Origin of the sequence: Herbidospora yilanensis (assembly GCF_001570565.1) — a bacterium.
Taxonomy (GTDB): domain Bacteria; phylum Actinomycetota; class Actinomycetes; order Streptosporangiales; family Streptosporangiaceae; genus Herbidospora; species Herbidospora yilanensis.
Window position 1 is genome coordinate 111,716 of sequence record NZ_BBXE01000028.1, and the last position, 56,357, is coordinate 168,072.

General features: G+C 71.7%; 54 protein-coding genes and 1 riboswitch (2 of these 55 running past the window's edge). Of the genes, 26 read left to right on the forward strand and 28 right to left on the reverse strand.

From position 1 onward, the window contains the following. The 5 genes in view from AW273_RS22670 to AW273_RS22690 are tightly spaced (at most 17 nt apart) and all read left to right on the forward strand, a layout consistent with a single transcriptional unit that may run on beyond the window. On the forward strand, positions 1 to 22 hold the end of the coding sequence (locus AW273_RS22670; protein ID WP_062351427.1) for a bifunctional helix-turn-helix transcriptional regulator/GNAT family N-acetyltransferase. It extends 890 nt beyond the left edge of the window; the window shows 22 of its 912 coding nt (coding positions 891-912); its start codon lies off the left edge, out of view; the stop codon is at positions 20 to 22. A gap of 17 nt (positions 23 to 39) precedes the next feature. Next, positions 40 to 1,104 (forward strand): LLM class flavin-dependent oxidoreductase, encoded by a 1,065-nt coding sequence (locus AW273_RS22675; RefSeq protein ID WP_062351430.1) that lies wholly within the window; start codon positions 40 to 42, stop codon positions 1,102 to 1,104. Continuing rightward, positions 1,101 to 1,862 (forward strand): ABC transporter permease, encoded by a 762-nt coding sequence (locus AW273_RS22680; RefSeq protein WP_062351433.1) that lies wholly within the window; start codon positions 1,101 to 1,103, stop codon positions 1,860 to 1,862. Before AW273_RS22675 ends, AW273_RS22680 begins: the two co-directional genes overlap by 4 nt. Positions 1,863 to 1,873: 11 nt before the next feature. Beyond that, the gene (locus tag AW273_RS22685; protein WP_157556045.1) at positions 1,874 to 2,854 is read left to right on the forward strand and encodes a taurine ABC transporter substrate-binding protein; all 981 of its coding nucleotides are present in this window, start codon (positions 1,874 to 1,876) and stop codon (positions 2,852 to 2,854) included. After that, on the forward strand, positions 2,841 to 3,593 hold the full coding sequence (locus tag AW273_RS22690; protein WP_062351435.1) for an ABC transporter ATP-binding protein: 753 nt from the start codon (positions 2,841 to 2,843) through the stop codon (positions 3,591 to 3,593). The genes AW273_RS22685 and AW273_RS22690 overlap by 14 nt, the downstream gene beginning before the upstream one ends. A 12-nt stretch (positions 3,594 to 3,605) precedes the next feature. Here the strand turns inward: AW273_RS22690 and AW273_RS22695 are convergent, their stop codons facing one another. Further along, positions 3,606 to 4,586 (reverse strand): alkaline phosphatase PhoX, encoded by a 981-nt coding sequence (locus AW273_RS22695; RefSeq protein WP_232327549.1) that lies wholly within the window; start codon positions 4,584 to 4,586, stop codon positions 3,606 to 3,608. A 185-nt stretch (positions 4,587 to 4,771) separates the two neighbouring features. On the opposite strand from AW273_RS22695, the gene AW273_RS22700 reads away from it, so the two are divergent. Continuing rightward, positions 4,772 to 7,597, forward strand: a complete 2,826-nt coding sequence (locus tag AW273_RS22700) for a KAP family P-loop NTPase fold protein (RefSeq protein WP_062351441.1) — start codon at positions 4,772 to 4,774, stop codon at positions 7,595 to 7,597. A 122-nt stretch (positions 7,598 to 7,719) separates the two neighbouring features. Here the strand turns inward: AW273_RS22700 and AW273_RS22705 are convergent, their stop codons facing one another. After that, the gene (locus tag AW273_RS22705) at positions 7,720 to 8,187 is read right to left on the reverse strand and encodes a Dps family protein (RefSeq protein ID WP_062351444.1); all 468 of its coding nucleotides are present in this window, start codon (positions 8,185 to 8,187) and stop codon (positions 7,720 to 7,722) included. A 108-nt stretch (positions 8,188 to 8,295) separates the two neighbouring features. On the opposite strand from AW273_RS22705, the gene AW273_RS36485 reads away from it, so the two are divergent. Then, the gene (locus AW273_RS36485; protein WP_083949956.1) at positions 8,296 to 9,084 is read left to right on the forward strand and encodes a MerR family transcriptional regulator; all 789 of its coding nucleotides are present in this window, start codon (positions 8,296 to 8,298) and stop codon (positions 9,082 to 9,084) included. Continuing rightward, a complete protein-coding gene (locus AW273_RS22715) occupies positions 9,081 to 11,483 on the forward strand; it encodes a VIT domain-containing protein (RefSeq protein ID WP_062351447.1) in 2,403 nt (800 codons plus the stop codon). Before AW273_RS36485 ends, AW273_RS22715 begins: the two co-directional genes overlap by 4 nt. A 50-nt stretch (positions 11,484 to 11,533) precedes the next feature. Here AW273_RS22715 and AW273_RS22720 read toward each other — a convergent pair whose 3' ends face one another. Continuing rightward, positions 11,534 to 12,241: a lysophospholipid acyltransferase family protein gene (locus AW273_RS22720; protein ID WP_062351449.1), complete on the reverse strand. Its 708-nt coding sequence runs from the start codon at positions 12,239 to 12,241 to the stop codon at positions 11,534 to 11,536. Between the two features lie 123 nt (positions 12,242 to 12,364). On the opposite strand from AW273_RS22720, the gene AW273_RS22725 reads away from it, so the two are divergent. Continuing rightward, positions 12,365 to 13,129, forward strand: coding sequence for an alpha/beta hydrolase (locus AW273_RS22725; RefSeq protein WP_062351452.1), 765 nt, complete (start codon positions 12,365 to 12,367; stop codon positions 13,127 to 13,129). Between the two features lie 12 nt (positions 13,130 to 13,141). Further along, a complete protein-coding gene (locus tag AW273_RS22730) occupies positions 13,142 to 13,609 on the forward strand; it encodes a hypothetical protein (protein ID WP_062351455.1) in 468 nt (155 codons plus the stop codon). Positions 13,610 to 13,620: 11 nt separating this feature from the next. Here the strand turns inward: AW273_RS22730 and AW273_RS22735 are convergent, their stop codons facing one another. Then, positions 13,621 to 14,757: a hypothetical protein gene (locus AW273_RS22735; protein ID WP_062351458.1), complete on the reverse strand. Its 1,137-nt coding sequence runs from the start codon at positions 14,755 to 14,757 to the stop codon at positions 13,621 to 13,623. Positions 14,758 to 15,291: 534 nt separating this feature from the next. Here AW273_RS22735 and AW273_RS22740 point away from each other — a divergent pair. Both AW273_RS22740 and AW273_RS22745 read left to right on the forward strand, forming a co-directional pair. Continuing rightward, the gene (locus tag AW273_RS22740) at positions 15,292 to 15,981 is read left to right on the forward strand and encodes a hypothetical protein (protein ID WP_157556047.1); all 690 of its coding nucleotides are present in this window, start codon (positions 15,292 to 15,294) and stop codon (positions 15,979 to 15,981) included. Positions 15,982 to 16,228: 247 nt separating this feature from the next. Next, positions 16,229 to 18,355, forward strand: coding sequence for a bifunctional polysaccharide deacetylase/glycosyltransferase family 2 protein (locus AW273_RS22745; protein WP_062351464.1), 2,127 nt, complete (start codon positions 16,229 to 16,231; stop codon positions 18,353 to 18,355). Here the strand turns inward: AW273_RS22745 and AW273_RS22750 are convergent. The 6 genes from AW273_RS22750 to AW273_RS22775 are packed head-to-tail and all read right to left on the reverse strand — an operon-like array spanning position 18,333 to position 22,716. Then, positions 18,333 to 18,908, reverse strand: coding sequence for an endonuclease/exonuclease/phosphatase family protein (locus AW273_RS22750; protein ID WP_062351467.1), 576 nt, complete (start codon positions 18,906 to 18,908; stop codon positions 18,333 to 18,335). The genes AW273_RS22745 and AW273_RS22750 overlap by 23 nt on opposite strands. A 59-nt stretch (positions 18,909 to 18,967) precedes the next feature. Further along, positions 18,968 to 19,912, reverse strand: coding sequence for an ROK family glucokinase (locus tag AW273_RS22755; protein ID WP_062351470.1), 945 nt, complete (start codon positions 19,910 to 19,912; stop codon positions 18,968 to 18,970). 19 nt (positions 19,913 to 19,931) lie between these two features. Continuing rightward, complete coding sequence (locus AW273_RS22760; RefSeq protein WP_062351472.1) at positions 19,932 to 20,357, reverse strand: DUF5304 family protein; 426 nt, start codon at positions 20,355 to 20,357, stop codon at positions 19,932 to 19,934. After that, positions 20,354 to 21,502, reverse strand: a complete 1,149-nt coding sequence (locus AW273_RS22765; protein ID WP_062351475.1) for an ArsA family ATPase — start codon at positions 21,500 to 21,502, stop codon at positions 20,354 to 20,356. Before AW273_RS22765 ends, AW273_RS22760 begins: the two co-directional genes overlap by 4 nt. Then, entirely contained in the window at positions 21,499 to 21,933 is a 435-nt protein-coding gene (locus AW273_RS22770) for an SRPBCC family protein (RefSeq protein ID WP_062351478.1), read from the reverse strand. Before AW273_RS22770 ends, AW273_RS22765 begins: the two co-directional genes overlap by 4 nt. A 15-nt stretch (positions 21,934 to 21,948) precedes the next feature. Beyond that, on the reverse strand, positions 21,949 to 22,716 hold the full coding sequence (locus tag AW273_RS22775) for a metallophosphoesterase family protein (protein ID WP_157556051.1): 768 nt from the start codon (positions 22,714 to 22,716) through the stop codon (positions 21,949 to 21,951). Between the two features lie 184 nt (positions 22,717 to 22,900). Here AW273_RS22775 and AW273_RS22780 point away from each other — a divergent pair, with 184 nt between their 5' ends. Next, positions 22,901 to 24,646 carry an AMP-dependent synthetase/ligase gene (locus AW273_RS22780; RefSeq protein WP_062351599.1) on the forward strand — a complete coding sequence of 582 codons (1,746 nt, stop codon included), beginning with the start codon at positions 22,901 to 22,903 and terminating at the stop codon, positions 24,644 to 24,646. Here the strand turns inward: AW273_RS22780 and AW273_RS22785 are convergent. The 6 genes from AW273_RS22785 to AW273_RS22810 form a co-directional block, all read right to left on the reverse strand. After that, positions 24,637 to 25,755 carry a glycosyltransferase family 4 protein gene (locus tag AW273_RS22785; protein WP_062351482.1) on the reverse strand — a complete coding sequence of 373 codons (1,119 nt, stop codon included), beginning with the start codon at positions 25,753 to 25,755 and terminating at the stop codon, positions 24,637 to 24,639. The genes AW273_RS22780 and AW273_RS22785 overlap by 10 nt on opposite strands. Continuing rightward, on the reverse strand, positions 25,752 to 26,993 hold the full coding sequence (locus AW273_RS22790; RefSeq protein ID WP_062351484.1) for a M48 family metallopeptidase: 1,242 nt from the start codon (positions 26,991 to 26,993) through the stop codon (positions 25,752 to 25,754). Before AW273_RS22790 ends, AW273_RS22785 begins: the two co-directional genes overlap by 4 nt. After that, positions 26,990 to 27,769: a gluzincin family metallopeptidase gene (locus AW273_RS22795; RefSeq protein WP_062351487.1), complete on the reverse strand. Its 780-nt coding sequence runs from the start codon at positions 27,767 to 27,769 to the stop codon at positions 26,990 to 26,992. The genes AW273_RS22790 and AW273_RS22795 overlap by 4 nt, the downstream gene beginning before the upstream one ends. Before the next feature lie 83 nt (positions 27,770 to 27,852). Then, entirely contained in the window at positions 27,853 to 28,356 is a 504-nt protein-coding gene (locus tag AW273_RS22800) for a C40 family peptidase (protein ID WP_062351490.1), read from the reverse strand. 121 nt (positions 28,357 to 28,477) lie between these two features. Next, a riboswitch (cyclic di-AMP (ydaO/yuaA leader) is annotated at positions 28,478 to 28,637 on the reverse strand. Positions 28,638 to 28,890: 253 nt separating this feature from the next. After that, positions 28,891 to 29,832, reverse strand: coding sequence for a C40 family peptidase (locus AW273_RS22805; RefSeq protein WP_232327550.1), 942 nt, complete (start codon positions 29,830 to 29,832; stop codon positions 28,891 to 28,893). Between the two features lie 137 nt (positions 29,833 to 29,969). Continuing rightward, positions 29,970 to 31,286: an NYN domain-containing protein gene (locus AW273_RS22810; RefSeq protein WP_083949959.1), complete on the reverse strand. Its 1,317-nt coding sequence runs from the start codon at positions 31,284 to 31,286 to the stop codon at positions 29,970 to 29,972. Between the two features lie 169 nt (positions 31,287 to 31,455). On the opposite strand from AW273_RS22810, the gene AW273_RS22815 reads away from it, so the two are divergent. From AW273_RS22815 to AW273_RS22835, 5 genes are read left to right on the forward strand one after another with little or no spacing between them, the layout of a single operon-like run. Next, complete coding sequence (locus tag AW273_RS22815) at positions 31,456 to 31,665, forward strand: hypothetical protein (RefSeq protein ID WP_157556055.1); 210 nt, start codon at positions 31,456 to 31,458, stop codon at positions 31,663 to 31,665. A gap of 28 nt (positions 31,666 to 31,693) precedes the next feature. Then, complete coding sequence (locus tag AW273_RS22820) at positions 31,694 to 32,245, forward strand: GNAT family N-acetyltransferase (RefSeq protein ID WP_062351499.1); 552 nt, start codon at positions 31,694 to 31,696, stop codon at positions 32,243 to 32,245. Positions 32,246 to 32,272: 27 nt separating this feature from the next. Then, entirely contained in the window at positions 32,273 to 34,003 is a 1,731-nt protein-coding gene (locus tag AW273_RS22825) for a DEDD exonuclease domain-containing protein (RefSeq protein WP_062351503.1), read from the forward strand. Positions 34,004 to 34,030: 27 nt separating this feature from the next. Beyond that, entirely contained in the window at positions 34,031 to 34,318 is a 288-nt protein-coding gene (locus AW273_RS22830; protein ID WP_062351507.1) for an Lrp/AsnC family transcriptional regulator, read from the forward strand. A gap of 18 nt (positions 34,319 to 34,336) precedes the next feature. Then, positions 34,337 to 35,104, forward strand: a complete 768-nt coding sequence (locus AW273_RS22835; protein ID WP_232327551.1) for an SDR family NAD(P)-dependent oxidoreductase — start codon at positions 34,337 to 34,339, stop codon at positions 35,102 to 35,104. A gap of 104 nt (positions 35,105 to 35,208) precedes the next feature. Here the strand turns inward: AW273_RS22835 and AW273_RS22840 are convergent, their stop codons facing one another. The 3 genes from AW273_RS22840 to AW273_RS22850 form a co-directional block, all read right to left on the reverse strand. Then, on the reverse strand, positions 35,209 to 35,901 hold the full coding sequence (locus AW273_RS22840) for a sensor histidine kinase (RefSeq protein WP_062351513.1): 693 nt from the start codon (positions 35,899 to 35,901) through the stop codon (positions 35,209 to 35,211). A 71-nt stretch (positions 35,902 to 35,972) separates the two neighbouring features. Then, positions 35,973 to 37,019: an anthranilate phosphoribosyltransferase gene (trpD, locus tag AW273_RS22845; RefSeq protein WP_083949960.1), complete on the reverse strand. Its 1,047-nt coding sequence runs from the start codon at positions 37,017 to 37,019 to the stop codon at positions 35,973 to 35,975. A 23-nt stretch (positions 37,020 to 37,042) separates the two neighbouring features. After that, positions 37,043 to 37,432 carry a response regulator transcription factor gene (locus AW273_RS22850; RefSeq protein WP_030450462.1) on the reverse strand — a complete coding sequence of 130 codons (390 nt, stop codon included), beginning with the start codon at positions 37,430 to 37,432 and terminating at the stop codon, positions 37,043 to 37,045. A gap of 126 nt (positions 37,433 to 37,558) precedes the next feature. Here AW273_RS22850 and ctaE point away from each other — a divergent pair, with 126 nt between their 5' ends. From ctaE to qcrB, 4 genes are read left to right on the forward strand one after another with little or no spacing between them, the layout of a single operon-like run. Next, positions 37,559 to 38,179, forward strand: a complete 621-nt coding sequence (gene ctaE / locus AW273_RS22855) for an aa3-type cytochrome oxidase subunit III (RefSeq protein ID WP_062351518.1) — start codon at positions 37,559 to 37,561, stop codon at positions 38,177 to 38,179. Between the two features lie 17 nt (positions 38,180 to 38,196). After that, a complete protein-coding gene (gene qcrC, locus AW273_RS22860) occupies positions 38,197 to 39,015 on the forward strand; it encodes a cytochrome bc1 complex diheme cytochrome c subunit (RefSeq protein ID WP_062351605.1) in 819 nt (272 codons plus the stop codon). Next, positions 39,012 to 40,088, forward strand: a complete 1,077-nt coding sequence (gene qcrA, locus AW273_RS22865) for a cytochrome bc1 complex Rieske iron-sulfur subunit (RefSeq protein WP_062351519.1) — start codon at positions 39,012 to 39,014, stop codon at positions 40,086 to 40,088. The genes qcrC and qcrA overlap by 4 nt, the downstream gene beginning before the upstream one ends. Beyond that, positions 40,085 to 41,719 carry a cytochrome bc1 complex cytochrome b subunit gene (gene qcrB / locus AW273_RS22870; protein ID WP_062351521.1) on the forward strand — a complete coding sequence of 545 codons (1,635 nt, stop codon included), beginning with the start codon at positions 40,085 to 40,087 and terminating at the stop codon, positions 41,717 to 41,719. Before qcrA ends, qcrB begins: the two co-directional genes overlap by 4 nt. A 61-nt stretch (positions 41,720 to 41,780) precedes the next feature. On the opposite strand, the gene AW273_RS22875 is transcribed toward qcrB, so the two are convergent. Further along, the gene (locus tag AW273_RS22875; RefSeq protein ID WP_083949961.1) at positions 41,781 to 42,686 is read right to left on the reverse strand and encodes a phospholipase A2; all 906 of its coding nucleotides are present in this window, start codon (positions 42,684 to 42,686) and stop codon (positions 41,781 to 41,783) included. Between the two features lie 392 nt (positions 42,687 to 43,078). Continuing rightward, complete coding sequence (locus AW273_RS22880) at positions 43,079 to 44,332, reverse strand: FAD-binding oxidoreductase (protein WP_062351525.1); 1,254 nt, start codon at positions 44,330 to 44,332, stop codon at positions 43,079 to 43,081. 81 nt (positions 44,333 to 44,413) lie between these two features. Here AW273_RS22880 and AW273_RS22885 point away from each other — a divergent pair, with 81 nt between their 5' ends. After that, positions 44,414 to 47,665, forward strand: coding sequence for an ATP-binding protein (locus AW273_RS22885; protein WP_062351527.1), 3,252 nt, complete (start codon positions 44,414 to 44,416; stop codon positions 47,663 to 47,665). Here AW273_RS22885 and AW273_RS22890 read toward each other — a convergent pair. The 4 genes from AW273_RS22890 to ctaC all read right to left on the reverse strand — a co-directional run bounded on the left by AW273_RS22890 (position 47,662) and on the right by ctaC (position 51,805). Continuing rightward, entirely contained in the window at positions 47,662 to 48,810 is a 1,149-nt protein-coding gene (locus AW273_RS22890) for a L,D-transpeptidase (protein WP_232327552.1), read from the reverse strand. The genes AW273_RS22885 and AW273_RS22890 overlap by 4 nt on opposite strands. A 165-nt stretch (positions 48,811 to 48,975) precedes the next feature. Continuing rightward, positions 48,976 to 49,371, reverse strand: coding sequence for a cytochrome c oxidase subunit 4 (locus AW273_RS22895; protein WP_062351531.1), 396 nt, complete (start codon positions 49,369 to 49,371; stop codon positions 48,976 to 48,978). Then, positions 49,368 to 51,041: an aa3-type cytochrome oxidase subunit I gene (ctaD, locus tag AW273_RS22900; RefSeq protein ID WP_062351534.1), complete on the reverse strand. Its 1,674-nt coding sequence runs from the start codon at positions 51,039 to 51,041 to the stop codon at positions 49,368 to 49,370. Before ctaD ends, AW273_RS22895 begins: the two co-directional genes overlap by 4 nt. Next, the gene (gene ctaC / locus AW273_RS22905) at positions 51,038 to 51,805 is read right to left on the reverse strand and encodes an aa3-type cytochrome oxidase subunit II (protein ID WP_231515278.1); all 768 of its coding nucleotides are present in this window, start codon (positions 51,803 to 51,805) and stop codon (positions 51,038 to 51,040) included. The genes ctaD and ctaC overlap by 4 nt, the downstream gene beginning before the upstream one ends. 239 nt (positions 51,806 to 52,044) lie before the next feature. Here ctaC and AW273_RS22910 point away from each other — a divergent pair, with 239 nt between their 5' ends. Beyond that, positions 52,045 to 53,178 (forward strand): cysteine desulfurase family protein, encoded by a 1,134-nt coding sequence (locus AW273_RS22910; protein ID WP_062351537.1) that lies wholly within the window; start codon positions 52,045 to 52,047, stop codon positions 53,176 to 53,178. Further along, positions 53,175 to 53,465 (forward strand): sulfurtransferase TusA family protein, encoded by a 291-nt coding sequence (locus AW273_RS22915; RefSeq protein ID WP_231515279.1) that lies wholly within the window; start codon positions 53,175 to 53,177, stop codon positions 53,463 to 53,465. Before AW273_RS22910 ends, AW273_RS22915 begins: the two co-directional genes overlap by 4 nt. 36 nt (positions 53,466 to 53,501) lie before the next feature. Here AW273_RS22915 and AW273_RS22920 read toward each other — a convergent pair whose 3' ends face one another. Together AW273_RS22920 and AW273_RS22925 are read right to left on the reverse strand one after the other, a co-directional pair. After that, positions 53,502 to 54,488, reverse strand: coding sequence for a carbohydrate kinase family protein (locus AW273_RS22920; RefSeq protein WP_062351540.1), 987 nt, complete (start codon positions 54,486 to 54,488; stop codon positions 53,502 to 53,504). A gap of 145 nt (positions 54,489 to 54,633) precedes the next feature. After that, positions 54,634 to 54,987 (reverse strand): HesB/IscA family protein, encoded by a 354-nt coding sequence (locus AW273_RS22925; RefSeq protein ID WP_030450477.1) that lies wholly within the window; start codon positions 54,985 to 54,987, stop codon positions 54,634 to 54,636. Between the two features lie 160 nt (positions 54,988 to 55,147). Here AW273_RS22925 and nadA point away from each other — a divergent pair, with 160 nt between their 5' ends. Next, positions 55,148 to 56,302 carry a quinolinate synthase NadA gene (nadA, locus tag AW273_RS22930; protein WP_157556057.1) on the forward strand — a complete coding sequence of 385 codons (1,155 nt, stop codon included), beginning with the start codon at positions 55,148 to 55,150 and terminating at the stop codon, positions 56,300 to 56,302. Between the two features lie 4 nt (positions 56,303 to 56,306). On the opposite strand, the gene AW273_RS22935 is transcribed toward nadA, so the two are convergent. After that, positions 56,307 to 56,357, reverse strand: the final stretch of a protein-coding gene (locus tag AW273_RS22935) for an SIMPL domain-containing protein (protein WP_062351619.1). Its footprint extends 663 nt past the window's final position; 51 of the gene's 714 nt are visible here — the last part of the coding sequence; the start codon falls outside the window, past its right edge; it ends in the stop codon at positions 56,307 to 56,309.

Here is a 56,357-nt window from a genome sequence, read left to right on the forward strand (position 1 = left end):
CCGCTTTACTGATGGGAATTAGCGGAATATGCTCCCGGCATGCGGTTCCACTGGTTCCTCCCGACCTCGGGCGACGGCCACCACGTCCGCCCGGCGACCACCACGGTGGCGGCCGGCGCGGCGCCGGTCCGGCACCCCACGCTGCGATATCTCACCCAGGTCGCCCAGGCGTCCGAGTCGGCCGGCTTCGAGGCCGTGCTCACCCCCGTCGGCCTGGGTTGCCCCGACCCGCTCGTCACCTGCGCGGCCGTGGCGGCCCGCACCGACCGGCTCGGCCTGCTGGTCGCCTTCCGGCCCGGCTTCACCCTGCCGACCCTGCTCGCCCAGCAGGCCGAGGCGTTCCAGGAGATCAGCGGCGGGCGGCTGCGCCTCAACGTCGTCACCGGCGGCGACCCGGCCGAGCAGCGCGCCTACGGCGACTTCCTGAACCACGACGAGCGCTACGCCCGCACCGCCGAATACCTCCACGTGCTGCGCCGCACCTGGGAGGGCGAACCCTTCTCCTTCACCGGTGACCACTACCGGGTCGAGAACGCGGGCCTGGCCACGCCGCTGGCGAACCCGCCGGAGATCTACTTCGGCGGCGCCTCCCCGGCGGCCGAACGGGTCGCGGCCGGGCACGCCGACGTCTACCTGATGTGGGGCGAGCCGCCGGCGATGATCGCCGAGCGCCTGGAGCGCATGCGCAAGCTCACCGCCGAGACCGGCCGCACTCTGCGCTACGGCATCCGCCTCCACGTCATCGCCCGCGACACCTCCGAGGAGGCCTGGGCGTACGCCCGGCGCCTGCTGTCGGGCATGGACCCCGACCGGATCGCCGCCGCGCAGGCCCGATTCGCCCGCATGGACTCCGTCGGCCAGTCCCGCATGGCCGGCCTGCACGGCGGCAGCGCCGACGACCTGGAGATCTCCCCCGGCCTGTGGGCGGGCGTCGGGCTGGTCCGCGAGGGCGCCGGAACCGCGCTCGTGGGGTCCTACGCCGAGGTGGCGAGGCTGATCCGCGAGTACGCCGCCCTCGGCCTCGACGAGTTCATCCTGTCGGGCTGGCCGCACCTGGAGGAGTCGATCCGGGCCGGCGAGTTCCTGCTGCCGCTGCTCGGATGAACCTCGCCCTGCGCCTCGGGGCCGTCCTCTTCCTGCTCGCGGTCTGGCAGGTGGTGGCCTGGCTGAAGATCTGGCCGCCGGTGTTCGTGCCCGAACCGGTCGCGGTCTGGGACCAGTTGCTGCGCACCTCCACCGAGGGCTACAGCGGTTACACCCTGGCCGGTCACCTGCTGGCCAGCCTGCGCCGGATCGTCCTCGGCTGCCTCTACGGCATCGGCGGCGGCATCGTGCTCGGGCTGCTCATCGGGGTCGTCCCGGTGTTGCGCACGCTGCTCAACCCGCTGGTCACCTTCGTGCGCACGCTGCCGCCGCTGGCCTACCTGAGCCTGCTCGTCATCTGGTTCGGCATCGGCGAGGAGCCCAAGGTGTGGCTGCTGCTGCTCGCGGCGCTGCCGCCCGTGGCCGTCGCCACCGCCGACGCCGTCAGGGGCGTGCACGACGACTACCTGAACGCCGCCCGCTCGCTGGGCGCCCGCCCGTGGGAGATCCCCTACCGGGTGGTGCTGCCCAGCGCCCTGCCCGAGATCGTGACCGGGGTGCGGGTGGCGGTCGGGGTGGCGTACACGACCGTCGTGGCCGCCGAGACCGTCAACGGCGTGCCCGGCATCGGCGGGATGGTCCGCGACGCCCAGCGCTACAACCAGACCGACGTCGTCGTGCTGGGGATCATCGTCATCGGCCTGTCCGGCCTGCTCATCGACTACCTGCTGCAAACGCTCGACCGGCGGCTCGTGCCCTGGCGCGGCCGTCACATCTGAAGGAGCCCCCCTTGAAACGCGTCATAGCGGCGCTGCTTTTGCTGGCCACGGCCTGCTCCGCCCCCGCCGACGAACCGGCCGGGACCGCGCTGCGGATCGGCTACCAGCTCATCCCCAACGGCGACCTCATCGTGAAAGACCAGAAGTGGCTGGAGCAGGCGCTTCCGGACACCGAGATCACCTGGAGCAAGTTCGACTCCGGCGGCGACGTCAACACGGCCATGATCGCGGGGGCGATCGACATCGGCCTGGCCGGCAGCTCGCCGGTGACCCGCGGCCTCTCGGCGCCGCTCAGCATCCCCTACCGGGTGCCGTGGATCTTCGACGTGATCGGCGACAACGAGGCCCTGGTCGCCAAGAAGGAGATCACCTCGGTCGCCGGCCTGGCCGGGAAGACGATCGCGACCCCGTTCGCGTCGACCGCCCACTACAGCCTCCTCGCGATCCTGGCGGAGGCCGGCGTGACCGACGCCAAGGTCATCGACCTCCAGCCGCCGGACATCCAGGCCGCGTGGGTGCGCGGCGACATCGACGCCGCCTACGTCTGGACGCCGGTCCTGGCCGAACTGGAGAAGGACGGCGCCGTCCTGGCCACCAGCCGCGAACTGGCCGGGAAGGGCAAGCTCACCGCCGACCTGGCGGTGGTCCGCGACGAATTCGCCGACAAGCATCCCGAGATCCTCCAGGAGTGGCTCAGGCAGCAGGACCGGGCGGTCAAGCTGACCCGCACCGACCCGGCGGCAGCGGCGGCGGCCATCGGCCGCCAGCTCAACCTCGACCCCGCCGAGGCCGGCCGCCAGCTCGGCCAGCTCGTCCTCCTCGACGCCGCCGAGCAGCGCTCCCCCGACTACCTGGGCACCGCGGAGGCGCCCGGCAAGCTGGCGGAGAACCTGCGCAGCGCGGCGGAGTTCCTGGTGGGCCAGAAGCAGCTCGACGCGGTCCCGGAACTGACGGTCTTCCAGAAGGGCCTGCTGCCCAATGCCCTCCCCTGACCGCAGGGCCGACGAGACCCCGGCGGCGATCGAGCTCCGGGCGGTGACGCGGGTCTACCGCGACCGCCCGGCGCTCGGGCCGGTCGACCTGGCCATCCCCGCCGGGGAGTTCCTGACCGTGGTCGGCCCGTCCGGCTGCGGCAAGAGCACGCTGTTGAGCCTGGTGGCGGGGTTCGCGCCGCCGACGGCCGGGACCGTGCTGGCCGACGGGGCGCCGGTGACCGGGCCGGGGCCCTCGCGGGGCGTGGTGTTCCAGCAGCCCCGGTTGTTCCCGTGGTTGTCCGTGTCGGGGAACATCGGTTTCGGGCTGCGGCGGCTGCCCAAGGCCATCCGGAAGGAGCGCGTCGCCGAACTGCTGGCCATGACCGGGCTCGAGAACGCGGCCCGGCTGAAGCCCTACGAGTTGTCCGGCGGGATGCGGCAGCGGGCCGCCATCGCGCGGGCGCTCGCGCCCCGGCCGAAGGTCCTGCTGATGGACGAGCCCTTCGGCGCCCTCGACGCCTTCACCCGCGAACGCATGCAGGGAGAGATCCGGGACCTGTGGCGGAGCACCGGGGTGACGGTCCTGTTCATCACCCACGACGTCACCGAGGCGACCACTCTGGGCACCCGGGTCATCGCCCTGGCGGGGCCGCCCGGCCGCATCACCCTCGACGCCCCCGTGAGCGAGGACCTGCGCGAGAAGGTGGAGGCCGCGATCAGGGACGCGGCCTCGGCCCGCGCCGGGGCGGCCTCCTGAAGAGAACCCGGGTCAGCGACCGCGGAGGGCCGCCTCGGCCCCCTCGGAGCCTTTGAAAGGACCGGTCACCTCGTAGGTGACCCCGCCCGCCCGGGAGGAGAAGTAGAGGCGCTCCCCGTCCGGGGAGAACGCCAGGCCGGTGATCGTCTTCTCCGGCCCGCCGACGCGCAGCAGCGGGGTCACCGCGCCGTCGTCGCCGATGATGTTGATCCCGCCGTCACGCGTGACGAACAGGTCGCCCGCGCCGGCCAGCAGCCTCGGGTCGGCCCCGTAGAGGACCGAGAGCTCGCCCGCCGCCGGGTCGTACGACCACACCCGGTCGTCGTCGGTCGAGAAGTAGCAGAAGCCGCCCGACGTCGAGCAGCGCCCGGCCCGCTCGAAGCGCACCGCGCCCTCGACCTGGTCGCGGGTGGGCGCGTCGGTGGCGGCCGGGTTGGGCACCCGCGTCCAGGTCACCTTCCCGGCGCCCGAGCCGACCATGACCTCCAGGACCCCGGTCGTGAGGTCGCCCCAGTCGTCGGGGCGGAACCGGTAGAAACACCCCTCGGGGTGGTCTTCGGTCAGGTAGACCACCTGGCCGGCCTCGTCGCAGACGGCGCTCTCGTGCCGGAACAGGCCCATGGCCAGGCGCGGCATGGCGGCGAAGTGGCCGTAGGGGTCGCACTCGAAGACCCGGCCGCGGCCGGTGTCCTCACACGACAACCACGTGTTCCACGACGTCGCTCCCCCGGCCCGGTTGCTGTCGGTGCCCGACAGGATGCGGTAGCCGCTGCGGATCGACCCGTCGGGGCCGAACCTCAGCGCCGACACCCCGCCGAGGAGCGGGATCTCGGAGTTGGAGACGTAGATCCAGCCGTCGCCGTCGGCGAAGCACGCGCCGTCGTCGGGCGCCTGGTGCCAGGTGAGCCCGCCGACCCGTTCGCCCGTGCGGCCGACCACGCGGCTGGTGAAACCCTCGGCCAGCTCGATGGCGGGATCTCCAGGTGTTCTCATCAGGGCCGCGAACCTCCCCGAACCGGCAACCATGTGACCTCCCTCGCAAATCACGCTACGCGCGGCAGGCGGGGCCAGTCGAACCGAGCGACGTGAACTTACGGGGAATCGGCGCGGGTCCCCGGCTAAAACTTTGCCCAAACCACGGGCGGCGGAGACCTGGACCATTTCTAAAGTGATCGGCCATGCCCCTTCCTCCCGGCGACGTGCTCGCGCCCGCGGTCACCTCGCGCCGCGCCCTCGTCTTCCTCGACCAGGATCCACCGGGCCGCCGGCTCGCGAGTGCCCTCAGGTCGTCCGGCTACGCCGTCGAGACCTGCCCGTCGGGCCGGCGCGACCACGAGCGGCTGGCCTCCTTCCTCGCCTCCGGCCGGCCGGGTGACCTGCTGCTAGTGCGCTGGCCGTCGACCGCGACCTGGTCGGGGGCCGACTTCGCGACGCTGGTGAAGCGGTTCGGGGCCTCCGTCGGCGAGACCACCGCCTCGGCCGTGCTGATGATCGTCGACTTCGGGTGGATCGGCAGCGCCTCACCCGACGAGCAGACCGTCAGCGCCCTGCTGACCCCGCCGGGCATCGCCGCCGCGGCGCTGACCACGGGCCTGGCCCTCGGCGCGGAGGTGCGGCCGGGGGCGCCCTCCCTGACCGAGGTGGTCGCCGACGGGCTGCTGACCTTCGACGCCGACCTCGGCGGCGACGGCGTGGTCTCGGTCGCCGACCTGCTGGCCCACGCCCTGGCGGCCTTCGGCGAGCACGCCGAGTTCCTGCCCCATCTGCTGACCTCGCCGGAGGCGCTCGACGTGGCGGTGGCGGTGCGTGGCACCGTGTCCGGCACGCTGCCCACGGTGTTCGAGCGGGCCGCCGCGACGCTGGGCGGCCCCCGGCCGAAGTCGGCCGAGCAGGCGGTCGCCCGGATCTACGACGAGCACCTGTCGGCGGAGGCCCAACTGCTGCTGCGGCGCGGCAGCCTGCTGGCCGAGGGAGAGCGGCTGACCGGCGAGGTGGCCGAGGTGCTCGGCGGCACCAGGAAGGGCCGCACCGAGCTCGCCGAGTGGGGCCTGCTGGGTGAACCGTTCAGCCACCCGGCGGTGGCCGCCTTCGGCCGGGCCCGGCTCGACGGCGACGAGCGGGCCACCCTGCCGGGCGCGCTGCGGCGCTGGCGGGCCCGCCGCCGGGCCACCCGCCCCCGCGCGCGGCTGACCCCCGACCGGTGGACCGTCGACGACCATCTCGGCCACCGCGTCTACGCCGAGGCCATCGCCGCGTTCATCCGGCACGCCGAGACCCGGCCGCCGCTGACGATCGGGGTCAAGGGCCCGTGGGGCACCGGCAAGACCTCGCTGATGCGGATGATCCAGGAGGAACTCGACCCCGGCGCCCCGGCGGGCAAGGCCCGCGAGTTGCGGCTGCCCCGCAGCCTCCCGGCGCGCCCGCCGGCCCGGCTGATCCGGCTGCTGGCCCGGTTGTGGCCGGGCAGCCGGGCCGCCGAGGGCGTCACCAACGCCGAGGTCCGCGCCGCCGCCAAGGAGTCCGACGGGGAGCCCGCGCCGGTCGAGGCGGCCTCGGGGAGCTGGCGTCCGACGGTCTGGTTCAACCCGTGGATGTACCAGAACGACGAGCAGGTCTGGGCCGGGCTGGCCCACGAGATCATCACCCAGATCACCGACCGGCTGCCCCGCACCGAGCGGGAGCGCTTCTGGTTGCGGCTGAACCTGGCCCGCGTCGACCGCGAGGCGGTCCGCCGCCGCGCCTACCACCTGGCGCTCATGCGGCTCGGCCCGGCGCTGCTGGGGCTGGTGTTGACGCTGCTGCTGTCGGGCGCGTCCCTGCTGGCCGCCCCCTTGCTCCCGGTCCTGCACGGCGCGGCCGGCGCGCTCGCCTCGGGTGGCGCGGTGGCCGCGGTCTTCGCGGCCTCTGTACGTCTTGCGCGCTTCCTCACCGAATCGGCTGAGTCGGCCTTCGCGTCCCTGGTCCGGGCTCCCGACCCGCTGAGCGGAGACGGGCCGGGCTACGGGGCGCGCACGGGCTTCCTGCATCTCGTCCAGACCGACATGGGCCACGTGCTCGACCTGGTCGCCACCTCCGAGCGCCCCCTGGTGGTCTTCGTGGACGACCTCGACCGGTGCTCGTCGGGCGCGGTCGCCCAGGTGATCGAGGCGATCAACCTGTTCCTGGCCGGGGAGTTCCCCAACTGCGTGTTCGTGCTGGCCATGGAGCCGGAGGTGGTGGCCGCGCACGTCGAGGTGGCCTACCGCGACCTGGCCGAGAGCATGCCCGCCCACCTGCGCGAGGACCTCGGCTGGCGGTTCCTGGAGAAGATCGTGCAGCTCCCGCTGCGGGTGCCGCTGCTCGACGAGGACGCCCGCCTGCCCGAATACGTGCGCGCCCTGATGGACATCCCGGCCCAGCGCCGGGCGCCGGTCGCCGCGCCGGTCCGCCCGTCGGTCGACCTGGCGATGGTGGCCCGCATCGAGCGGCAGATCCGGGGCTCCGGCGCGCGGGTCGACACCCTCGACGAGGCGGCCCGCGCCGCCCAGGACACGGTGGCCGTGGCGGAGGGCGAGACCTCGGCGCTCGGCGGCCTGTGGGCGGAGACCCGCCTGGCCGCCGACCGGGTGTTCGACGACCTCTACAGCGACGAGAACGCCTACCGGGCGATCCGGGGGGCGCTGCCGGTGCTGACGGCGTCGAACCCGCGCGAGCTCAAGCGTTATGTGAACGTCTTCCGGTTCTACTCGTTCGTCACCTACCGCCAGCGGCTGGCCGGGGAACGCGCCGCCTCCGACGCCGAGGTGGCGAAGCTGGCGGCCCTCACGGTCCGCTGGCCGCACCTGCTGTCGCGTCTGTCGGGCGGCACCGTGCTGGGGAGACTGGAGGAGGCCGCCCGAGACGGCGGCCGGTGGGAGCAGGCCCTGACCGACGCGGGCCTGGAACCGGGCCCGCGATGGGAGCCACTGAAGGTGCTGCTGGCCGCCCCGCCGTCGGTGACCGACCTGGCCAGACGCCTGCTGTGAACACACCGATGCCGCGGCCTCGAAAGACCGCGGCATCGGTTCCCGGTGACCCAGGTTGGCGCCGCCGCTCCTGAAAGGATCCAGCCAATCACGTCAGGCGCGGCGGCCGTCTCAGTCGGGGGTCAGCGCTGGGCCTGGATCATCCAGTGCTGCTTCTCCAGCTCGCGGGTGATCCCGATCAGGAGGTCCTGGCTCGGCAGGTCGCTCTTCTCCGTCGCCTCGATGCGCTCGCGCATGCGGCGCACGATCGACTCCAGGATGTCGGTCATCGCGGCGATGACCTTGCCGTCCTCGATGTATCCGGGGTCGAGCTGGTGCAGGTGCGTGTGCTCGGCCAGCGTGCGCGCCCGGCCGTCGGGGTTGACGCCGACGGCGATGGCCCGCTCGGCCACGCTGTCGGCGCTGTCGCGCGCCAGGCTGACGATCTCGTCGAGTTGCAGGTGCAGCGAACGGAACGACCGTCCGATGATGTTCCAGTGGGCCTGCTTGCCGAGCAACGACAGGTCCAGCAGATCGACGAGGGCCCCCTGAAGCGCCTCAGCTGTGACCTTCTTGTCCTCCGCGCTCAGAAGGCTGGTGATCGAAGCCATGAAAGCGGATCTCCCTCCTACATAAGTCGGTCTATTCCGCACAACAGAGGACGAATCAGTCATATTCCCTAGTTGACAGTGTCATCGTGACAGTGTCACTGTGGAGGCATGGACGAGACCTGGACCATCGCCGAACTGGCCGAGCGCGCGACCGCCGCGCTCGCCGGGCTGGCGCCCGCCAACGGCCGGGTCAGCGACGTGCCGAACGAACGCCTGATCCGCTATTACACGACGATCGGCCTGCTCGACCCGCCTCTCGCCCGCCGCGGCCGGATCGCCCTCTACGGCAGGCGGCACCTGCTGCAACTGGTGGCGGTCAAGCGCCGCCAGGCCGAGGGGGCGTCCAACGCGGCCATCCAGACCGAACTCCTCGGCGCGACCGACGACCGCCTCGCCGAACTGGCGGGCGGGCGCGCGGCCTCCCTGAGCGCACAGGACCTGAGCGCGCAGGACGCCGGACTCGCCACGGGCGCGGCCGGCACGGCCAGGCTCCCGGGTGACGCCGGCAACGGTTCCACCCCCGGTGCCAGAGACTCCGGACGAGCCGGGGGCGGCGATCCCGCCTCCGGCGCCGCGAACTCCGGGAACCCCGCGCGCAACGCTCCCGCCCCCGGTTCCGGCGAGTCCAGTCGTCCGGCGGGCCGGCAGGCCACCGGCACCGACACGAAGGCGGCGCTCGCGGAATCCCGGCCCCGGTTCTGGGCCACCCCGCCCCTCCCGTCGCCGCCCCGCCCGATCTTCCCGTCCGCTTTCCACGGCATCAGCCTGACCCCGGAGGCGGCGCTGCTGCTCCCCCGTCCGCTCACCGACGACGAACACGCGGCCGTCACGCTGGCCGCCCAGCCGTTGATCGACCTCCTGACCGAGCTCGGTCTCACCGAAGGGATCCCGTCATGACCGTTCCCATCACGCCGATCAGGCCCGATGAGGTGCTGCCGGTTCCCGACGCGGGGTTCGGCGCCCTGGAGACCGAGAAGGGCAACCTGCCCCTGGAGTCGGTCGACGTCCGGGCTTCGATCTCGGCCCTCACCGCCGGGGTCGAGGTCGTGCAGGGGTTCCGCAACCCGCACGACGTGCCCCTCGAAGCCACCTACGTCTTCCCGCTGCCGCCGCGTGCGGCCGTCACCGCGTTCCGCATGGAGGCCGACGGCCACGTGGTCGAGGGTGTGCTCAAGGAGCGCGGCCAGGCCAGGGCCGACTACACGCGGGCCCTCCAGGAGGGCAGGCGGGCCGCCATCGCCGAGGAGGACCGGCCCGACGTCTTCGCCATCAGGGTCGGCAACATCGTGCCGGGCGAGCGGGTGACCGTCCACCTCGACCTGAGCCAGCCGCTCCCCTACGAGGACGGCGCGGCCGAGTTCCGCTTCCCGCTGGTCGTGGCCCCGCGCTACATCCCGGGCGCGCCCCTCGACGGCGAGCCCGCCGGGCCCGGCGTCGAACCCGACACCGACGCGGTCCCCGACGCCTCCCGGATCACGCCGCCGGTGCTGCTGCCCGGCTTCCCCAGCCCGGTCCGCCTCGGCCTGAGCGCGACCGTCGACCCGGCCGGTCTGGACATCACCGAGATCCAGAGCAGCCTGCACGACGTCGACCGCGAGGGCGACACCCTCACGGTCCGGCCGGGCGAGCGGCTCGACCGCGACTTCATCCTCCGGCTCCGCTACGCCGCCTCGACCTCCCTCACGCTCACCCCCGACGCCGAGGGCGAGGAGGGCACGTTCGCGCTGACCGTCCTGCCGCCCGAGGTGGAGCGGCGGCGCACCCCGCGTGACGTGGTGCTGCTGCTCGACCGGTCGGGCAGCATGTCGGGCTGGAAGATGGTGGCCGCCCGCCGGGCCGCCGCCCGGATCGTCGACACCCTCACCGCCGACGACCGCTTCGCGGTGATCTCGTTCGACCACGTCGTCGAGCAGCCGTTCCCCGGCCTGGCCGAGGCGACCGATCGCACCCGCTACCGTGCGGTCGAACACCTGGCCCGCCTGGAGGCCCGGGGCGGCACCGAGATGCTCCAGCCGCTGGAGACCGCGCTGACCCTGCTGGCCGACCCCGGCCGCGACCGGGTGCTGGTCATGGTCACCGACGGCCAGGTCGGCAACGAAGACCAGATCATCGAACGCGTCGGCGCCCGCCTCACCGGCGACGTCCGTGTCCACACGGTCGGCATCGACCAGGCGGTCAACGCCGGTTTCCTCGGCCGCCTGGCGCTGCTCGGCGGCGGCCGCTGCGAGCTCGTCGAGTCCGAAGACCGTCTCGACGCCGCGATGGAGCACATCCACCGCCGCATCGGCGCCCCCCTCGTCACCGACGTGACCCTCCACCCCGAGGGCCTGACCGTCTCCGGCGTCACCCACGTCGGCTCGCTGTTCCCGGGTGTCCCGCTCACCGCCTGGGGCCGCTACCGGGCGGCGTCCGGAAAGGCCTCGATCTCGGTACGCGGCCAGGCGGCCACCCCTTGGTCGCAGACCGTGACCGCGCGGGAGACGGCCAACCCGGCCGTCCGGGCGATCTGGGCGCGCGCCGAGCTGCGGCGGCTGGAAGACCGGTACACGATCGGCGAGCACACCCTGGAGCAGCGCATCGTCGAGACGTCGCTGGCGTTCGGGGTGCTCTGCCGGTTCACCGCGTTCGTGGCGGTCGACGCGCGGGTGGTCGGCGACGGCCCGCCCGTGCACCAGGTGATCCAGCCGGTGGAGACCCCGTCGGGCTGGGAGACGGCCTCGCCCGTGCACCTGACCGCCGCCGGCGGCGCGATGCCCATGATGGCCCAGGCCAGCCTCGGGTTCAGCGCCCCGCCTCCGCCGCCCGCCGCACCCGGCGCGCCGATGCCGGCGCCGATGTCCCCGCCCATGCCCCCGCCCATGCCCCCGCCCATGTCCCCGCCGATGCCGGCGCCGCGCTCGGCCCCGGCGCCCAAGGCCGCGGGCAGGCTGCGCCGGGCGTTCGGCGGCGGTGGCGGAGGGGCCGACCGCATGATGCCGCACCCGGGCCGGGAGCAGGCGCCGCAGACCGACCTGAGCGGGATCGTGCCGCTGCTGAAGGGTGAGCTGACCCGGCTCGCCCAGGCGAAGGGACGGCCCGACGACGAGCGCCGCCGCTACCTGGCCGACCTGGCGAGCCGGTTGCGGGTGGCCGCCCAGATGGTCGGCGGGCACCACGAGCTGACCGCGCTGGCCAGCGAGCTCGAATGGGCCGAGCGCCCCGAGTTCGACCTCGCGCGCGGGTGGGCCAAGACCGAGGAGGTGCTGACCCGGCTGGCGGGCGGCGGCCCGGAGCCGAAGCCCTTCTGGAAGCGCTGAACACGATAAAGGGCCCGGACTTCGAGAAGCCGGGCCCTTTACGAAGTAGATTACTGGCCTTCTCTGGCCGCCTTCGCGGCGCGGACCATCTCGACCTTCGCGCTGGCCGCGTACTTGTCGACGTATTCCTGACCGGAGAGTTCCATGAGGGCGTACATGATCTCGTCGGTGACCGCCCGCAGCACGTGGAAGTCGTTCTCCATCCCGTAGTAACGCGAGAAGTCGAGCGGCTTGCCGTAGCGGACGCCGGGACGGATGCCGAGCTTGGGGATCAGCCGGCCGGGGGGCATCATCTCGAACGTGTTGACCATCGCCCACGGGATGACCGGCGCCCGCGACTCCAGAGCGAGCCGGGCCACCCCGGTCTTGCCCTTGTAGAGGCGGCCGTCGGGCGAGCGGGTGCCCTCGGGGTAGATGCCCAGGACGTTGTCCTCGCCCAGCACCCGCAGGCCGGTGTTGAGCGCGGCCTCACTGGCCTTGCCGCCCGACCGGTCGATCGGGACGGTGCCGACCCCGGAGAAGAACGCCCGGCTGACCAGGCCCTTCAGGCCGGAACCGGTGAAGTAGTCGGACTTGCCGAGGGAGATGACCTTACGGGGCAGGAACAACGCCCCGAAGAAGTGGTCGGCGAACGACAGGTGATTTCCGGCCAGGATGACCGGCCCCTCTTTGGGCACGTTGTCCACCCCTTCCGCCCACGGGCGGAAGACGAAGTGGAGGAAGGGCCAGAGGATGGCCTTGACCACCCAGTAGAACACTCAGGGCTCCTTCTCTCGGCATTGCCTGTGCCATCTGTTCGTGTCATCTTGCCACGCCGACTCCCCTCGCACGACTACGGCTTAACGTGCGACTATCGGGCATATTTCCCATCGGGAGGTGCCATGCCGTTGTTGCCGGGGGCGGAGCCCTACCATCACGAGGGCGGACCCGTCGGGGTGCTGCTCTGCCATGGCTTCACGGGGACGCCGCAGTCGCTGCGCCCGTGGGGTGAACACCTCGCGGATGCCGGGCTGACGGTCTCACTGCCCCGATTGCCGGGGCATGGAACCACCTGGCAGGAAATGAACCGCACCCGCTGGGAAGACTGGTACGCCGAAATAGACCGGGCCTTCACGGTGCTGAAGTCGAAGTGCGCGGACGTTTTCGTGATGGGCCTGTCGATGGGCGGCTGCATGGGCCTGCGGCTGGCCGAGGTCCACGGCCCCGCCGTGCGGGGGCTGGTGCTGGTCAACCCGTCGGTCGTGAACGACAACCCGGCGCTGAACTTCGCGCCCGTCCTCAAGTGGGTGCTGCCCTCGGTGGCGGGGGTGGCCAACGACATCAAGAAGGCGGGGGCGACCGAGCTGGCGTACACGCGCACGCCGGTGCGGGCGGCGGCCACGCTGCCGAAGCTCTGGCGGCTCACCCAGTCGCAACTGTCGAAGATCACCCAGCCGGTGCTCGTCTACCGGTCCCCGGAAGATCATGTGGTCAAAGAGGCCAGCGTGGCGTTCCTGCGCGACAGAATGGGAGAGAACCTGGAAATCCGGGAGTGCGTGAACAGCTATCACGTGGCGACGCTCGACAACGACGCCCCGCTCATCTTCTCGGGGAGCCTCGACTTCGTCCGCGCGCACGCCTCGGTACCCTTGACCAAAGACATGTGACCTGGGATCGATGTGACGCCGCAGAGTGACGAGGACGAGGTCTGGCGTCAAATCGTCGCCTCATTCAACGAGAGCGCCGGAGACGATCCGGCCGACCGGCCATGGCCCGACCGGGAGAACGTCCCGGAGGGCGAGGAGCCTGCGCCCAAGCCCGCGGAGCTCGACGAGCTCGATGAGCTCGACGACGAGGCCCGCGAGGAGCCGCGCGAGGAACCGTCCGAGGCCGACGACCACGACCACTACATCCCGCCGCCTCCGCCGCCCCTGCCGAAGGCCGACCTGGTGACCCGGGTGGCCTGGACGGCCCTGTTCGGCGGGCCCGCCTACCTGCTGCTGGCCGCGATGCTGAAGCTCCCGATGGATCCGTGGATCGTGTTCGCGGCGGTGGCCTCGTTCATCGGCGGCTTCGTGGCCCTGGTCGTCCGCATGGGCGACGGCCCCCCGAACGACTCGGGCTGGGACGACGGGGCCGTGATCTGAGCTCGGGCGTCCTAACGGACGGGTGAGCCGGGCACCGGGCCGAAGGTCTCGACCAGGTCGCTGTAATGGTCGTCGGCGAGCACGTGGCCGACGGCCATCGTCACGTCGTCGGCCCGCACGACCGCCTGGAGCCGCACCGACCGGTCGCCGGTGCCGGCCTCGCCGCGCAGCGGCTTCCACTTCTTGTCGGTGTAGCGGAGCAGGAAGGCCTCGCCGGGGCGTTCGGCGTCGTAGCCCGACGCCCAGTAACCGCCCTTGCCGTCGCCGGTCACGCCGTAGAGTTCGGCGTCGCCGTCGGGCAGGGTCTCGCGGTGCCACTTCCGGCCGTCCCAGCGCAGGATCAGCGGGAGGGTGGTGCCGTCTTCGGTGAACACGCCGCCGACCGCGACGGCGCGCCTGGCGCTGGTGATATAGACGTCGCGCAGGTAGCCGCCCTCGATGCCGGGCAGGCTCACCGGCTTCCAGGACCCGCCCGACAGCCGCATGATCAGCGGCTCGTCGCCATTGTTGCCGACGGCCCAGCCGTCCTTGCCGCGCAGCGCGACGCCGTGGAGGACCCCGTCGGGGCCTTCGTGCACCTTCCACGCGGGCCCGCTCGTCACCACGAGCACCCGCCCGCCGCGGCTGCCGACGATCACCGCCCGGCCGGGTTCCGCCGCCACCGCACGCAGCCAGTCGCCCGCCCTGACCTGCGGAACCACGACGCGGTCGATGCCGCTGCCGCCGCCCCGCCCGACATAGGGCACCCCGTCGTGGCCGTCGCCGACCACCCACACCTCGTTGTCGGAGGCCGCGCTGACCGAGCGCAGCGGCCCGGCCCCGGTGGCGTCGCCCCGCGTGGGCACCTCGGTCCAGGAGGCGCCGTTCCAGCGGGTGACGATGCCGCGGTTGCGCCAGACGTCCCACAACCCGGTCTGCCCGACGGCCCAGACGGCCGTGCCGGACACCCCGCTGACGTCGGCGAGCGCGGCGTCCCGGCCGAGGCGCGCCGACGACGCCTGCCGCACGACCTCTTCGGGAACGGTCGCGGACCAGGCGGAGGCGGTGGACACGTGCGCGAGCGATGGTGCGAGCGGGAGCTGGCCGGCCAGCAGACCGGCGAGGAACACACACAACGGCACCGCACACCGCATCAAGCGGCGGGGCATGAACAAATCGTACGGGGACGCACGGCCCCCGCGGGCGATAGGACGGAATTCCCCCAGTCAAGACCACCCCCGAGGGCCCCCATCCACCCCTAGATCGCCAACCCCAAACCCCAGAACAACCCAGGTCAGGGGAAGGACTCAGGCAATCGCGAGACAGCGGGGGCACGGAGGTCCCGTCGGCCGGCGCTCAGCGGGCGGGGAAACCCGGCGGGCTCCCGCTTCGCATCGCCCGACGCGACGGCGGATGGATTCGCCATTCCGTCCGATGACTCCGGCGAACACGGGCCGGGACGGAGAATACGGCCCGAACGAGCGGCGAACCCCGGTGGCCTTGATGACATTCTTCTCTGTCGCATAAACGACAAAGTCCGACATTAGAGGACCACCCGGTCCGGCATTCGGGGCTTATCCGACTCCACCCAGCTCACAGCCCGTTGCCCGGAATTAGCGAAATTCTCACAGAATCCGAATCGCAAACCCGCAGTCGAATGGGATCGGTCATCCCCGCCTTATTCGTGTCACTACCATTTACTCGTGCTCCCTGCGAAATATCCGACAAAAGCCGTCTTTGTTGACCAGAGCGGCCGCCGCCGCCGGTTGATGACGATGGTGTCGATCGGATCGGGCGTCCCGCTCGTGGCGCTGCTCGCGATCGTGATCGGCGGCCTGTTCTCCGACACGACGCTCTCGGTGCACGGCTGGCCGGGTGACCGGCGGGGCGGGCCGGCCGACATGACCACCCCCGGTCCGACCCGGGAGGCCCGGCCGAAGCAGCCGGCGCCCTCGACGACCCGCCCGGCGAACCGCCCCGCGTTCAGCACCGTTCGCCCGGTCTCGCCGTCGGCGAGCCCGGGGCCCTCGATCCGCCCCCGGGCCTCACGCGGCCCGGTCCCGCGCCGCCGGCCGGAGCCGGCTCCCGGCTCCCCCAGCGGTCCGGCGCCCGACCTCACCACCGCCCCCACCGCAGTCCCCTCGGGCAGCCCGCCGAACGCCTCCCCCAGCGACCCGACCACCGGCCCGACCGCACAGCCCACGAACGACGTGACGAGCCGACCCACCAGCGGCTCCACCGCCGGTGGCGCCGCACAGCTCACGACCGGGGGCGAGCCGCTCGGCCGGGACGCGAGGGCGGCGGGACACGGCCGCGACCACATGACGACCCCGGACCATGACCAGCCATCGACCTGGACACGAGGGCGGCCCGACACGGCCGCGACCACATGACGACCCCGGACCATGACCAGCCATCGACCTGGATACCACGGCATGCCCGACACCGCCGCCACTACATGACGACCCCCGACCGTGATCGGCCGGTCGGATGACCTCGACCGGCTCCGGCCGCCCGCGCCCCTCCCGCCCCGGTCGAACCGCCGTCTCGTCCCCCGGCGGGATGAGACCGCCGCCCCGGGGCCGCTCGCCGCGCCGGCGACGCCCGCCGGCGACGGCGAGGAGCACGACGGCCGCCGGCGTGCCCTCCGGGCCCCGGGGGCACTGGTTCCTGTTCGCCGTCGGCCTGTTGCTGGTCGCCGCCGCGCTGACGCTCGACGGGTACGCCGCCAACGTCGTCGGTGAGACGCGGCCGGGCCCGCCCGGTGCCGGGCCGTCCTCCCCGGAGTCGGCCGAGGTGCGGCGCGGTGGTCCCGTCGTCAACGTCAGGGGTGGCCGGCCCGCCAGCGTGCGCCTGCCGGGCCGGACCGTCGCGCTGACGTTCAACGACGGCCCCGACCCCGTCTGGACCCCGCGGGTGCTCGACGTGCTCGCGAGACACGGCGCCAAGGCCACGTTCTTCGTGGTCGGCGCGAAGGTGGCGAAACACCCCGAGCTGACGCGGCGCATCGTCGCCGAAGGCCACGAACTGGGCAACCACACCTATACGCACGCCGACCTGACGGCCGTGCCCGGTTGGCGGCTCCGGCTGGAGTCGTCGCTCACGCAGCGGGCCCTGGCGGGGGCGACCGGGCTGCACACGACGCTGACCCGCCCGCCCCACTCCCCGCCGACCTGGGGGATCACGGCTCTCCAATGGGCGAGCATGAAGGAGCTGGCGGCCGAGGGCCATCTCATCGTCCTGACGGACCTCGACGCGAAGGACTGGAGTCTCCCGGGCACGGCCGAGATCGTGGTGTCGTCGCTGCCCGCGAAGGGCGAGGGCGCCGTCGTCACGATGCGCGACTCCGGCGGCGACCGGCGGCAGACCGTCGAGGCCCTCGATCTCGTCCTGGAGAGGCTGACGGGCGAGGGCTACCGGGCCGTCACGGTGACCGGGGCGATCGGCATGCCGTCGGCGCACCGGCGGGCCGGTGGGGTCGACCGGTTCTTCGGCGCCGCGCTGAATCTGGCCCAGCGCGCCTCGGAGACCTTCACCGACGTGCTGCGATGGGCGCTGTTCACCGCCGGTGTGCTCACTCTGGGGCGGTTCGGCTTCTTCATCGTGCTCGCGGGGGTGCACGCGCACCGTACGCGAGGGGGAACCAGGCGCGGGTGGTCCGGCCCGCCGCCGGTGACCGTGATCGTGCCCGCCTACAACGAGGCGGCGGGGATCCGGGCGACGGTCCGCTCACTGGTCGAGACCGGCTACCCGGGCGAGGTCGAGATCCTCGTCGTCGACGACGGTTCGACCGACGGCACCGCCGACCTGGCGGCGTCACTGGGCCTCCCCGGCGTACGGGTGATCCGCCGGCCCAACGGCGGCAAGCCGGCCGCGCTCAACACCGGCATCGCGCAGGCCTCGCACGAGCTGCTCGTCATGGTGGACGCCGACACCGTCTTCGAACGCGCCACGATCGGCCGCCTCGTCCGCCGGTTCGCCGACCCGGCGATCGGCGCGGTGAGCGGCAACACCAAGGTCGGCAACCGGCGTGGCGCGATCGGCCGCTGGCAGCACATCGAATACGTCATCGGCTTCAACCTCGACCGCCGCGCCTTCGAACTGCTCGGCTGCATGGCGACCGTGCCCGGCGCCATCGGGGCGTTCCGGCGTTCGGCGCTGGTGGCGCTGGGCGGGGTCAGCTCCGACACCCTGGCCGAGGACACCGACCTGACCATGGCGTTGTGCCGGGCCGGATGGCGCGTGGTCTACGAGGAGAACGCGGTCGCCTGGACCGAGGCGCCGGCCTCGCTCGGCGGGTTGTGGCAGCAGCGTTACCGCTGGTGCTACGGCACTCTGCAGGCGATGTGGAAACACCGGCGCGCCGTCTTCGAGCGCGACCCGTTCGGCCGCCGCTGCCTCGGCTACCTGACCCTGTTCCACGTGCTGCTGCCGCTGCTGGCGCCGGTCGTCGACGTGATGGCGGTCTACGGCCTCGCCGTGGACGACCCCCTGCCGGTCGTGACGGCGTGGGCCGGCTTCGTCGTGGTGCAGGTGGCGATCGGCTGGTACGCCCTGCTCCTGGACGGCGAACGCGCCTCCGCGTTGTGGATCCTGCCGCTCCAGCAGTTCGTCTACCGCCAGCTCATGTGTCTGGTGGTCATCCAGTCGCTGGTGACGGCGCTGCTGGGCGTGCGGTTGCGCTGGCACGGCATCCGCCGGGAAGGCACCTTCACCGGCGACACCGGCGACACCGCCACCCGGTTCACGGAAGCCGCAGGTCGGTGACGACCGGCCGGTGGTCCGAGGCCACCGTGAGATCGGCCTCGTCCGCGCCCGCGACCCCCCGCGCCAGCGCCGCCACGCCACGCCCGGTGAAGATCGCGTCGATGCGCTTGCCCGCGAAGGTCGCCCCGTCGCCGCCCTCGTCGTACCGCGCGGCCAGATGTTTCCACGCCGCCGCCCCCGGCAGCTCGTTCAGGTCGCCGGCCAGGACCGGCACCGCGTCGAAGCGGGCCGCCACCGACTCGGCGCGGCGCACGATCTCCACGGCGTGCGCCAGCCGGGCGCCCGCGTGGAGGTCGAGGTGGAACGACACGGCGGCCAGCCGCAGGCCCTCCGCCTCGACCACGGCGACCGCGATCGACCGGCGTTCGAGGCCCGGGAACCAGCGCAGCCGGTGGTGCTCGGCGTGCACGAGCCGTACCCCCGGCCTGACCAGCACCGCCACCCCCGAGAAGCGGGAGTGGCAGGCCGTTTCCAGGCCGGTCAGCCGGGCGAAGGCGAACCCGAGGCCGCGTTCCTGCACGCACAACACGTCGGCGGCCAGCGCGCGCACCACCCGTGCCAGGGCGGTGCGGGAGTCGCGGAGGCCGTGGAGGTTGTAGGTGGCGACCCGGATCAGGGCAGCCGGGCCAGGTCGGCCGCGCCGACCACGCCGGCGGAGGCGCCGAGTTCGGCCAGCCGCACCTCGGCGACGGGGCGGTGGCCCCGGCCGGTCAGGCGCTCGGCGAAGGACTCGCGGGCCTGGTCGAGCCATAGGTCGGCGGCGTTGGAGACGCCGCCGCCGAGGATGAAGCAGCCGGGGTCGAGGATGGACGCCAGGTCGGCCAGGCCCTGGCCGATCCAGCGGGCCATGTTGGCGAACGCGTCGAGGGCGACCGGGTCGCCGGCCCGGCCGGCGTCGGTGATCTCGCGGCCCTCGATGCTCTCGGGGGTGCCCCCGGCCAGCTTGAGCATCACCGCGGCCCGGTCGGGGTCGTCGGCGGCCATCCGCCGGGCGTCGCGGACCAGCGCGTTGCCGCTGGCGTACTGCTCCCAGCAGCCGAGGTTGCCGCAGCCGCACCGCACGCCGTCGGGCACCGTCTGCATGTGGCCGAGCTCGCCGCCCATCCCCCAGCGGCCCCGGTAGACGGAGCCGCCGAGGATGAGGCCGCCGCCGATGCCGGTGCCGACCGTGACGGCGATCAGGTGGCTCTCGCCCCGGCCGGCGCCGAAGCGGAACTCGCCCCACGCCATCGCGTTGGCGTCGTTCTCGACCACGATGGGCAGGCCGGTCATCTCGGTGAGCTTGCGCTGGAGGGGCTCCTCGCGCCAGGCGAGGTTGGGGGCGAACCGGACGACGCTGCGGGTCTCGTCGATGAAGCCGGCGGCGCCGACGCCGACGGCCTCGACCTCGTACGAGTCGGCCAGCTCCTTGATCGCCTCGGCCACGGTCTCGGCGACCTTGGCGGGGTTGTCGGCCGGAGTCGGTTTCAGGAGACTTTCGACGATCAGGCCGTGGGCGTCGACCACGCCCGCGGCGACCTTGGTGCCGCCGATGTCGATGCCGATGGTCAGCGCCATGTCGTCTCTCCCGTCAGGCTCAGCCCAGATCGATGTGCTCTACCTTCGAGTCACCCGCCGGGTCGGCCGGCCCGCGTGGAGACGCCGGGCGCTGCAGGGAGTCGACCGCCTGCCGGAAGGCCGCGAGCAACTCGCTTCCCGCCGCCATCAGATGGTCGCTCACGTCGCCGCCGGCGTCCCGGCGGGCCGCGATCACCCGGCAAACCGGGCAAGCCCGGCAGATGTACTCCTCGTGATCATGCCCTGAAACCGCCTCGCTCCACACATCCTGAGGGGCGGAAGTCGTGCGGGGGCGCTGGGTGGTGCCGGTCACCCCGGAGAAGGCGCCCTTCACGAAGCCCTTGCCGAGCTCCCGGCCGACCCGCTGCTGCAACGCGTCGAGCAGCTTCAACGCCTCGTCGGCGGCCGAGCCGAAGGGGTCGGGACGTTCGTTGCTTTCCGTCATATCTCGAACCGTACCCGGAGTCGGCCATCGCGGAGCGCCGCCTGGGCGACCTCTCGCCGGGCCAGTGCGGCCGGCAGCGCGATGACCCGGCGGTAGGGCCCGGCGGTGATGATCAGTTCGTCGGCCTTGCGGGCCAGGTCGATGTCGTTCTTGCCCGCCAGGGGCAGCGAGAGCACCACCTCGTCGGCGGTGAAGCGCAGCGGCGGCTCGCCCGTGACCGGGCCGAACGCGTCGGCCGTGCCGTAGAGCTCCTCGGCGACGGCGGCCAGCGCCTCGACGCCGACCGGTTCCTCGGGGAGGTAGGGCACCCGCAGGATGGGCAGCGGCTCGAACGACGCGCGCACCGTCTCCATCTGGCGGGCCTGCGCCTCGACCCATCGGGCCCGCCACGGGTCGGCTCCCCCTTCGGGGAAGACCCGGTTGGCGACGACGGCGTCGACGCGATATCCGTACAGGGAAAGGGAGGTGAGGGTGCGCCGGGCCTCGGCGACCACCACCGCCTCGGGCGTGAGCACCAGCCGCACCGACGCGTCGTCGCCGGTCAGCAGGGCGCGCACCTCCATCAGGCCCTTGTGGAGCCGCTCCCCGGCATTGATCACACCCTCTCCGGGGGCGCTGATCTTGGCGACGGCGCGGATCACGGGGGCCGCGGCGCGCATCACCCGGCGGCCGATCGGCAGCAGCCGGGTCACGTGCCAGTCGAGCGCCTCGGGCAGCGCCAGCAGGCGCAGGGTCTCGGCGGTGGGCGCGCAGTCGACCACGACGACGTCCCAGCGGCCGGTGCGGGCCTGCTCACGCAGCTCCAGCAGCGCGATGATCTCTTCCGCGCCGGGCAGCACGGTCACCTCTTCGGAGGTGATGGCGTCGAGGCCGAGCTCGCTGAACAGGCCGCGTGCGTATTCCTGCAGGTCGCCCCAGTGGCGTTCCATCGCCTTCTGGGTGTCGACCTGCTGCAGGTAGAGACCGCGGGTCACCTCGGCGGGCTCGCCCGACGGGTCGGCCGCGAGCGCGTCGGCCAGCGAGTGGGCGGTGTCGGTCGAGACGACGAGGGTCTTGAGCCCGCGCCGGGCGGCCAGCGTCGCGGTGGCCGCGGCCGCCGTCGTCTTGCCGACGCCGCCCTTCCCCGTGAAGAGGAGCGTTCTCATGCCTTCTCGACGCGTTTCTTCAGCCCTTTCAGGGCCGTGTCGATGATGACCTTCTCGGCCTTGCGCTTGATCATGCCGATCATCGGGACCTTCAGGTCGACCGCCAGTTCGTAGGTGACCTCGGTCGAGGCGCCCTTTTCGGCGAGGCGGTAGCTGCCGGTCAGGCCGGACACCATCTTCCCGGCCTCGGCGATCTGCCAGCTCACGAGGTCGTCGGACCAGGAGTAGGCGAGCACGTAGTCGTCGCTGATCACGCCCGCGTCGAGGACGAACCGGACGGTCGCCGGCCGCCCGTCGCCGCCGGTCGAGAGGACCTGCGCCGACTTCACCTGCCCGGCCCACTCCGGGTAGGAGGGGAAGTCGGCGATGACGGCCAGGATTGTCGAACGGCTCGCGCCGATCACGATGCTCGACGTGGTGCGATCAGCCATGCAGCCGACCTTAGCTCACAGGTCCAGGGTGAACGGTGTCCCGCGTCCCCGGAAATGCCCGACATTGAGGCATTCGGTACGCCCTATTCGTGTCCTCGGCACCAGAGGTTGGTGGACGTGCCCGAAGAGTGCGTAGCGGGGCTGATGGGTCCGGATGTAGTCGAGAGTGGCCTCGCTGCCCCGCTCGAACCGTTTGGCCACCACGTCGTAGAGCAGGTCGGGGATCGCGGGCGGGATGTGCGTGCACAACACGTCGACCGGGCCGAGGGCGGCGACCTTGGCGGCGTAGACCTCGTCGGGCACCTCGTAGGAGGTGCGGTAGCGCGTCCGCAGCCCGCCGCCGACGAAGCCGAAGGTCAGGCCGCCGATCTCGGCCGTCTGGCCGTCGAGCACGGTCTGCCCGGGACGCACGTAGTCGGCCCAGAGGGAGGGCACGTCGACGTTGCCGTACGTCAGGTAGGAGGGCACCGGCATGGCGGCGAACAGGTCGGCGTACTGGGCCCTGACGGCCTTCTCGATGTGCTCGCGGGGGTCGCCCCCGAGTTCCGCCCACAATTCCGCCGACAGGGCCCTGGCCTCGTCGAACCGCTTCTCGGTGCGCAGCCGGATGTATTCGGTGGCCCGCTCGTGGCCGAACAGGTCGGGGAAGATGCCCTGGGAGGTGTCGGCGTAGTCGATGAACAGCACCAGGTCCCCGAGGCAGATCAGGGCGTCGGCCCCGACTCCCGCCTTGGCGAGGGCGTCGGCACGGCCGTGGACGTCGCTCACGACGTTGATGCGCATGGCCGACATGATATTCCCGAACTAGCGCTTGGTTACGATCTGGTGCCGGTGGGCATTCGGGCGGTCACGGGCTGATACCTTGCGATTGACCGGATAACGCCTGTGTGACGGCTCTATCCCAACCTCGTGTCACGCGGTAGCGTCCCGGGAAACCTGACCGAGCCGGGTCCTATGAGGAGTGACCGTGCAGGAGTACACCGTTCCCGTGCTGGTGGACGTTCCCTTGTCGGCCAACTGCACCGACGCGGTGTTCCAGCGGGCCGCCGACACCCCCAACGCCGTCGTGATGAAGGTGCAGGACGGCGACCAGTGGAAGCCGGTGACCGCCGCCGACTTCCGGCAGAAGGTCGCCGGGGTGGCCAAGGGCCTCATCGCCACCGGAATCGAGCCGGGCGACCGCGTCGCCCTGATGAGCCGCACCCGCTACGAGTGGACGATCGCCGACTACGCCATCTGGGCGGCCGGCGGCGTGGGCGTGCCGATCTACGAGACCAGCTCCACCGAGCAGGTGCGATGGATCATCTCCGACTCCGGCGCGCGCGGCGCGTTCGTCGAGACCGCGAGCCACCAGGAGACCCTGCGTGAGGCCGCCCCCGACCTGCCCCACGTCTGGACCTTCGACGACGGCGCGATCGAGGCGCTGATCGAGGCCGGCCAGGACGTGCCCGACGACACCCTGGCCGAGCGCCGGGCCTCCCGGGGCGGCCACGACCTGGCCACCATCATCTACACCTCGGGCACCACCGGCCTGCCGAAGGGCTGCCAGATCACCCACGACAACCTGCTGTTCACCGCGCGGAACGTGGCGCAGGGTCCGCTGGAGAAGATGTTCTCCCTCGACGAGCGGGCCGTGCTGCTGTTCCTGCCGCTCGCGCACAGCTTCGCCCGCATGGTCGAGATCGTGACCGTCGAGACCGGCACGGTCCTGGCCCACACGCCGAACATGAAGAACGTGGCGCCCGACCTGCAGGCGTTCAAGCCGACGTTCCTGCTGGGCGTGCCGCGCGTGTTCGAGAAGGTCTACAACGGCGCCGAGCAGAAGGCCACCGCCGACGGCAAGGGCAAGATCTTCGCCACCGCCGCGCAGGTCGCCATCGACTACAGCAGGGCGAAGAACGACGGCGGGGCCGGGCTCGGCCTGCGGCTCAAGCACGCCCTCTTCGACCGGCTCGTCTACACCAAGCTGCGCGCCGCCACCGGCAGCCGCCTGACCCACGCCGTCTCCGGCGGGTCGGCGCTGGGCGAGCGCCTCGGCCACTTCTTCCGCGGCGTCGGCATCGAGGTGCTGGAGGGCTACGGCCTGACCGAGACCTCCGCCCCCTCCACGGTCAACATCCCCGGCGCGAACAAGATCGGCACCGTCGGGCGGCCGTTCCCCGGGGTCACGATCCGGATCGCCGACGACAAGGAGATCCTGGTCAAGGGCCGCCACATCTTCAGCGGCTACTGGAACAACGAGAAGGCCACCGCCGAGGTCATCGACGCGCAGGGCTGGTTCCACACCGGCGACGTCGGCGAACTCGACTCCGACGGCTACCTGCGCATCACCGGCCGCAAGAAGGAGATCCTGGTCACCGCGGCCGGCAAGAACGTCGCCCCGGGCCCGCTGGAAGACAGCATCCGGGGCCACCGCCTGATCAGCCAGGTCCTGGTCATCGGCGACGACAAGCCGTTCGTGGCCGCGCTGGTCACCCTCGACCCCGAGGCGATGGCGGGGACCGACCTCACCGAGGAGCAGATCAGGGCCGAGGTGCAGGGCGCGGTCGACAACGCCAACAAGATGGTGTCCAAGGCCGAGCAGATCAAGAAGTTCGTCATCCTCGAAGGCGACCTCACCGAGGAGAGCGGCCACCTGACGCCGTCGCTGAAGCTCAAGCGCAACATCGTGATGCGCGACTACGCCAAGCAGGTCGACGAGATCTACGGCTGACCGACCGGCGCCCTCAGCAGTTCCCCGAAGCGGGCGGCGACCTGGTCCCAGGTCCACTCCCGCTCGATCCACTCCCGGCCGCGCGCGCCCATGGCCCGCGCGGCCTCGGGGTCGCGCAGCAGCTCGATCAGCGCGGCGGCGATCTGCCGGGCCGAGCCGCCGTCGACCACCAGCCCCGTCTCGCGGTGCCTGACCGCGTCGGGCGCCCCGCCCGACGCGCCCGCGACCACCGGCAGCCCGCTGGCCGAGGCCTCCAGGTAGACGATGCCGAGCCCCTCGACGTCGAGCCCCGCGAGGCGGGTCCGGCAGGGCATGGCGAACACGTCGCCGGCGTCGTAGTAGGCGGGCAGGTCGCGGTCGGGCACCGGCCCGGTGAACCGGATGTCGCCCCGCCCCCTCGCCGCGCGCTCCAGGGCCGCTCTCCCCGGCCCGCCGCCGACCAGCAGGAGTTCCGCTTCCGGTACGGCCCTCGCCACCTCGGGCCACGCCTCGATCAGCCGGTCCTGCCCCTTCCTGGCGACCAGGCGGGACACGCAGACCACCACGGGCCGGTCTCCCAGCCCGAGCTCGGCCCGCACCCGCTCGCCGCCCGCGCCGGGCCGGAAGACGCCGGTGTCGACCCCGGGCGCCAGCCGCGCCAGCTTCCCGGGCGGGATGCGGGCCGCCAGGTGAGCCCTCGTGTAGTCGCCGAGGTAGGTGACGACGTCGGCGTGCGCCCCGATGCGGCGCAGCACCCCGCCCGCGAGCGGCAGCCGGGCCCACGAGGCCTCGTGGCCGTGGGTGAGCATCACCACCCGCCCGGCCCCCGCCGCGCGCAGCGCGCCGCCGAGCAGGCCGAGGGGCGCGGCGGCCCCGAACACCACGGTCGAACCCGGGTGGACGAGCGCGCAGGCCCGCCGGGCCACGGCGCGCGTCGGCAACATCAGGCTGGTCGGGTGGCGCACCACCTGGTAGCCCTGCCGGGCGTCGAACTCGGCGCAGCCCTCCCAGCGGGGGGCGTACACGACGACCGAGGAGGCGGGCAGCCGGACGGCCAGGGCGTGCACGAACGACTGGATGCCGCCCGAGCGCGGCGGGAAGTCGTTGGTGATCACCACGACCCGGGTCACGGCACCTGCCGGCCGTGGAGGAGCGCCCACGACCGGGCCATGGCGATGCGCTGCGGCGAGGTCGGGTGGGAGGAGTAGAGGACGTACTCCAGCGGGCTCGGGCTCAGGTCGGAGATGTTGCGGACGGCCAGGTTGCGCTGCATGGCGGCGAACGTGACGGGGTCTTCGGTGATCGCCAGCGCGTGAGCGTCGGCGCGGGCCTCGATGTGCCGGCTGACGAGGTTCTGCGCGGGCCCCGAGAGCACCGTGCCGAGGGAGACGAGCCCGACCAGCAGCGCCGCCGCCTTCGGGTCGCCCAGCGACGGCACCCCGGTCCGGCGGCGCAGCAGGTTGCCCGCCACGAACAGCGCGCACGCCCCGAACGCCGCCCCCAGCGCCCCGACGAGGGTGCCGTGGAGGACGTCGTCGGTCTTGGCGTGGCCGAGCTCGTGGGCCACGATCAGCTCGATCTCCGGCTCGGGCACCTGCAGCAGCGTGTCGTAGACGACGATGCGCCGGGTCGCGCCGAAGCCCGAGACGTAGGCGTTGAGCGCGGTCGTGCGCCGGGAGGCGTCGGCGACCAGCACGTCGTCGACCGGCACCCCGTCGCGGTCGGCCATCGCCAGCAGGCTGTCGCGCAGCGGCCCCTGCTGGAGCGGCCGGAAGTCGTTGAAGACCGGCTCGACCACGATCGGGTAGACGAACGACAACGCCAGCGTCAGCGAGAACGCCCCGAGCGAGGCGGGGATCCACCAGCGGCGCGGCCACCGCCGGGCCAGCGCGATGACCACCACGACCATCACGGCCGACAGCAGGAGCTGGAGCCCGAAGTTCTTCAGCCGGTCGGCGCTCCAGGTCCCCCAGGTCTGGGTCGACAGGCCGTAGTCGCGCAGGACCGTCTCGAACCACATGCCGAGCGGCCACCGGATCGCCAGCGACACCACGTAGATCCCGGCCACCGCGGCGAGCGCCCGCGACCACCAGGGCCCCCGGAGCCGGTCGATCAGCCGGGCCCCCAGCGGGGTGGCGACGAACACCGCGGCGATCACGAGCGTGACGGCGAGCGACAGGTAGGACGGCAGGCCGGTGGCGGCGTCGAAGGCGTCGGCGCGGGCGATCTCGGCGGCCCCGAAGTCGCGGGCCGGATCGGGCGTCACCTCGGGCGCGCCGCCGGCGAGCGCCTGCCACGGCGTGGTCACCGCCACCACCGCGACGATCGCCACCCCGAGCCCCGCCAACGCCACGGCCGCGGCCTTCATCCCCGTACGTTCCACTCCGCCTCCGGAACACTTCGTATCACGTAGTCGCGCCAGGCCGCGGTCAGCTCGGCCTCGCCGACGCCCAGCGTGCGCCGCAGCGCCGTGGCGGGGTCGGCCTGGGCCGCCCGGTAGAGGGCGGTCAGCGCGGCCTCGCCGTAGCGCTCGGCGATGTAGCGGCAGGCGAGCCAGGCCTCCTGGTAGGCCTGCGGGACCCGCGCGCCCCCCGCGCGGAAGTCCTCCCGATCCGGCAGCTCCCGTGGCGCCCGCCGGTCGGCGGCGAGCTCGGCGGCGACCACCCCGGTCGCCAGCCCGCTGTCACGGTAGCCGACGTAGTCGGCGTAGCCCTCCACGAGCCAGACGGGCATGTCGGGACGGGTCGCGGCTCCGGTGGCGACGTGGGTGAGCTCGTGGGCCAGCACGATCACCCGGCCCTGGGCCGACAACGACGCCCAGCCCCGCGGTTCGATCACCACGAAGCCGGGGCCCGCCAGGGCGGCCATGCCGGTCACCGGGGCGGGGCGGGCGATCTCGGCGGCCCTCTCGGTCGTGGCGGGCGCGAGGACGGTCGCGGTCACCGGGGCGCCCCACACCCGCGCCACGGCCTCGGCGGCCCGGTCGGCCTCCCCGGCCAGCCCGGGGAAACGGTCGCCGGCCGCCAGCACCCGGACGTGCTCGCCCCGGACGGCGACGGGCCAGCTCTGGCCGTACAGGACCTCGGGGGGCCGCCCGGCGGACAGGACGGCCAGCAGCACACCGACCGTCACCAGGAACCGCATGTCAACGGATGGTACAAAAACCCCGCGGCCCCGCCCGCCGGGAAGGTGGCGGACGGGGCCGATCGGTACTTCGCCGGGGGTGTCTAGATCCCGGGCCGGACCGCGCCCACGAAGGTGCGCTTGCGGTAGGTGTCCAGCTTGTCGATCCGCACCCGCGAACCGGAGTTCGGGGAGTGGATCATCTTGCCGTGGCCGACGTAGATGCCCACGTGGCCGCCGCCGCTGGTGAACACGAGATCGCCCGGCTTCATCGCCTTCCAGCTGATCTTCTTCTTCACCGAGCTCTTCTGCGACCAGGTGGTACGGGGCAGTTTGACGCCCGCCTTGCGCCAGGCGAACTGGACCAGGCCGGAGCAGTCGAACGCGCCGGGACCGGTGGCGCCCCACCGGTAGGGGTCGCCGATCTGCTTCTTCGCGACGGCGACCGCCCTGCTCGCCAGGACCCGCTGACGCTGGGCCTTGCTGAGCTTCTTGACGCGCTTGGCGGACTTGCTCTTGGCCTGGCTCTTCGCGGCCGAGGGAGCGGCGGGCGCCGCCTCTCCCGAGACCGGGACCGCCGTGGTGTTCCTCGTGACGGTGACCGTCACCTCATCGGCCAGCGCGGGAGGCGCCGCGACCGCTCCGACCGAGGCCGTGAGCGTGACGCCGCCAAGGGAGAGGCGGGCGATGCGGGACAGGCATGCGGGGGTGGTGGACAGGATTGCTCCTTGGGTCTTCCTCTGATGCCTACCGGGTTAGCTGACGGATTCGGGCAGGGAAGTCGCCCTACGGCGTGATTTCTCGCCGATTCACCCCTGGCTCCGCGAGGGAACCTATTGGGTCCCCGGTTCCATGCCTCCTGGCTGCATGGATTCGGCTGTGCCGCGTGACGTACGACACATGGATCTTTATTAAGACATCAGCGCCTACGCGCCGGACTGTCCGCGGACGGCATGGCTTGCTCGTCGCGAAGCCAGAAGTTACCGACTCCGCCATAAGTCGGCAAAGTTTTGGCAGAAGATAAAGATCAGATAAACTCCGGCGCTATTCGAAAACGCCTGCATATCACGGGATTTCGGAGGGTGATGTGACTCTGGTCACACCCCTTGTCACAGAACCCGAAAAAAGCCCCAGACGACACGCTAGGGACGAACGGCTTTGTCGGGGTTGTACTGGGCGAGAGGGGTGATCTTCACCACGTCGCCGGTCTGCGGCGAGTGCACCACGGAGTTCTGCCCGGTGTAGATGCCGACGTGCCCGAAACCGCTGTGCCAGACCAGATCCCCGGCCTGGAGGTCGCTGATCTGGACCTGGCGGTTCTTGCCCCAGGCCCACTGCTCGTAGCTGGTGCGCGGCAGGCTCACCCCGCCGGCCCGCCAGGCGGCCTGGACGAGCCCGGAGCAGTCCCAGGCGCCGGGGCCGGTGCCGCCGTACTGGTAGGGCTTGCCGATCTGGGCGAAGGCGAAGTCGAGGGCGGCGCGGGCGTTGCCGGAGGCGGGGCCGTTGTAGACCTGGCCGGTGCTCTGCGGGTTGCCCGGGTTGAAGGCGCCCAGCTCGCGGAGCAGCTTCATCTGCTCGTCGACCATCTTGTCGGTCTTCTTCTTCTTGGCCGCCAGGTCGGCGCGGACCTCGGTGGCCTCCTCGTAGGCGGCCTTGCGCTGGTCGCGCTGCTGCTTCAGGCCGGCGATTGCGTCCTCGAACTCGGTCAGCCGGAGCTGGCGGCTGGTGGCGAGCTGGTTGATGATCGCCATGCCGCTGAGGGCGTTCTGGGGGGCCGCGGTGCCGAACATGCCCGAGAGGCTGCGGATGTCGCCCGTCTGGTAGCTGGAGACCGCCAGGCCCACCACGGCGGCCCGCAGGGTCTCGACCTTCACGTTCTGCTTCTTGAAGCCGACGTTGACCAGGTCGTACTGCTTCTTGGACTTCTTGTACCTCTCGTTGGCCTGGTTGTACTCCTCGACCAACTGGTCGGCCTGCTTGTTCAGCTTCGCGAGCTTGGCCTTGGCCTGGGGGATGGTCGGCTTGGGATCGGCCGCCGCCCCCGTGATCGGAAGAAGCAGAACGAACGCCGCAAAACCAGCCACGGCCGGTACCCGCCCACGCACGCCCGAAACCCCCTCCATACCGGACAGACCTGGGTCGGGACTTTACTCAGCGGATCATGTACCCTCAACCGATTCGCCGGTATTCGCGCAGGTCATCACGTCAAGCGACGACGTGATCACGCACGGCCAAGACGGCGAAGGAGCAATACGGAAGGAACCGGACGAGCGCCCATTTTCCGGACGGAGACCGCGACCTCTCGGTCGGAGGACACCACCGCGATGGCGCGGCCCGGGGGCTCGATCTGGACCATCTGCCGGATGAGGTCGTCGGCTATCTGACCGGGCGCGCTGAACGCCACCCGCACCCCCCGTGGCGCCGACACCTGGACGGGCCCGTCGAGCTCGGCGCCGTCGAACACGCACGTGATCTCCACCCGGACCTGGACGGCCAGCCCGCCGAGCCCGGTCAGCAGGCGCTGCCGCTGGTCGGCGAGGGTGAGCGTGCCGTAACCGGACTTTGTCACGTTGTAGCCGTCGATGATCAGGTGGAGGTTCGGTATGGCGAGGAGCTGGTCGAGCAACTGCGGGTCGTCGTCGGCCAGCGCGCGGGCCGGCACGTCGCGCACCGACGGGGCGGTGCCGCTGACGGCGGTCACGTAGTCGGCCGGCCGGCTGATCGTGGTCGGCAGGGCCAGTTCCTTGCGCAGGCCCTTGGCGGCGTCTTCGAGGGCGTCCATGAGCACCCGGATGCGGGCGTCCTCGACCGAGCGGCCCTCGCGGGCGGCGCGGCGGCTGGCCTCCAGGTGCCGCTCGGCCTCGGCCAGGCGCTCCTTCAGGCGGCGCACCTCGGTCTCGGCGGCGGCCCCGGCCCCGGCGACCCGGGCGCGGGCGTCGGCGGTGGCCGCTTCGAGCTCGCCGGCCCGCTGCTCGGCGGCCTTGGCCCGCTCGCGGGCGTCGTGAAGCTTGCGGCGCAGGTCGGTGTTCTCGGCGCGGGCGGCCCTGAGCTGCTCGCGGACCCGGTCGATCTCCTCCTTGGCGGCGGTGCGCTGCTGGGCGAGCTGCTCCTTGAGCCGCCCCTCGGCCTGCTCACGCTGGGTGTCGAGGGCGGCGGCCTGATCGAGGTCTTCGCGCGCCAGTTCGACCATCCCGGCCCAGCCGGGCGGCCGGGTCAGATAGGCTGCCGCCGCGACCAGCACGGGCTCGGCGGCGGGCGGAATCGTCTCCTCGGCGAGCGAGGCGACGAGCTCGGGCCAGGCCTGGGTGAGCGACTCGGCGACCAGTTCCCGGAACTTCTTGTCGTTCTCGAGCTGGGCCGCTATCGGCGCCGACCCCAGACGGGCCCGCTTGCGCGGCTCGAACCTGGCGACGGCGCGCAGGGGCGCGGGCACGCCCGCGGCGGGCATCGTCCCCAGCACCTGCGCCGCCAGTTCGACGACGTGTGTTCGCACCTGCTCGGGCAGGGGACGAGACAGGCCCTCTCCGGCTGAACTCATCCCTGCTGCTCTCTTCCTGTCCTGGTCGTTCATTCAAGGGTACGGCTCTGCGAGTCCACTACATCACGTTCAGCGACGTGAACGGGGAGCAAGTAGGACACGAACCACTTGTCTCATAAATCGCTCACGTTACGTCAAGATCTGCTCACCTGATGTCACAATGACGGACGTGACGATTGCGAGTGACCATCTGCGCCGGCTCGCGGCCGAGATGGAAGAGGTGCTCGACCCGGTCTGGGCGCTGCGGACCTTCCCCAAGTGGACCGGCCCGGCGGCCCGGCGCTTCGACGGCGAGCTCCACCGCCACCGCGCCCTCCTGGCCGCCCTGACGGCCGAGGCCACGCTGCTGGCCGCCCACCGGGAAAAAGAACTCGCCTGAGCCGTTTGTCCAGGTCTAGTCTGCGCGGATGCTCCGACCCACACTGCCGATCGAGACCTCCCGCCTGGTCATGCGGCTGTTCACCCCCGACGACCTGACCGACCTCCACTCCTTCTATTCGCGCCCCGACGTCGCCCGGTTCCTCTACTGGGAGCCGCGTGACCTCGCGCAGGTGCGCACCGTGCTGGCCGACAAGGCGGCCACCGCCGAGCTCACCGACGAGGGACAGGTGCTGTGCCTGGCGGTCACCCTCCGCGAGACCGGGGAACTGATCGGCGAGACCCTGCTGTTCTGGCGCAGCCGCGAACACCGCCAGGGCGAGATCGGCTACGTCTTCCACCCCGACCACCACGGCAGGGGCTACGCCACCGAGGCGACCAGGGAGATGCTCCGCCTGGGGTTCGAGGGCCTCGGCCTGCACCGCGTCGTCGCCCGCTGCGACGGCCGCAACACCGCCTCCACCAAGGTGATGGAGCGGCTCGGCATGCGCAGAGAGGCCCACCTGGTGGAGAACGAGATGGTCAAGGGCGAGTGGACCGACGAGATCGTCTACGCGATGCTGCGGCGCGAATGGCACTGACACGCTGAACTGTCGGTCGGGGTCTCTATGGTCGTCAGCGTGGAACAGGGCACGCTGGACGATCTCGGAACCCCTCTCGCCGACGTCACGTTCGTGGTGTTCGACCTGGAGACGACCGGCACCTCCCCTGCCGAGTGCGCGATCACCGAGATCGGCGCGGTCAAAGTGCGCGGCGGCGAGGTGCTGGGCGAGTTCGCCACGCTGGTCGACCCGGGCGGCCCGATCCCGCCGTTCGTCTCGGTGCTGACCGGCATCACCGACGCCATGGTGGTGGCCGCGCCGAAGATGACCGAGGTGCTGCCGAGTTTCCTCGAGTTCGCCAAGGGCGCCGCCCTGGTGGCCCACAACGCCCCCTTCGACATGGGGTTCATCAAGGCCGAGTGCGCCCGCCAGGGCTACCCGCCGCCGGTCAACGCGGTCGTCGACACCGCCGACCTGGCCCGGCGGGTGCTCACCCGCGACGAGACCCCCAACTGCAAGCTGGCCACGCTGGCCCGCCACTTCCGCAGCGCCACCGAGCCCTGCCACCGCGCCCTGGCCGACGCCCGCGCCACGGTCGACGTGCTCCACGGCCTGATCGGCCGGGTCGGCAACCTGGGCGTCCACTCGCTGGAGGAGCTCAGGGGCTTCGTCCGCATGCCCACCCCCGAACAGCGCGGCAAGCGCCACCTGGCCGACGGCGTGCCCGACAAGCCGGGGGTGTACGTCTTCGAAGACGCCCGCGGCGAGGCGCTCTACGTCGGCAAGAGCTCCAACCTGCGCACCCGCGTGCGCAACTACTTCACCGCGAGCGAGACCCGGCCGAGGGTCCGCGAGATGATCGGCATCGCCGAGCGGGTCCGCCACATCGTGTGCGCGACCCCGCTGGAGGCCGAGGTCCGCGAGTTACGCATGATCGGCGAGACCAAGCCCCGCTACAACCGGCGGTCCCGGTTCCCCGAGCGCGTGGTCTGGCTGAAGCTGACCGACGAGCCGTTCCCCCGCCTGAGCATCGTGCGCGACCTGAAAGACGACGGCGGCACCTACCTGGGCCCGTTCGGCAGCAGCCGCACCGCCGACGACGCCCGCACCGCCATCCACGAGGCCCTCCCGCTGCGCCAGTGCACCGAACGCCTGTCGCTCACGGTCCGGCGCAGCGCGTGCGCGCTGGCCGAGCTCGGCCGGTGCGGCGCGCCCTGCGAGGGCCGCGAGAGCCCCGGCGACTACGCCCGCCACGTCGCGGCGGCCCGCCACGCCATGCTGCTCGACGGGGGCTCGGTCTTCTCCGCCGTCGAGGCCCGAATGGACCGTCTGTCGGCCGAGCAGCGCTACGAGGAGGCCGCGGTCGACCGCGACCGGCTGGCCGCCTACGTCCGCGCCGCCGCCCGCATGCAGCGGCTCACCGGCCTGACCGCCATCACCCAGATGGTCGCCGCCGGCCCCGGCGGAGACGGCGCCTGGGACATCCACGTCATCCGCCACGGCCGGCTGACCGCCGCCGGGGTGATGCCGCGCGGCGCCCACCCGGTCCCCTACGTCGAGGCGCTGGTCGCGACCGCCGAGACCGTGCACCCGGGCCCCGGCCCGATCCCGGCCGCCAGCGCCGAGGAGACCGAGACGATCCTGCGCTGGCTCGAGTCGCCGGGGGTGCGCCTGGTGCGCGTCGAGGGCGGCTGGAGCCTGCCCGCACAGGGGGCCGGCCGGCTCAAGCAGCGCATCGACCGGGCGTACGACCAGGGAGGTTCCCGGTCAGCGAGGGAGGGCAGACCGCTGCGATAGGTTGGGGCCCTCGGAAAGGAGCACGTTTTGGTCACCGCGATCGTGCACATCAAGGCCGACGTCAGCCGGATCCCCGAGGTCGCCCAGGCGATCGCCGGGCTGGCCGGCGTCAGCGAGGTCTACTCGATCACCGGCGAGTTCGACCTGATGGCCATGGTCCGGGTCGCGCGCTACGAGGAGATCGCCGAGGTCGTGCCGGGGCGCCTCAACAAGGTCGAGGGCGTCCTGGCGACCGACACCCACATCGCCTTCCGCACCTACAGCCGCCACGACCTGGAGGCCGCCTTTTCCATCGGCCTGCCCGACGCCGACTAGATTCCTGCCCATCCCCCCGTGTCGAACCCCGGAGGGATCATGGACTTCACCGGCAGGACCGTCGTCGTCACCGGAGCCGGATCGGGCATCGGGCGGGCGGCCACCCGGCTGTTCGCCCGGGCGGGCGCGCTCGTCCTGGGCGTCGGACGCCGCCGCGAGGCCCTCGCCGAGACGGCGGGCCGCGACGACGCGATCAGCGTCCACGTCGCCGACCTGCGCGACCCGAGAGCGACCGAGGAGGTCGTCGAGGCGGCCGTGGCCCGCTGGGGGCGGCTCGACGTCCTGGTGAACAACGCCGGGGCCGCGCAGATCATGCCACTGGCCGAGACGACCGCCGACGCGATCGCCGGGCTGTTCGCCCTCAACGTCACGGCGCCGAGCCTGCTGGCCCGGCACGCGCTGCCGCACCTGCGCGCCTCCACGGGGTGCGTCGTCAACGTCTCCAGCACCTACGGCCACCGCCCCCTGCCCGGGGGCGCCCACTACGCCGCGTCGAAGGCCGCCGTCGAGCAGCTCACCCGGAGCTGGGCGCTGGAACTGGCCGCCGACGGCGTCCGCGTCAACGCCGTCGCGCCCGGCCCCACCGAGAGCGAGGCGCTCACCGCCGCCGGGCTGCCCGCCGCGACCGTCGAGCGGATCAAGTCCGACGAGGCCGACCGCGTCCCGCTCGGCCGCCGCGGCGACCCCGACGAGGTGGCGGCCTGGATCGTCCGGCTCGCCGACCCGTCGGCGACCTGGCTGACCGGCCAGGTCCTCACCGTCGACGGAGGCCTGGAGCTGGTCTGAGCGCCTGGGCGGCCGTCGCGCGCCCGCCGAGGGCGATCTGACCGGTCTCGGCGCGGCCGGGGAGAACACGCCCCGGTCGGTCTCTCGGCGCCACCGCCCGGCCGCTAGCCGGTCCGTTGCCCGCTCAGGGCCCGGGTCCGGCCGCCGGTCAGCAGGCGCACCCGGATCTCGAAGCCGCCCGCCACCGGCCCGGCGGTCACCGAGCCGCCGAACAGGGCGGCGCGTTCCCAGATGCCCAGCAGGCGGTCGCGGGGGCCGCCGTCGTCCTGGACGCCCACCTCGATCAGGCCGCTCTGCCAGCGCAGGGTCACCTGCGCCCGCCGCGCGCGGCCGTGCTCCAGGGCGCCGAGCAGCGCCTCCTCCACGATGCGGTAGGCCGACAGCTCCAGCACGGGACCGGGACGCCGCCGGCCCTCCTCGGCGAAGCCGACCGCCAGCCCGGCCGACCGGAACCGGTCGAACAGGGCGGGCAACGCGGCCAGGGTGGGCTGGGGGCCGGTGGTCGTCGTGCCGCCCGACCGCAGCAGGCCCGCCACGCGCTGCAGGTCGGTGAGGGCCTGGCGGCCGGCCTCCTCGGCATCGCGCAGCGTCTGCCGGGCGCGTTCTGGGTCGCGGTCCATGATGACCCGGCCCGCGCCCACCCCCAGGGTGAGCACGCTCAGGTCATGGGCCACCACGTCGTGGAGCTCCTCGGCGATCCTGAGCCGTTCCCTGGTCACGGCGTCGGCGGTGTCCGGCGACCGGCGTCGGATCACGCGGGCCGTCACTTGGGCCAGGCGGGTGATGAGGCGCGTCATGCCGGAAACATAAGCCGCCGCCCGGCCCGTGGGCGTCCTCCCAGGAGGTGAACGCGGATCAGCCCAGAGGGTTACCCGCGCAGCCCCTGCGAGACCTCGATCCAGCGGTCGAGCAGCGTCGCGGCGGCGCCCGAGTCGACCACCTGGCCGACCGTGGCGTAGGCGGCGGCGATGCGCGCGGCCAGGTCGTCGGCGGTCGGGCCCTCGTGGGCCACCAGCGCCGCGGCGGCGTTCAGCAGCACCGCGTCGCGGATCGGGCCGGTCTTGCCGCGGACCAGATCCTGCACGGCGCCCGCGTTGAACTCGACGTCGCCGCCCTTCAGGTCGCCCGGCTGGGACCGCGCGATGCCGATGCCGGCCGGGTCGAACGTGGTCTTGACGGCCTCGCCGTCGCGGACGACGTACACGACCGAAGGAGCGGCGGTGGACAACTCGTCGAGGCCGTCGTCGCCCCGGAAGACCAGGGCCGACACCCCGCGCTCGGCGAACACCCCCGCCACGACCGGCAGCATCCGCTGGTCGAACACGCCGATGGCCTGCGCCGACGGGCGGGCCGGGTTGGTCAGCGGGCCGAGGAAGTTGAACACCGTCGGCACGCCGATCTCCTTGCGGGTCGGCCCGGCGAACCGCATCGACGGGTGGTAGACCGGCGCGAAGCAGAACGCGATGCCGGCCTCCTCGGCCACCCGGGCGGTCGCCGCGGGCGGCAGGTCGATCACGACGCCGAGGTGTTCGAGCACGTCGGCGGCGCCGCACTTGGACGAGGCGGCCCGGTTGCCGTGCTTGACGACCCGGGCGCCCGCCGCGGCCACCACGATGGCGGCCATCGTCGAGACGTTCACCGTGTGGGCCCGGTCGCCGCCGGTGCCGACGACGTCGACCGCGGGGCCCTCGATCGCGAGCGGGGTGGCGATGGACAACATGTGACCGGCCAGGCCGGACACCTCGGCGACGGTCTCCCCCTTGGCCCGCAGCGCGACGACGAACGCCGCGATCTGGGACGGGGTGGCCGCGCCCGACATGATCTCGCCCATCGCCCACGAGGTCTCGTCGGCGGTCAGGTGCTCACCCGCGAGCAGCGCGTTGAGCAGCGAGGGCCAGGTGGTACGGGCGTCCATGGCGGTCCTTCGGATCGTGGATGTCAGGAGACGGCGGGCAGCCGCCCGCGCATCAGCCCGGCGATCGTCTCGGCGACGACCATCGGGTCGAGCGGCTGGGAGATCACGGCGTCGGCACGCGACCAGTTGGCCAGCCAGCGGTCGTCGCGGCGGGCGATGATCAGGCAGATGGGCGGGCAGTCGTGCACCTCGTCCTTGGCCTGCTTGGCGATGCCCATGCCTCCGGCCGGCGCGGCCTCGGAGTCGAGGATCGCGATGTCGATCTCACCCGAGTCGAGCTTGCGGACCACGGCGGCCTGGGTCGCGCACTCGACGATCTCCACCAGCGGCAGGTCGGCGGCGGGACGGCGGCCGAGGGCCAGCCGCACCTTCTCACGGGTGGCCGCGTCGTCGCTGTAGACGAGAACCTTCATGTCGCTTACTCCAGTCACCGGGTAGGGTCCACCAGGGATGCTATCGGCCCGTGGCGGCCCTCGACATCCCGGCTCGCACCCCCTATCGGGGGGCCGTGCGGCGACCCGGCCCCACGAGCCGCAATAATGACGGGCGTGGCGACAGCATCCGCAATTACTACGACGACGACAGCCCACTCGTCGCGCCGGCCCAACCTGGTCAGCGTAGGGACGATCATCTGGCTGTCCTCTGAGCTCATGTTCTTCGCGGCGCTGTTCGCGATGTACTTCACCATCCGCTCGGTGAGCGTGGGCCAGGACCCGGCAAGCTGGCCCGGCGCCCACCTGAACGTCCCGTTCGCGACGGTCAACACGATCATCCTGGTGCTGTCCTCGGTGACATGCCAGTTCGGCGTGTGGGCCGCGGAGAAGGGCCAGGTCAAGAAGCTCCGGTTCTGGTACTTCATCAGTTTCCTCATGGGCGCGGTCTTCGTCGCCGGGCAGCTGATCGAGTACGCCGAACTGGTCAAGGAGGGCACGACCCTCTCCTCCGACGCCTACGGCTCGGTGTTCTACCTGACCACGGGCTTCCACGGCCTGCACGTGACGGGTGGTCTGATCGCGTTCCTGTTCCTCCTGGGACGCACGTACGCCGCGAAGCGCTTCACGCATGAGCAGGCCACCAGCGCGATCGTCGTGTCCTACTACTGGCACTTCGTCGACGTCGTCTGGATCGGCCTTTTCGCGACCATCTACATCATCAAATGATCGGAACGGGGATTTCGGTGAACTCCATCACCGCGCGACGGCGGCGGCATCCCCTCGCGCGCCTCGCGGTCGTGGCGCTCGCGCTGGGCCTGCTGGGCGGCGGATACGCCGCCGCGGCGCCCAGTGACAGCACCGCCGACGCGGCGGTCGCGTCGGGCAAGGCCGACGACGTGGCCGAGGGCAAGAGCCTGTTCGTGGCCCACTGCGCGAGCTGCCACGGCATGAACGCCGAGGGCACCTCCATGGCCCCGCCGCTGGTGGGCGTGGGCGCCGCCTCGGTCGACTTCCAGGTCAGCTCGGGCCGCATGCCGGCCGCCGACCCGGCCGCCCAGGCGCCCCGCAAGCCCCTCGCCGAATGGGTCACTCCCGAGGCGATCAACCAGCTCGCGGCCTACGTCCAGAGCCTCGGCGGCGGCCCCACGCGGCCGACCGCCGACATGGTCGACCCCTCCAAGGGCGACCCGGCCAAGGGCGGCGAGTTGTTCCGCGCCAACTGCATCCAGTGCCACAACTTCGTCGGCGCCGGCGGCGGGCTCACCTACGGCAAGTACGCCCCGAACCTGAACCCGGCGACGCCGGAGCAGATCTACGAGGCGATGATCACGGGTCCGCAGGCCATGCCGGTCTTCAACGACTCGATCATCACGCCCGAGCAGAAGCGCGACATGATCGCCTACATCACCCAGGTGCGCGGTCAGGTCGACCCGGGCGGGTTCGGTCTCGGTCGCATCGGCCCGGTCAGCGAAGGCCTCGTCGCCTGGATCGCCGGGATCAGCTTCATGTCCCTCGCCGCCATCTGGATCACCGCCAAGAAGCGTAAGAGAACATCAAAATGACAGATAACGAGCTTCCCGGCCCCGATGACGAGGCGCGCGTGCCGCGTCGCGTCATCGGCACCCCGGCTCAGGGAACCGCCGTACTCGGCACCCGCCCGGCCACGGCCGAGGTGGAGACGCCCGGCGTGACGCTCCCCGACCCCGCCGACGCCCGCAGGGCCGAACGCACGGTCACCCTGCTGTTCTTCATCGCCTTCCTGGCGGGCATCGCCTTCATCGCCTCCTATGTGATCTTCCAGGTCGGCGACATCGACAGCACCGGCGTCTCCAACGCCGCCCTCGGCGGCAGCCTGACGGTGGCCCTGCTGGCCCTGTCGGCCGGCGTGGTGGTGTGGGTGCGGCGGATCATGCCGAAGTACAACATCGTCCAGGAGCGCCACGAGATGCGCTCCGACGGCGACACCCGCGACTACGTCGGGAAGACGTTCGTCGCCGGCGCCAACGAGAGCGGCTTCGTCAAGCACAAGATGATGCGCCGCACGCTCCTGCTGGCGGCGGCGCCGCTCGGCCTGGCCCCGCTGGTACTGCTGAAGGACCTGGGCCCGCTGCCCGGCACCTCGCTGCGTCACACGGTGTGGAAGAAGGGCATGAAGCTGGTGGTCGAAGGCACCGGCCAGCCGATCCTGGCGTCCGACTTCGACTCCCCGGGCGGCATCCTGTCGGTCGTGCCCGAAGGTTACGAGCACGACCTCAACGCCCTCGCCAAGGCCACCCTGATCCTGATCAAGTTCCGTCCCGAAGACCTCAAGTCGGGCACGATCAAGAACTGGACCTACGACGGCATCGTCGCCTACTCGAAGATCTGCACCCACGTGGGCTGTCCCGCGGCGCTCTACGAGCAGACGACCCACCACATCCTGTGCCCCTGCCACCAGTCGACGTTCGACGCGACCGACGGCGCGAAGGTCATCTTCGGCCCGGCCGCCCGGCCGCTGCCGCAGCTGCCGATCGGCGTCGACGGCCAGGGCTACCTCATCGCCCAGGCCGACTTCGACGTGCCCGTCGGTCCCAGCTTCTGGGAGCGCGGCGACGCCGAGGCCGACGCCCGGGAAGCCAGGGGGAACCAGTCGTGAACGAGACTCCGAAGCCCATCGCGGGCACCGCGTCCTACCTCGACGACCGGCTCGGCGCGGGCAGCTTCCTGAAGCGCAACCTGCGCAAGGTCTTCCCCGACCACTGGTCGTTCCTGCTCGGGGAGATCGCCCTCTACTCCTTCATCATCCTGCTGCTGACCGGCACGTTCCTGACGTTCTGGTTCAAGCCGAGCATGCAGCACGTCATCTACGCCGGCTCCTACCAGCCGCTCGTGGGCGTGGGGATGTCGGAGGCCTACGCCTCGACGCTGCACATCAGCTTCGAGGTCAGGGGTGGTCTGCTGATCCGGCAGATGCACCACTGGGCGGCCCTGCTGTTCGTGGCCGGCATGACCGTCCACATGCTGCGCGTGTTCTTCACCGGCGCCTACCGCAAGCCGCGTGAGCTCAACTGGATCATCGGCGTCCTGCTCCTGACGCTGGCGCTGGCCGAGGGTCTGACCGGCTACTCCCTCCCCGACGACCTGCTCTCCGGCGCCGGTCTGCGGATCACCGAGGGTGTCGCGATCTCGATCCCGGTCGTCGGCACCTACGTCACGTTCTTCCTGTTCGGCGGGGAGTATCCGGGCGAAGACGTCATCTCGCGCTTCTACTCGCTGCACATCCTGCTGATCCCCGGCATCCTGCTGGCGCTCATCTCGGCCCACATGGTGCTGATGTGGGTGCAGAAGCACACCCAGATGCCCGGCCCGGGCCGCACCGAGCACAACGTGGTGGGCGCGCCGTTCTACCCGGCCTTCATGGCCAAGGCGGGCGCCTACTTCCTGTTCACGTTCGCGTGCATCGCGGGTCTGGGCACGTTCGCGCAGATCAACCCGATCTGGTTGTTCGGCCCCTATACCCCGGCCGACATCTCGGCGGGCTCCCAGCCCGACTGGTACATGGGCTTCCTGGAAGGCGCGCTGCGTCTGATGCCGGCGTGGGAGATCAACTTCCTCGGCCACACGGTGCCGCTCAGCGTGCTGATCCCGGCGCTGGTGCCGATGGGCATCATCATGACGGGCCTGGCGGTCTACCCGTTCGCAGAACAGTGGATCACCGGCGACCGTCGTGAGCACCACCTGGCCGACCGTCCCCGCAACGCCCCGGTCCGCACCGCGATCGGCATGAGCGGTGTGGCGTTCTACGGCATCCTGTGGCTGATGGGCGCCAACGACTGGATCTCGGCGTTCTTCCACATCGGGCTCTACGAGACGACGATCATCGGCCGGTTCGCCATCTTCATCGGCCCGGCGATCGCCTACTGGGTGACCTACCGGATCTGCCTCGGCCTCCAGCGTCGTGACCAGGACATCCTGTCCCACGGCGTGGAGTCGGGCGTGATCAAGCGGCTCCCGCACGGCGAGTACATCGAGGTCCACGTGCCGCCGGCCGAGGACATCGCCGAGCACATGCGCGGCAAGAAGGAGATCCCGATCGTCCCCGGCGACGAGGACAAGGACGGCATCCCGCCGAAGGGCGTGCGCGGTCCGATCGGCAAGCTCCGCGCCAAGGCCAGCAAGTTCTACGGCACCGACCACGTGCCGCTCGACGGCGACGGCCACGGTCACGGCCACGACGACGAGCACGCCGCGGTCGGCGCGGGCGACAAGCCGCGCGAACTGCACTGACCCGTTTCTCACGGAGAGACCCGGAGCGTTTCGCTCCGGGTCTTCTCGTTTCTCCGGACGATCACGGGGTGACCCACCTGGTGCAGGCGACGGCCCCGCCGCGGGCCTGGCCGCAGGCGCGCAGGCTCTGGTAGCGGTCCCACATCGGCGGCGTGACCGCGCTCGTCAGGAAGGGCTGGACCCGGGTCAGCCCGAGCTGGATCCAGGTGACGCCCAGATTCCAGGAACGGTCCACCCAGACGGCGTCGCCGGGGGCTCCGTCGCCGATGTGCCCGACGGCGAACGGCTCGCCGGGATTGGCGTAGAGCCGGACGACCCGCCCCGACGGGCTGACGGCGGCGGCCACCGGATAGACCCGCCCGACGCCGCGCAGGAGTGCGTGCAGGACCCGCCCCTCACCCCGGCAGGCCACGCCCTTGAACGACTCCCAGCCCTGGTAGCGGCCACAGAGCGCGTTCACGTCGGCCAGGAAACGGTCGTCGACGCGCCGCCGGGCCTCGGAGGTGAGCCGCTCCTGCGCCCGGAGGTTCCGGTAGCCGAAGTCGTGCCGCCGGCAGGCGTCGGCGAAGTCGAATTCGCCCTCGTCCCCGGCGAACGAGCAGTCGTCGGCGACCCAGACGAGCTCCTTGTCCCTGCCCTTCCGGTCGGCGCGGTCGATGAAGTCGCCGAGCGGGACCCCGAAGAGGAGCCGGTCGGTCTTCTCGATGGGGTCGCCGGGCTCATCGCCGGCCGCGGAGGCGGGGCCCGGCTCGGCGGCCAGAAGCAGCGCGACGGCCGCGATCGTCACGACGGCGGCCCGCGGCGGACCGGGGGTCGAGCGGGTCACGTCTCTCCTCTTGCCGACGATGGCCGGGACGGCGCGGTCGATCCGCCGGGTGGCCGCCGGATCTCGGGAGCGTTCCAAACCCGGCACCTGCCGGAGCGGCCGATGCGCGCCGCGACCGGGCGGCACCGGGAGCGATCTCATTGCGACTCCATCGCGGCACCCGACGTCGCGGCCCTCGATAAGCCCGGGAGCGCCGATGACGCGTACAGGAAGCTGCCGGGCCCGGCGGAGACGGGCCCGCGCCGGCGGCCGGCCCCAGGGAGTCGCCCGCAGCGCCACATGCCATTTCCTCCGGCCGTGACCGCTCCGAAAACGGGCCCCCGCAAAGTGGAGAACGGTGCGATTCCGCACCGACCGAGCCCCATTATTCGGACAGGCACCGAGGGGCGGTGCGGGAATCCCAGGTGGGCCGCCTCCACCCCCGGTGACATGGCCCGGAGTCTACGCCGGAATTCGCGTCAAATGAGGTGACAATCCAGCCATGAATTGCTATTCCACGATTCCGTCCACAATCCTGTAGTTGGAACTCCGAATTACCGGGGCGCGACGTGACCGATTCGGAAAAGGTTCCCCGGGTCGACCCGGTTCCTGATCTCGGCCAGCCGCCGCCGCGTCGGCTCCGGCCAGGCCCGCCCCACCGTCGACAGGTCGGCCCCGTGCATGTTGATGAGCGTCCCGCCCGTCGACCACGGCGCGAGCGCACCCACGACGGCTCCGGGGTCGCTGCCCGGCAGCCCGATCGCCAGCACGTTGAACGCGCCGTCGCGCCCGCCGACCGCGTTCGGCTCCTTCGGCTCCCGGGCCAGCGCCCCGCCCAGGTGCCGGATCTCCACCACGGGGATCGGCAGCTCGACCGACGGGCCGGCCACGGCCAGCAGCGCCTCCACCGCCTCCGGCGTCAGCTCGCGCAGCAGGGTGCCGCGCTCGACCGCCGGCATCGGGTCGGTCGGGTCGTTGTGGATGCGGTCGAGCTGCGTGTACGGCAGCTCCCCCACCCCGCCGAGCACCGGCTCGGCCACCCCGAGCATCGGCGCAAGGAGGGCCTCCTGGGGCTGCGTGGCGGCCACCCGCAGGTGGGCCACGAACTGCCCGCGCAGCGGGGGCGGAAGCTGCGGGAGCGGCGGGAGCCGCAGGAAGGCGAGCGAGGTGGTCAGCGTCTCGGGCAGGCCTGGCGCCCAGCGCTGGTAGGCCCGCACCACCGCGGGGGCGTCGGCGGCCGAGTAGTAGAACCCGCCGCCCCACACGGTGGCCAGCGGGAACAGGTCGACGGTCAGCGAGGTCACCACGCCGAAGCCGCTCTTGCCGCCGCGCAGCGCCCAGAACAGGTCGGGCTCGCTGCCGGGGTCGGCGACCCTGACCGCGCCGTCCGGGGTGACCACGGTGATGTCGCGGACGTGGTCGGCCGCGAACCCGTAGGTGCGGGCCAGCGGGCCGATGCCGCCGCCGAGGGTGAAGCCGACCGCGCCGACCCCGGAGGCCGAGCCGCACAGGGGCGCGAGCCCGAAGGGGGCCGCCGCCTGGACGACCTCGGCCAACGTGCAGCCGGCGCCGATGGTCGCCGTGCGCTCGACCGGGTCGATCGTCAGGGAACGCATCCGCGAGGTCAGGATGAGGACCGCGCCGTCGGCGGCCTGGACGGCCCCGTGGCCGGTCGCCTGGACGGCCACGGGCAGGTCGCGGGCGGCCGCGTGGGCGAGGGCCTCGGCGACGTCGGAGGGGGTCTCGGCCTCGGCCACCAGGGCGGGGTGGTGGCGGACCGCGAGGTTGAATCCGGAGATTTCGTTCATGGGAGAGGTTGTCCCATGATGTCCTCGTATGCGGCTGAGGCGGCATCCTAGTGTTGTCCTAGTCAACGGGGAGGAACGGCGATGCGGCACGACTTCCGGGTCCTCGGGCCCGTGGAGGTCCTCAGCGAGGGGCGGGCCGTCGACCTCGGCCCGCGCAAGCAGCGGGCGGTCATGGCGTTGCTGCTGACGCACGCCCCGAGGGTCGTGGCGCTCGACCAGATCATCGACGCCCTCTGGCAGGACGAGCCGCCCTCCAGCGCGACCGGAACGCTCCAGGCGTACATCTTCCAGCTCCGCAAGGCCCTGGAGCCCGACAGGAGCCCGCGCACCCCGGCGCGCATCCTGCGCACCCGCGAACCCGGCTACCTCCTCGACATCGACCCCGGCCAGATCGACTCCCACCGCTTCCTGCGGGCCATGGAGCAGGCCGAGGCCGCCCCGCCCGAGCAGGTCGAGAAGATCCTCACGCCCGCGCTGGACCTGTGGCGCGGTGAGCCGTACACGGGGCTTCAGGACGAGGAGTACCTGCGGCCGACCGTCGCCCACCTGACCGAGGCCCGGCTGACGGCGCTGACCACCCGCGCGGAGGCGCGGCTGGCGCTCGGCCGCGCGGCCGAGGTGGCGCTGGAGGTCGAGCGGCTGCTGGAGGCGGCGCCGTACCGGGAAGGGCTCTGGTCGCTGCTCATCCGGGCGCTCTACACCGACCGGCGGCAGGCCGACGCGCTGGGCGCCTACCAGCGCTGCCGGGCGCTGCTCGACGAGGAGCTCGGGCTGCTGCCCGGCCCCGAGCTGCGGGCGCTGGAGCAGGCCGTGCTGCGGCAGGAGGAACTGCCGCCCTCGCGGGTCGCCGTGGTCGCCGCGCCCGCCCCGGCGCAGGTCGAACTACCCCGGTTCGTCGGCCGGGCGGCCCAGCAGCGGCGCGTGCACGACCGCGTCACCGACGCCGCCAAGGGCTCGGGCGGGGTGTTGCTGATCGGCGGGGAGGCGGGCATCGGGAAGACCACCCTGGCCGAGGCCGCCGCCGAGCTGGCCGCCCGGCACGGCTTCATCACCGCGTGGAGCCGCTGCGCCGAGGACGCCCCCGCCTTCTGGCCGTGGATCCAGGCCCTGCGGCTGCTCGACCCGCCCACGGCCGAACGTCTGTCGGCCCCCGGCGAGGCCGCCGACCCCGACGCCGCCCGGTTCCTGCTGCACGACGCGGTCGCCCGCGCCCTCGAACGGCGCGCCGCCCAAGGCCCGGTCATGATCGTGCTGGAGGACGCCCACTGGGCCGACGCGGCCACCCTGAAGCTCCTCACGTTCCTCGGCGCCGACCTGCACCGGATCCCGCTCCTGGTGGTCGTGACGGTACGCCACCACGACACCCCCCAGCCCGTGGACGTGTTCGCCGAGCTCGCCCGCCAGCGCGGCACCGAACGGCTCACGGTCGGCCCGCTGACCACCTCCGACGTCGCCGACTACCTCGACGGCCGCGACCCGGCCCTGCGCGGGCACGTGGACGTGCTGCACGACCGGACCGGCGGCAACCCCTTCTACCTGGGCGAGCTGCTGCGCCTGGCGGCCTCGACCCGGTCGGCCGACATCGCGGCCCTGCCCGTGCCCGACGGCGTGCGCGACGTCATCGCCCAGCGTGTCTCCCGCCTGCCCGAGGAGACCCAGGAGCTGCTGCGGGCCGCGTCGGTGGCCGGCCGCGACGTCGACTCCGACGTGCTGGCCGCCGCCGCCGGCATCGACCCGGCGCGGCTGCTCCTGCTGCTCGAACCGGCCGTCGCGACCGGCCTGCTCGTCGAGCTCGACGGGGGCTGGGACTACCGGTTCTCCCACGCGCTGGTCCAGGAGTCGCTGTACGGCGAACTCACCCGCCTCCAGCGCGCCCGGCTGCACGGGAAGATCGGCGAGGCGGCCGAGTCGTTCGGCGGCGGCGACCTCGACCGCGTCCCGGTGCTGGCCCACCACTTCGCCCAGGCCGCCCGCGTCGGCCACGCCGAGAAGGCCGTCGGCTACGCCGTGAAGGCCGCCGAGCAGGCGACCGCGGGCCTGGCCTACGACGAGGCGGTGCGTTACTGGGAGCTCGCGCTGGCCTCCTACGGCCCGGCGGGCACCTCCCGCCGCTGCCGCCTGCTGATCGAGCTCGGCCGGGCCCGCCGGGTCACGGGCGACGTGCTGGGCGCCCGCGCGCCCCTCGACGAGGCGGTCGACCTGGCCACCCGGCTGGGCGAGGACGACATGGCGATCGAGGCCACCAGCGTCTTCGGCGGCGTCACGTTGTGGAACTGGTGGTCGTACGGCGTCGTCAACCCGCGCATGGTGAACCTGCTGCGCGACCAGCTCGCCCGGCTGCCCGCCGACGACCTGGCCCGCCGCGCCGCCCTTCTCGGCACCCTCGCCGTGGAGCTCTACTACGGCCCGCGCGACGAGGCCCTGGCCTGCGCCGCCGAGGCGGTCGAACTGGCCCGCCGGACCGGCGACCCGCACCTGCTGGCCCGCACGCTGAACAACTACGTCATCGCCGCCTGGTCGCCCGAGCACGACGCCGAGCGGTTCGCCGCCGCGGCCGAGATCCTCACCCTGCCCGGCCTGCCCAAGCTGACCGAGGTCATCTCCCGCCTGCACCGCATGCAGGGCCTGATGCAGGACGGCGCCATCGCCGAGTACGACGCCGAGATGGCCCGCTGCCTGCGGCTGACCGAGGAGCTGCGCATCCCCGAGATCACCGCCCAGGTCAACTTCGCCGCCTCGGGCCGGGCGATCCTGCACGGCGACTGGGCCGAGGCCCGGCGCTACAGCGCGCTGGCCGGCGAGTGGTACCGCCGCACCAGCCTGTGGGGGCCCGACTTCGTCGAACTGCAGAGCGAGTTCTACATCGACTGGTCGCGGAACGCGGTGCCGGCGGCCCTGGTCGCCACGCTGGCCGAGCGCGCCGACGATCCGTCCAACCGGCTGCTGCGCCCGACGGCGATCCTGGCCCTGTGGGAGTCGGGCGACCAGACGCGGGCCAAGGAGCTGCTCGACCGCTGGGGCGTCACCCTCGAACGCAACTGGGCCTGGCAGTTCTCGGCCTGGCAGTGGGCCCTGGTCGCGGCCCGCCTGGGCCGCCCGGCCCCCGAGGAGATGCTGGCGGCCCTGCTGCCGGTCGCCGACCAGATCGCCACCCTGGGGACCGGCTGCGTCTCGTGGGGCTCGATCCACGAGGCCGTGTCAGGTCTGTACGAGGCCCTCGGCGACCTGGACCGCGCCCGCGACCACGCGCGGCACGCGGCCCGGGTGCACCGCAGGCTGGCCGTTCCGCATCTGGAGCGCCGCAGCGCGGCGCTCCTGAAGCGGCTCGGTTAGGCCATCGGGTCGGTCGTCGCGTCGCGCAGCCGGCTCCACTTCAGCCACTCGTTCCACTTCGGCTGCCAGTGGCCCCAGCCGTTGGTGGGTTCGAGCTGGCGCGGTGAGCCGGTGAGGATGATCGGGTCGCCGATCAGGGTCTCGTCCTTGTACCACTGCGCGTTCGACGGGCTGATGTTCACGCAGCCGTGGCTGACGTTGGAGTTGCCCTGCGAGCCGACCGACCAGGGCGCGCCGTGGACGTACTCGCCGCTGTTGGAGATGCGCACGGTGTCGTAGACGGTCTGCTGGTAGTAGCCCGCCTGGCCGGGGCCCGCGTCGGGCGAGGTCATGACCGTGACGTCCTCACGCGACATGGCCAGGTGGATGCCGCTGGTGGTGTGGTATTTCCACACGCCGCCCTTGCCTGCGCTGAACGGGATCGTCCGGATGACCTTGCCGTCGCGGATCACGTCCATCGTGTGCTTGCTGATGTCTCCCTTGGTGATCTGGGAGCGGCCGATGGTGAAGTCGCGGACGACGTCCTTGCCGCCGTAGAGGCCGGTGTCGCCGCGGACGCCGGCCATGCGGGCGGTGACCCGGACCTTGGTCCGGGGCGGCCAGAACTTCTTCGGCCGGTAGGCTATCGTCTTGTCGTCGAACCAGTGCCAGGCGCCCTCGACCGGCTTGGACGCCTGCACGAGCAGGTTGCGCTCGATCGACACCCGGTCCTTCACGGGCGTGTTGAACGTGATCATGATCGGCATGCCGACGCCGACCGTCAGGCCGGTGTAGTCCTTGCTCGGCAGCAGCGTGTCGATCTCGAACGTCTTGGCGGCGGCGAGGGTGGAGAACGAACTGCTCCCCCGCGCCGACCCGGCGGTGGCCGCGACCGTGTAGTGGGTGCCCGGCATCATCGGCCGCACGCTGCGCCACATCGTGCGGTCGGCGCTGTAGACGCCCTCGACCGGCTTGCCCCCTTCGGCGGTGACGGCGACCGACCCCAGCGGGGCGCCGGACGCGTAGATCTTGATCGGGAGCTCCGGAGGCAGGTTCGCGGCTCCGTTGGTCGGGAAGATCATGACCGCTTCGGCCGTCTTCTGCTGGGTCGCGTCCTCCCCTGCTGTGGCGGTAGTGGCACAACCGGTCACCATCAGTAGGGCCAACGCCCCCGCACCACGACTTCGCACGCGGATCTCCCCCCGGGTCACCTTGATCACTATCTCTGAGTTATTACCCGATTACGGAGAGTTCGGTCGCACGACACTCCTTTCGAAGGCAAAGAAAAAGTCCCGGCCCGCCCAAGGCGAACCGGGACCAAGCTGCGGGAACTAGTGCGAGAAGTGCCCGCGGTAGTACTGGAAGACGAATCCGATCGTGCTCATGATCACCGCGAAGACGCCGATGATGAAGAGCCACCAGCCGATGACGAAGCCGAAGAACGTCAGCGCGGCCGACAGGCACACGAACAGCGGCCACCACGAGTGGGGGCTGAAGAAGCCCAGCTCACCCGCGCCGTCACTGATCTCGGCCTCCTTGTTGTCCTCGGGCTGGTCGCCGATGCGACGGGCCGTGAACAGCAGGTAGTAGCCGATCATGAAGGCAAGGCCCACCGAGATCGCCATCGCGGTGGTGCCGGTCACCTCCTTGGACCAGAACCAGTAGACGATGTCGGCAGCGGCGAAGAACGCGCCGGTGAGGATGAACATCCATCCCTGGACCTTCACGACTTGACCTCCTCGATCTCCGGCTGGGCCTGACCAGGCGTGATGTGCGGGTACTTGAGGTCGAACGCGGGGCGCTCCGACCGGATGCGGGGCAGCCGGTGGAAGTTGTGCCGCGGCGGCGGGCACGAGGTGGCCCACTCAAGCGAACCGGCGTAACCCCACGGGTCGTCGACCGTGACCTTGGGCGCGTTGCGCCAGGTCGTCCAGACGTTCCAGAGGAACGGCAGGGTGGACGCGCCGAGCAGGAAGGCGCCGACCGAGCTGATCATGTTCAGGTCGGTGAAGCCGTCGACCGCCGCGTAGTCGGCGTAGCGGCGCGGGAAGCCGATGACACCCAGCCAGTGCTGGACCAGGAACGTCAGGTGGAAGCCGAAGAACAGGGTCCAGAAGTGCCACTTGCCGATCTTGTCGTTCAGCATCTTCCCGGTGAACTTCGGCCACCAGAAGTAGAAGCCGGCGAACATCGCGAACACGACCGTGCCGAACACCACGTAGTGGAAGTGGGCCACCACGAAGTAGGAGTCGGAGATCGAGAAGTCGAGCGGCGGCGAGGCCAGGATGACGCCGGTCAGGCCACCGAAGAGGAAGGTGACCAGGAAGCCCACGGCGAAGAGCATCGGCGTCTCGAAACTGAGATGCCCTCGCCACATCGTGCCGATCCAGTTGAAGAACTTCACGCCCGTCGGCACGGCGATCAGGAACGTCATGAAGCTGAAGAACGGCAGCAGCACCTGGCCGGTGACGAACATGTGGTGCGCCCACACCGTCACCGACAGGCCCGCGATGGCGATGGTCGCGCCGACCAGGCCGATGTAGCCGAAGATCGGCTTGCGGCTGAAGACCGGCAGGACCTCGGTGATGATGCCGAAGAACGGCAGGGCGATGATGTAGACCTCGGGGTGGCCGAAGAACCAGAACAGGTGCTGCCACAACATCGCGCCGCCGTTGGCGGCGTCGAAGACGTGGGCGCCGAGCTTCCGGTCGGCCTCCAGCACCAGCAGCGCCGCCGCGAGCACCGGGAAGGCCAGCAGCACCAGGATGCTGGTGAGCAGGATGTTCCAGGTGAAGATCGGCATGCGGAACATCGTCATGCCGGGCGCGCGCATGCAGATGATCGTGGTGATGAAGTTGACCGCGCCGAGGATGGTGCCCAGGCCCGACAGGGCCAGACCCATGATCCACAGGTCACCGCCGATGCCCGGCGAGGTGACCGCGTTCGACAGCGGCGCGTAGGCGGTCCAGCCGAAGGCGGCCGCGCCGCCCGGGGTGAAGAAGCCGCCGACGGCGATGATGCTGCCGAACAGGTAGAGCCAGTAGCTCACCATGTTCAGCCGCGGGAACGCCACGTCGGGGGCGCCGATCTGCAGCGGCATCAGCTCGTTGGCGAAGCCCGCGAACAGCGGGGTCGCGAACATCAGCAGCATGATCGTGCCGTGCATGGTGAAGAGCTGGTTGAACTGCTCGTTCGAGACGACCTGCATGCCCGGCTGGGCCAGCTCGGCGCGCATGACCAGGGCCATGACGCCGCCGATGAGGAAGAACACGAACGAGGTCATCAGGTAGAGATGACCGATGATCTTGTGGTCCGTCGTCGTGAGCCACTTCACGACGACGGAGCCCTTGCGGTAGGGCCGCGCGGGGATGCCCGCGCTTTCGGCGTGGGCGGTCACTGTGCGCCTCCGGCGGCGGACTGGGTGGTCATGTACTGGTCGAACTCCGCCTGCGGGACCAGCTTGACCGAGAACAACATCTTGCTGTGGTCGACGCCGCACAACTCGGCGCACCGTCCGAAGAACACCCCGGTCTTGTCGAGGGTGTCGAGCTCGAACTTGTTGTGCACGCCCGGGATGACGTCCTGCTTGAAGAGGAACGCCGGCACCCAGAACGAGTGGATGACGTCGGGCGACTCAAGGGCGAACTCGACCTTGGTGCCGACCGGCAGCACGAGCTGCGGGCCCTGCGGGTTGGTCGTGCTCTGCTTCGACAGGTCGACCGGGACGCCGGCCACCGTCGCGGTCTTGCCCTGGGCCTCGGTCGTGAAGCGCCAGCTCCACTGGTAGCCCTCGACCTTGACCTTCACCGGGGCGGTGCCGGAGACCTTGATGATCTCGGCCTCGTCGCGCGCGGTGAAGTAGAAGAAGACCGCCACCATGACCAGCGGAACGAGCGTGTAGAGCATCTCGATCGGCAGGTTGTACCGCACCTGGGGCGGCAACTGCTGGTCGGAGTTCTTCCGCCGGCGGTGGAACAGCACCGACCACACGATCAGGCCGAAGACGACGACGAACGTCGCGAAGGCGGCCACCCACGAGCCCAGCCACAGGTCGAGCATCAGGTTGCCCTGCCGCGTCTGCGGCTCGGGCTGGGCCAGCCGGGACCACTGGTCTGCTGCCTCGGAACTACACGCCGACGCGGACGCGACCAGAACCGCCACACCGGCGAGACTGGGCAGCCGGCGGCGGGCCAACGATCGCCGTGTCGTACGGCGGGTCGGACTCACGGATCGCCTACCCCACACTTGAAGCCCATGGGGCACACCCCTGGGCGGTTTTCGAGGATTCCACACAGCCGGGGGAATCTTCTCCCCCGCTTTACTTGATTCACTTCAATGCCGAGACACTTTAGCGCGGACCGGCACCGGTCCTCGTTCCAGCCCCCGTTAATGTCCTCACTGTGGCGTACCTCGACGCGGCATCGACCGAGCCCCTCCACCCAGCGGCCCGCGAAGCCCTGCTGGCGGCCCTCGACGTGGGGTGGGCCGACCCCGCCCGGCTCTACGGTTCGGCCCGGCGGGCGCGGCTGCTGCTCGACCAGGCGCGGGCCGAGATCGCCGAGGTGCTGGGCGCGCGTCCCGACGAGTTGTCGTTCACCACGTCGGGCACGCAGGCCGTCCACCTGGGCGTCCTCGGCGCGCTCCAGGGCCGGCGCAGGGCCGGGCGCCACCTGGTGGTGAGCGCGGTGGAGCATTCGAGCGTGCTGCACGCGGCGGGCGTGCACGAGGGGGCCGGGGGCGGCGTGCAGACCATAGGCGTCGCGATCTCCGGGCGGGTCGACCTGCCCGCCTTCGCCGAGGCGGTGGCCGCCGAGGGGGTCGCGGTGGCGGCGCTCCAGACGGCCAACCACGAGGTGGGCACACTCCAGCCGGTGGCCGAGGCGGCCGAGGCGTGCCGGTCGGCGGGGGTGCCCCTGGTGGTCGACGCGGCCCAGTCGGCCGGGCGGCTGCCGATCCCGCCGGGCTGGTCGGTGCTGGCGGCCAGCGCCCACAAGTGGGGCGGGCCGGCCGGGGTGGGGGTGCTGGCCGTCCGCAAGGGCACCCGCTGGCGTTCGCCCTACCCGGAGGACGAACGGGAGCTGCGCCGGGTGCCGGGCTACGAGAACGTGCCCGCCGTGGTGGCCGCCGCGGCGGCGCTGCGCGCCCGCGCGGCCGAGTCGGCGGCCGAGAACGCCCGCCTGTCGGCGCTGGTCGACCGGATCCGCGCCGAGGTCCCGCGCCGGGTGCCCGACGTCGAGGTGATCGGCGATCCGGTGGACCGCCTCCCCCATCTGGTGACCTTCTCGTGCCTGTACGTCGACGGCGAGGCGCTCCTGACCGAACTCGACAAGGCCGGTTTCGCCGTCTCGTCAGGAAGTTCGTGTACGGCGAGTACGCTTCGTCCATCACACGTGCTGGAGGCGATGGGCGTGCTTACGCATGGAAACGTCCGGGTATCGCTGCCCCGTGGGATACCCGAAGACGATGTCGACCGGTTCCTCACCGTTCTCCCCGACATCGTGCGTCGCGTCCGCCAGCGTCTGGGGGTGCAGTGATCTGGCGTAAGAAGTCGCCCGAGCCGCCTGCCGAAGCGCCCGCGCCGGTGATTCCGCCGGCCGCGCTGACCATCGACGCGCTGGGCCGCAAGTGCCCGATTCCGATCATCATGCTGGCCGAGCGCGTCGGCGAGGTGCCCGTGGGGGCGGTGATCTCGGTGCTGGCCGACGACCCGGCCGCCTTCACCGACGTCCCGGCCTGGTGCCGCCTCAAGTCGCACCAGCACGTCGAGAGCTACGAGCTGCCGCAGGGCGGCTGGGCGATCCACGTACGCCGGCAGTACTGAAAAAGGCCGCCCCGGGGGCGGCCTTTCGCGTGAGGGCTACGGGCGCAGGCAGCGCAGGTGGGCGCCGACCTCCTCGGCGGCGTCCTTGCCGTAGCAGGCGCCGAAGCGCTCCAGGAAGTCGGCCTGGCCGAGCTCGTATTCCTGGCCGCCGACGCGCTCCAGCACGTGGGTGGCGGTGAGGTTGCCGATCTGGGCGCAGCGCTCCAGGCTCAGGCCCCAGGTCAGGCCGGCCAGGAAGCCCGAGCGGAACGCGTCGCCGACGCCGGTCGGGTCGGCCTTGCCGCGCTCGGGGGCCGGGGAGACGTGGATCGACGGCTCGCCCTTGCGGTCGATGCGGGAGCCCTTGGGGCCGAGCGTGGTGATCCGCACGCCGACGCGGTCGAGGACCTCCTCGTCGGACCAGCCGGTCTTCTGCTCGATGAGCCCCTTCTCGTAGTCGTTGGAGAAGAGGTAGGCCGCGCCGTCGATCAGCTCGCGGATCTGCTCACCGGGCATGCGGGCGAGCTGCTGGGAGATGTCGGCGGCGAAGGGGATGCCGCGCGACCTGCACTCGGAGGTGTGGCGCAGCATGGCGTCGGGGTCGTTGGGGCCGATCAGCACGAGGTCGAGGCCGCCGACGCGGGCCGCGATCGGGCCGAGCTCGATGTTGCGGGCCTCGGCCATCGCGCCGGTGTAGAACGACGCGATCTGGTTGTGGTCCTGGTCGGTGGTGCACAGGAACCGCGCGGTGTGGTGGAGCTCGGAGATGTGCACGGAGTCGCAGTCGACGCCATGACGCTCCAGCCACGACCGGTAGTCGGCGAAGTCGTCGCCGACCGCGCCCACGAGGATCGGCCGCAGCCCCAGGCCGCCCATGCCGAACGCGATGTTGCCCGCGCAGCCGCCGCGCCGGATCTCCAGCTCGTCGACGAGGAACGACAGCGACACGCGGTCGAGCTGCTCGGCGATGAGCTGGTCGCCGAAGCGGCCGGGGAACGTCATCAGATGGTCGGTCGCGATGGAGCCGGTGACGGCGATGCGCACGGGGTGATCTCCTCGTTGTCAGCAGCGCGTGGACGCCCGCCGGATCGCGAGCCCCGCAAGAATACGCGATATTCAGGCTGACCCGGGACATGGCGAGACACCCGCGCGCCCGAGCGGGGTGCGCGGGTGTCCGGCCGGGCGCTCCTTAGTTGAAGGAGTCGCCGCAGGCGCAGGAACCCGTGGCGTTCGGGTTGTCGATCGTGAAGCCCGACTTCTCGATCGTGTCGACGAAGTCGACCGTCGCACCGATCAGGTAGGGGGCGCTCATCCGGTCGGTCACGACCGAGACGCCGCCGAAGTCGGAGACAACGTCGCCGTCCATCGAGCGGTCGTCGAAGTAGAGCTGGTAACGGAGGCCGGAACAGCCCCCCGGCTGCACGGCGACGCGGAGGTGGAGGCCCTCCTCGCCCTGCTGCTCCAGCAGGCTGCTGACCTTGGCGGCGGCCGCGTCAGTCAGGATCAGGCCCTGCTTCGTGGTCTCGCTGCTCTCAACCGACATCTTGGTGACTCCCAGCGTCTGTATCTGACGTCCTTCTAGAACGGTAGCAACACGTTGGCCCTGTCCCTACATTCCCGGTCCGGACACCCCACGGGAATACCTCCCAAAGCGGATGTGTAATTATTAGTCGTCAGTTCGACGATAAGTCCCCGAAGGGGGTGTGGTCGTGACGACCACGAGTCTTCCGCTCTTCGTCCTCGGGCAGGGCGTCGACCCGCACAGTGAGCGCGGTGTCGACTGCCCCGGTGAGCTGCCCCCCGCCTCCGACCCGGCGCTGGTGGCGCGGGCCCGCAAGGCCAAAGAGGCGCTCGGCGACCGGCTGTTCGTGCTGGGCCACCACTACCAGCGGGACGAGGTCATCCAGTTCGCCGACGTGACGGGCGACTCCTTCAAGCTCGCCCGCGAGGCGGCGGCCCGGCCCGAGGCCGAGTTCATCGTCTTCTGCGGCGTCCACTTCATGGCCGAGTCGGCCGACATCCTGACCTCCGACCGGCAGAAGGTGATCCTGCCCGACCTGGCCGCCGGCTGCTCCATGGCCGACATGGCCACCTTCGACCAGGTCGAGGAGGCCTGGGAGGTGCTGGAGGACGCCGGGATCGCCGGGGTCACGGTGCCGGTGACGTACATGAACAGCAGCGCCGACATCAAGGCGTTCTGCGGGCGGCACGGCGGCGCGGTGTGCACCTCGTCCAACGCCAAGAGGGCCCTCGACTGGGCCTTCGAGCAGGGCGAGAAGGTGCTGTTCCTGCCCGACCAGCACCTCGGCCGCAACACCGCCGTGCTGGAGATGGGCCTCGGCCTGGACGACTGCGTCGTCTACAACCCGCACCGCCCGAACGGCGGCCTGACCGACGAGCAGCTCAGGAACGCCAAGATGATCCTCTGGCGCGGCCACTGCTCCGTCCACGGCCGTTTCACCGCCGAGAACGTCGACGACGTGCGGGCCCGCGTCCCCGGCGTGAACGTGCTGGTCCACCCCGAGTGCCGCCACGAGGTGGTCACCAAGGCCGACTACGTGGGATCGACCGAATACATCATCAAGCAGTTGGAGGCCGCGCCGGCGGGGTCGACCTGGGCCGTGGGCACCGAGCTCAACCTGGTGCGGCGGCTGGGGGCGATGTTCCCCGACAAGACGGTCATGTTCCTGGAGAAGACCGTCTGCTACTGCTCGACGATGAACCGCATCGACCTGCCCCACCTGGTGCGCTCACTGGAGTCGCTGGCGGCGGGACAGGTCGTGAACCAGATCACGGTCGACCCGGAGACCACCCACTGGGCCAAGGTCGCGCTCGACCGCATGCTGGCGTTGCCGTGACGTTCTAGCGGAGCTCGAAGACGACCCTGACGTTGACGCCCACCGACTGGCGGCC

What these genes read in the sequence shown, in the direction of transcription:
- AW273_RS22875 (WP_083949961.1), bottom strand. Translation starts at nt 42,686, where the DNA reads ATGAGATCGCTCCCGGTGCCGCCCGGTCGCGGCGCGCATCGGCCGCTC.
- AW273_RS22840 (WP_062351513.1), bottom strand. Translation starts at nt 35,901, where the DNA reads ATGACGCGCCTCATCACCCGCCTGGCCCAAGTGACGGCCCGCGTGATC.
- trpD (WP_083949960.1), bottom strand. Translation starts at nt 37,019, where the DNA reads ATGGACGCCCGTACCACCTGGCCCTCGCTGCTCAACGCGCTGCTCGCG.
- AW273_RS22925 (WP_030450477.1), bottom strand. Translation starts at nt 54,987, where the DNA reads ATGTCGGTTGAGAGCAGCGAGACCACGAAGCAGGGCCTGATCCTGACT.
- AW273_RS22725 (WP_062351452.1), top strand. Translation starts at nt 12,365, where the DNA reads ATGCCGTTGTTGCCGGGGGCGGAGCCCTACCATCACGAGGGCGGACCC.
- AW273_RS36485 (WP_083949956.1), top strand. Translation starts at nt 8,296, where the DNA reads ATGGACGAGACCTGGACCATCGCCGAACTGGCCGAGCGCGCGACCGCC.
- AW273_RS22760 (WP_062351472.1), bottom strand. Translation starts at nt 20,357, where the DNA reads ATGACGGAAAGCAACGAACGTCCCGACCCCTTCGGCTCGGCCGCCGAC.
- AW273_RS22765 (WP_062351475.1), bottom strand. Translation starts at nt 21,502, where the DNA reads ATGAGAACGCTCCTCTTCACGGGGAAGGGCGGCGTCGGCAAGACGACG.
- AW273_RS22705 (WP_062351444.1), bottom strand. Translation starts at nt 8,187, where the DNA reads ATGGCTTCGATCACCAGCCTTCTGAGCGCGGAGGACAAGAAGGTCACA.
- AW273_RS22770 (WP_062351478.1), bottom strand. Translation starts at nt 21,933, where the DNA reads ATGGCTGATCGCACCACGTCGAGCATCGTGATCGGCGCGAGCCGTTCG.
- AW273_RS22675 (WP_062351430.1), top strand. Translation starts at nt 40, where the DNA reads ATGCGGTTCCACTGGTTCCTCCCGACCTCGGGCGACGGCCACCACGTC.
- AW273_RS22795 (WP_062351487.1), bottom strand. Translation starts at nt 27,769, where the DNA reads ATGCGGTTCCTGGTGACGGTCGGTGTGCTGCTGGCCGTCCTGTCCGCC.
- AW273_RS22755 (WP_062351470.1), bottom strand. Translation starts at nt 19,912, where the DNA reads ATGGCGCTGACCATCGGCATCGACATCGGCGGCACCAAGGTCGCCGCG.
- AW273_RS22825 (WP_062351503.1), top strand. Translation starts at nt 32,273, where the DNA reads ATGGTCGTCAGCGTGGAACAGGGCACGCTGGACGATCTCGGAACCCCT.
- AW273_RS22850 (WP_030450462.1), bottom strand. Translation starts at nt 37,432, where the DNA reads ATGAAGGTTCTCGTCTACAGCGACGACGCGGCCACCCGTGAGAAGGTG.
- AW273_RS22820 (WP_062351499.1), top strand. Translation starts at nt 31,694, where the DNA reads ATGCTCCGACCCACACTGCCGATCGAGACCTCCCGCCTGGTCATGCGG.
- AW273_RS22700 (WP_062351441.1), top strand. Translation starts at nt 4,772, where the DNA reads ATGCCCCTTCCTCCCGGCGACGTGCTCGCGCCCGCGGTCACCTCGCGC.
- AW273_RS22885 (WP_062351527.1), top strand. Translation starts at nt 44,414, where the DNA reads ATGCGGCACGACTTCCGGGTCCTCGGGCCCGTGGAGGTCCTCAGCGAG.
- qcrA (WP_062351519.1), top strand. Translation starts at nt 39,012, where the DNA reads ATGACAGATAACGAGCTTCCCGGCCCCGATGACGAGGCGCGCGTGCCG.
- AW273_RS22695 (WP_232327549.1), bottom strand. Translation starts at nt 4,586, where the DNA reads ATGAGAACACCTGGAGATCCCGCCATCGAGCTGGCCGAGGGTTTCACC.
- AW273_RS22715 (WP_062351447.1), top strand. Translation starts at nt 9,081, where the DNA reads ATGACCGTTCCCATCACGCCGATCAGGCCCGATGAGGTGCTGCCGGTT.
- AW273_RS22880 (WP_062351525.1), bottom strand. Translation starts at nt 44,332, where the DNA reads ATGAACGAAATCTCCGGATTCAACCTCGCGGTCCGCCACCACCCCGCC.
- AW273_RS22680 (WP_062351433.1), top strand. Translation starts at nt 1,101, where the DNA reads ATGAACCTCGCCCTGCGCCTCGGGGCCGTCCTCTTCCTGCTCGCGGTC.
- AW273_RS22735 (WP_062351458.1), bottom strand. Translation starts at nt 14,757, where the DNA reads ATGCCCCGCCGCTTGATGCGGTGTGCGGTGCCGTTGTGTGTGTTCCTC.
- AW273_RS22775 (WP_157556051.1), bottom strand. Translation starts at nt 22,716, where the DNA reads ATGCGCATCAACGTCGTGAGCGACGTCCACGGCCGTGCCGACGCCCTC.
- AW273_RS22810 (WP_083949959.1), bottom strand. Translation starts at nt 31,286, where the DNA reads ATGAGTTCAGCCGGAGAGGGCCTGTCTCGTCCCCTGCCCGAGCAGGTG.
- ctaE (WP_062351518.1), top strand. Translation starts at nt 37,559, where the DNA reads ATGACGGGCGTGGCGACAGCATCCGCAATTACTACGACGACGACAGCC.
- AW273_RS22790 (WP_062351484.1), bottom strand. Translation starts at nt 26,993, where the DNA reads ATGAAGGCCGCGGCCGTGGCGTTGGCGGGGCTCGGGGTGGCGATCGTC.
- AW273_RS22690 (WP_062351435.1), top strand. Translation starts at nt 2,841, where the DNA reads ATGCCCTCCCCTGACCGCAGGGCCGACGAGACCCCGGCGGCGATCGAG.